General features: G+C 64.8%; 57 protein-coding genes, 1 pseudogene and 3 riboswitches (2 of these 61 cut by a window edge). Of the genes and pseudogenes, 20 read left to right on the plus strand and 38 right to left on the minus strand.

What is annotated here, in order from left to right:
• Window positions 1-330 carry the 5' portion of a glycine oxidase ThiO gene (gene thiO / locus E4P29_RS02270; protein WP_135041903.1) on the minus strand. 753 nt of this gene lie to the left of the window's left edge, so only the first 330 of its 1,083 coding nucleotides appear in the window; it begins with the start codon at window positions 328-330; its stop codon lies off the left edge, out of view.
• Window positions 331-442, minus strand: a riboswitch (TPP riboswitch).
• A 46-nt stretch (window positions 443-488) separates the two neighbouring features.
• On the opposite strand from thiO, the gene thiE reads away from it, so the two are divergent.
• Window positions 489-1,181, plus strand: a complete 693-nt coding sequence (gene thiE / locus E4P29_RS02275; protein ID WP_135041518.1) for a thiamine phosphate synthase — start codon at window positions 489-491, stop codon at window positions 1,179-1,181.
• Window positions 1,182-1,211: 30 nt separating this feature from the next.
• Here thiE and E4P29_RS02280 read toward each other — a convergent pair whose 3' ends face one another.
• Window positions 1,212-2,048: an NUDIX hydrolase gene (locus E4P29_RS02280; RefSeq protein ID WP_135041519.1), complete on the minus strand. Its 837-nt coding sequence runs from the start codon at window positions 2,046-2,048 to the stop codon at window positions 1,212-1,214.
• 85 nt (window positions 2,049-2,133) lie between these two features.
• Between E4P29_RS02280 and E4P29_RS02285 the strand changes: the two genes are divergently transcribed.
• From E4P29_RS02285 to E4P29_RS02295, 3 genes are read left to right on the plus strand one after another with little or no spacing between them, the layout of a single operon-like run.
• Entirely contained in the window at window positions 2,134-3,438 is a 1,305-nt protein-coding gene (locus E4P29_RS02285) for a hypothetical protein (RefSeq protein WP_135041521.1), read from the plus strand.
• Window positions 3,435-4,406, plus strand: coding sequence for a glutamate ABC transporter substrate-binding protein (locus tag E4P29_RS02290; protein WP_135041523.1), 972 nt, complete (start codon window positions 3,435-3,437; stop codon window positions 4,404-4,406). Before E4P29_RS02285 ends, E4P29_RS02290 begins: the two co-directional genes overlap by 4 nt.
• Window positions 4,407-4,417: 11 nt before the next feature.
• Window positions 4,418-6,961: a serine/threonine-protein kinase gene (locus E4P29_RS02295; RefSeq protein ID WP_209205269.1), complete on the plus strand. Its 2,544-nt coding sequence runs from the start codon at window positions 4,418-4,420 to the stop codon at window positions 6,959-6,961.
• A gap of 7 nt (window positions 6,962-6,968) precedes the next feature.
• On the opposite strand, the gene E4P29_RS02300 is transcribed toward E4P29_RS02295, so the two are convergent.
• Window positions 6,969-8,153: an acetate kinase gene (locus E4P29_RS02300; protein ID WP_135041525.1), complete on the minus strand. Its 1,185-nt coding sequence runs from the start codon at window positions 8,151-8,153 to the stop codon at window positions 6,969-6,971.
• Window positions 8,150-10,267, minus strand: coding sequence for a phosphate acetyltransferase (pta, locus tag E4P29_RS02305; RefSeq protein ID WP_209205270.1), 2,118 nt, complete (start codon window positions 10,265-10,267; stop codon window positions 8,150-8,152). Before pta ends, E4P29_RS02300 begins: the two co-directional genes overlap by 4 nt.
• Window positions 10,268-10,463: 196 nt before the next feature.
• Here pta and E4P29_RS02310 point away from each other — a divergent pair, with 196 nt between their 5' ends.
• Window positions 10,464-10,988 (plus strand): nitroreductase/quinone reductase family protein, encoded by a 525-nt coding sequence (locus tag E4P29_RS02310; RefSeq protein WP_027498495.1) that lies wholly within the window; start codon window positions 10,464-10,466, stop codon window positions 10,986-10,988.
• Here the strand turns inward: E4P29_RS02310 and fgd are convergent, their stop codons facing one another.
• From fgd to E4P29_RS02325, 3 genes are all read right to left on the minus strand, one after another.
• On the minus strand, window positions 10,989-12,002 hold the full coding sequence (gene fgd / locus E4P29_RS02315) for a glucose-6-phosphate dehydrogenase (coenzyme-F420) (protein WP_027498496.1): 1,014 nt from the start codon (window positions 12,000-12,002) through the stop codon (window positions 10,989-10,991).
• A gap of 63 nt (window positions 12,003-12,065) precedes the next feature.
• Window positions 12,066-12,398, minus strand: coding sequence for a DUF202 domain-containing protein (locus E4P29_RS02320; protein ID WP_027498497.1), 333 nt, complete (start codon window positions 12,396-12,398; stop codon window positions 12,066-12,068).
• Complete coding sequence (locus tag E4P29_RS02325; RefSeq protein WP_135041527.1) at window positions 12,395-12,733, minus strand: hypothetical protein; 339 nt, start codon at window positions 12,731-12,733, stop codon at window positions 12,395-12,397. Before E4P29_RS02325 ends, E4P29_RS02320 begins: the two co-directional genes overlap by 4 nt.
• A gap of 126 nt (window positions 12,734-12,859) precedes the next feature.
• Here E4P29_RS02325 and E4P29_RS02330 point away from each other — a divergent pair, with 126 nt between their 5' ends.
• The gene (locus tag E4P29_RS02330; RefSeq protein WP_135041529.1) at window positions 12,860-15,112 is read left to right on the plus strand and encodes an HNH endonuclease; all 2,253 of its coding nucleotides are present in this window, start codon (window positions 12,860-12,862) and stop codon (window positions 15,110-15,112) included.
• Between the two features lie 2 nt (window positions 15,113-15,114).
• Here E4P29_RS02330 and E4P29_RS02335 read toward each other — a convergent pair whose 3' ends face one another.
• Window positions 15,115-15,810: a GNAT family N-acetyltransferase gene (locus E4P29_RS02335; protein WP_135041531.1), complete on the minus strand. Its 696-nt coding sequence runs from the start codon at window positions 15,808-15,810 to the stop codon at window positions 15,115-15,117.
• A 102-nt stretch (window positions 15,811-15,912) separates the two neighbouring features.
• Between E4P29_RS02335 and map the strand changes: the two genes are divergently transcribed.
• Window positions 15,913-16,683: a type I methionyl aminopeptidase gene (gene map / locus E4P29_RS02340; protein ID WP_135041533.1), complete on the plus strand. Its 771-nt coding sequence runs from the start codon at window positions 15,913-15,915 to the stop codon at window positions 16,681-16,683.
• An 18-nt stretch (window positions 16,684-16,701) separates the two neighbouring features.
• Here map and E4P29_RS02345 read toward each other — a convergent pair whose 3' ends face one another.
• The gene (locus E4P29_RS02345; RefSeq protein ID WP_135041908.1) at window positions 16,702-17,115 is read right to left on the minus strand and encodes a GNAT family N-acetyltransferase; all 414 of its coding nucleotides are present in this window, start codon (window positions 17,113-17,115) and stop codon (window positions 16,702-16,704) included.
• Window positions 17,116-17,397: 282 nt separating this feature from the next.
• On the opposite strand from E4P29_RS02345, the gene E4P29_RS02350 reads away from it, so the two are divergent.
• The gene (locus E4P29_RS02350) at window positions 17,398-17,877 is read left to right on the plus strand and encodes a winged helix-turn-helix domain-containing protein (RefSeq protein WP_135041535.1); all 480 of its coding nucleotides are present in this window, start codon (window positions 17,398-17,400) and stop codon (window positions 17,875-17,877) included.
• A 15-nt stretch (window positions 17,878-17,892) separates the two neighbouring features.
• On the opposite strand, the gene E4P29_RS02355 is transcribed toward E4P29_RS02350, so the two are convergent.
• The 4 genes from E4P29_RS02355 to E4P29_RS02370 form a co-directional block, all read right to left on the minus strand.
• The gene (locus tag E4P29_RS02355; RefSeq protein WP_135041537.1) at window positions 17,893-18,417 is read right to left on the minus strand and encodes a permease; all 525 of its coding nucleotides are present in this window, start codon (window positions 18,415-18,417) and stop codon (window positions 17,893-17,895) included.
• A gap of 78 nt (window positions 18,418-18,495) precedes the next feature.
• Window positions 18,496-19,842, minus strand: coding sequence for an LLM class flavin-dependent oxidoreductase (locus tag E4P29_RS02360; RefSeq protein WP_135041539.1), 1,347 nt, complete (start codon window positions 19,840-19,842; stop codon window positions 18,496-18,498).
• A 12-nt stretch (window positions 19,843-19,854) separates the two neighbouring features.
• Complete coding sequence (locus tag E4P29_RS02365; protein WP_135041541.1) at window positions 19,855-20,727, minus strand: LLM class flavin-dependent oxidoreductase; 873 nt, start codon at window positions 20,725-20,727, stop codon at window positions 19,855-19,857.
• A 341-nt stretch (window positions 20,728-21,068) separates the two neighbouring features.
• Window positions 21,069-21,479: a nuclear transport factor 2 family protein gene (locus E4P29_RS02370; RefSeq protein ID WP_135041543.1), complete on the minus strand. Its 411-nt coding sequence runs from the start codon at window positions 21,477-21,479 to the stop codon at window positions 21,069-21,071.
• 126 nt (window positions 21,480-21,605) lie between these two features.
• Here E4P29_RS02370 and E4P29_RS02375 point away from each other — a divergent pair, with 126 nt between their 5' ends.
• Window positions 21,606-23,420, plus strand: coding sequence for an FAD/NAD(P)-binding protein (locus E4P29_RS02375; RefSeq protein WP_135041545.1), 1,815 nt, complete (start codon window positions 21,606-21,608; stop codon window positions 23,418-23,420).
• 133 nt (window positions 23,421-23,553) lie between these two features.
• On the opposite strand, the pseudogene E4P29_RS02380 reads toward E4P29_RS02375, so the two are convergent.
• The 10 genes and pseudogenes from E4P29_RS02380 to E4P29_RS02425 form a co-directional block, all read right to left on the minus strand.
• Window positions 23,554-24,419, minus strand: a pseudogene (locus E4P29_RS02380) (NADP-dependent oxidoreductase).
• A gap of 32 nt (window positions 24,420-24,451) precedes the next feature.
• The gene (locus E4P29_RS02385) at window positions 24,452-25,576 is read right to left on the minus strand and encodes an LLM class flavin-dependent oxidoreductase (RefSeq protein WP_135041547.1); all 1,125 of its coding nucleotides are present in this window, start codon (window positions 25,574-25,576) and stop codon (window positions 24,452-24,454) included.
• The gene (locus E4P29_RS02390) at window positions 25,573-26,313 is read right to left on the minus strand and encodes a DUF1684 domain-containing protein (protein ID WP_245154113.1); all 741 of its coding nucleotides are present in this window, start codon (window positions 26,311-26,313) and stop codon (window positions 25,573-25,575) included. Before E4P29_RS02390 ends, E4P29_RS02385 begins: the two co-directional genes overlap by 4 nt.
• On the minus strand, window positions 26,310-27,674 hold the full coding sequence (locus tag E4P29_RS02395) for an NtaA/DmoA family FMN-dependent monooxygenase (RefSeq protein ID WP_135041909.1): 1,365 nt from the start codon (window positions 27,672-27,674) through the stop codon (window positions 26,310-26,312). The genes E4P29_RS02390 and E4P29_RS02395 overlap by 4 nt, the downstream gene beginning before the upstream one ends.
• 2 nt (window positions 27,675-27,676) lie before the next feature.
• Window positions 27,677-28,756: an LLM class flavin-dependent oxidoreductase gene (locus tag E4P29_RS02400; protein WP_135041549.1), complete on the minus strand. Its 1,080-nt coding sequence runs from the start codon at window positions 28,754-28,756 to the stop codon at window positions 27,677-27,679.
• On the minus strand, window positions 28,749-30,347 hold the full coding sequence (locus E4P29_RS02405) for an ABC transporter ATP-binding protein (RefSeq protein ID WP_135041551.1): 1,599 nt from the start codon (window positions 30,345-30,347) through the stop codon (window positions 28,749-28,751). Before E4P29_RS02405 ends, E4P29_RS02400 begins: the two co-directional genes overlap by 8 nt.
• Window positions 30,344-31,240, minus strand: coding sequence for an ABC transporter permease (locus E4P29_RS02410; RefSeq protein WP_135041553.1), 897 nt, complete (start codon window positions 31,238-31,240; stop codon window positions 30,344-30,346). The genes E4P29_RS02405 and E4P29_RS02410 overlap by 4 nt, the downstream gene beginning before the upstream one ends.
• Entirely contained in the window at window positions 31,233-32,213 is a 981-nt protein-coding gene (locus E4P29_RS02415; protein WP_135041555.1) for an ABC transporter permease, read from the minus strand. Before E4P29_RS02415 ends, E4P29_RS02410 begins: the two co-directional genes overlap by 8 nt.
• Complete coding sequence (locus E4P29_RS02420; RefSeq protein ID WP_135041557.1) at window positions 32,210-33,820, minus strand: ABC transporter substrate-binding protein; 1,611 nt, start codon at window positions 33,818-33,820, stop codon at window positions 32,210-32,212. Before E4P29_RS02420 ends, E4P29_RS02415 begins: the two co-directional genes overlap by 4 nt.
• A 220-nt stretch (window positions 33,821-34,040) precedes the next feature.
• A riboswitch (SAM riboswitch) is annotated at window positions 34,041-34,134 on the minus strand.
• A gap of 14 nt (window positions 34,135-34,148) precedes the next feature.
• Window positions 34,149-34,781, minus strand: a complete 633-nt coding sequence (locus E4P29_RS02425; RefSeq protein ID WP_135041559.1) for a hypothetical protein — start codon at window positions 34,779-34,781, stop codon at window positions 34,149-34,151.
• A 495-nt stretch (window positions 34,782-35,276) separates the two neighbouring features.
• On the opposite strand from E4P29_RS02425, the gene E4P29_RS26230 reads away from it, so the two are divergent.
• The gene (locus E4P29_RS26230) at window positions 35,277-35,492 is read left to right on the plus strand and encodes a hypothetical protein (RefSeq protein ID WP_245154114.1); all 216 of its coding nucleotides are present in this window, start codon (window positions 35,277-35,279) and stop codon (window positions 35,490-35,492) included.
• 62 nt (window positions 35,493-35,554) lie between these two features.
• Here the strand turns inward: E4P29_RS26230 and E4P29_RS02435 are convergent, their stop codons facing one another.
• Genes E4P29_RS02435 through E4P29_RS02455 form a run of 5 tightly spaced genes read right to left on the minus strand, consistent with a single transcriptional unit; the run spans window position 35,555 to window position 39,853 of the window.
• Complete coding sequence (locus tag E4P29_RS02435) at window positions 35,555-36,079, minus strand: GNAT family N-acetyltransferase (protein ID WP_135041561.1); 525 nt, start codon at window positions 36,077-36,079, stop codon at window positions 35,555-35,557.
• A gap of 16 nt (window positions 36,080-36,095) precedes the next feature.
• Window positions 36,096-37,124 (minus strand): FAD-dependent oxidoreductase, encoded by a 1,029-nt coding sequence (locus E4P29_RS02440; protein ID WP_135041563.1) that lies wholly within the window; start codon window positions 37,122-37,124, stop codon window positions 36,096-36,098.
• A gap of 7 nt (window positions 37,125-37,131) precedes the next feature.
• Window positions 37,132-38,106, minus strand: coding sequence for an ABC transporter substrate-binding protein (locus E4P29_RS02445; protein ID WP_135041565.1), 975 nt, complete (start codon window positions 38,104-38,106; stop codon window positions 37,132-37,134).
• Window positions 38,107-38,147: 41 nt separating this feature from the next.
• A complete protein-coding gene (locus tag E4P29_RS02450) occupies window positions 38,148-38,945 on the minus strand; it encodes an amino acid ABC transporter ATP-binding protein (protein WP_135041567.1) in 798 nt (265 codons plus the stop codon).
• Entirely contained in the window at window positions 38,942-39,853 is a 912-nt protein-coding gene (locus tag E4P29_RS02455; RefSeq protein ID WP_209205291.1) for an amino acid ABC transporter permease, read from the minus strand. The genes E4P29_RS02450 and E4P29_RS02455 overlap by 4 nt, the downstream gene beginning before the upstream one ends.
• Before the next feature lie 162 nt (window positions 39,854-40,015).
• A riboswitch (SAM riboswitch) is annotated at window positions 40,016-40,109 on the minus strand.
• 211 nt (window positions 40,110-40,320) lie between these two features.
• Here E4P29_RS02455 and E4P29_RS25835 point away from each other — a divergent pair.
• The 4 genes from E4P29_RS25835 (at window position 40,321) to E4P29_RS02470 (ending at window position 42,843) form a co-directional block, all read left to right on the plus strand.
• Entirely contained in the window at window positions 40,321-40,479 is a 159-nt protein-coding gene (locus E4P29_RS25835) for a hypothetical protein (protein ID WP_167735353.1), read from the plus strand.
• A 142-nt stretch (window positions 40,480-40,621) separates the two neighbouring features.
• The gene (locus tag E4P29_RS02460; protein ID WP_027494274.1) at window positions 40,622-40,921 is read left to right on the plus strand and encodes a WhiB family transcriptional regulator; all 300 of its coding nucleotides are present in this window, start codon (window positions 40,622-40,624) and stop codon (window positions 40,919-40,921) included.
• Window positions 40,922-40,954: 33 nt separating this feature from the next.
• Window positions 40,955-41,770 (plus strand): HAD-IIA family hydrolase, encoded by an 816-nt coding sequence (locus tag E4P29_RS02465; protein ID WP_045840622.1) that lies wholly within the window; start codon window positions 40,955-40,957, stop codon window positions 41,768-41,770.
• Window positions 41,770-42,843, plus strand: coding sequence for an isochorismate synthase (locus E4P29_RS02470; protein ID WP_135041571.1), 1,074 nt, complete (start codon window positions 41,770-41,772; stop codon window positions 42,841-42,843). Before E4P29_RS02465 ends, E4P29_RS02470 begins: the two co-directional genes overlap by 1 nt.
• Window positions 42,844-42,865: 22 nt before the next feature.
• Here the strand turns inward: E4P29_RS02470 and E4P29_RS02475 are convergent, their stop codons facing one another.
• From E4P29_RS02475 to E4P29_RS02490, 4 genes are all read right to left on the minus strand, one after another.
• A complete protein-coding gene (locus E4P29_RS02475) occupies window positions 42,866-44,086 on the minus strand; it encodes an O-succinylhomoserine sulfhydrylase (protein WP_135041573.1) in 1,221 nt (406 codons plus the stop codon).
• Window positions 44,083-44,496 (minus strand): rhodanese-like domain-containing protein, encoded by a 414-nt coding sequence (locus tag E4P29_RS02480; protein WP_135041575.1) that lies wholly within the window; start codon window positions 44,494-44,496, stop codon window positions 44,083-44,085. The genes E4P29_RS02475 and E4P29_RS02480 overlap by 4 nt, the downstream gene beginning before the upstream one ends.
• 48 nt (window positions 44,497-44,544) lie before the next feature.
• Window positions 44,545-45,072: a hypothetical protein gene (locus E4P29_RS02485; RefSeq protein WP_135041577.1), complete on the minus strand. Its 528-nt coding sequence runs from the start codon at window positions 45,070-45,072 to the stop codon at window positions 44,545-44,547.
• Between the two features lie 79 nt (window positions 45,073-45,151).
• Window positions 45,152-46,015: a TauD/TfdA family dioxygenase gene (locus E4P29_RS02490; RefSeq protein ID WP_135041579.1), complete on the minus strand. Its 864-nt coding sequence runs from the start codon at window positions 46,013-46,015 to the stop codon at window positions 45,152-45,154.
• Between the two features lie 304 nt (window positions 46,016-46,319).
• Here E4P29_RS02490 and E4P29_RS02495 point away from each other — a divergent pair, with 304 nt between their 5' ends.
• Complete coding sequence (locus E4P29_RS02495) at window positions 46,320-47,705, plus strand: FAD-dependent oxidoreductase (RefSeq protein ID WP_032401092.1); 1,386 nt, start codon at window positions 46,320-46,322, stop codon at window positions 47,703-47,705.
• Window positions 47,706-47,776: 71 nt separating this feature from the next.
• On the opposite strand, the gene E4P29_RS02500 is transcribed toward E4P29_RS02495, so the two are convergent.
• Window positions 47,777-48,646 (minus strand): SMP-30/gluconolactonase/LRE family protein, encoded by an 870-nt coding sequence (locus E4P29_RS02500; RefSeq protein ID WP_245154115.1) that lies wholly within the window; start codon window positions 48,644-48,646, stop codon window positions 47,777-47,779.
• 55 nt (window positions 48,647-48,701) lie between these two features.
• Between E4P29_RS02500 and E4P29_RS02505 the strand changes: the two genes are divergently transcribed.
• Window positions 48,702-49,448 carry an amidohydrolase family protein gene (locus E4P29_RS02505; protein ID WP_135041583.1) on the plus strand — a complete coding sequence of 249 codons (747 nt, stop codon included), beginning with the start codon at window positions 48,702-48,704 and terminating at the stop codon, window positions 49,446-49,448.
• An 18-nt stretch (window positions 49,449-49,466) separates the two neighbouring features.
• Here E4P29_RS02505 and E4P29_RS02510 read toward each other — a convergent pair whose 3' ends face one another.
• Window positions 49,467-49,949 (minus strand): DUF456 domain-containing protein, encoded by a 483-nt coding sequence (locus E4P29_RS02510; protein ID WP_135041585.1) that lies wholly within the window; start codon window positions 49,947-49,949, stop codon window positions 49,467-49,469.
• Window positions 49,950-49,991: 42 nt separating this feature from the next.
• Here E4P29_RS02510 and E4P29_RS02515 point away from each other — a divergent pair, with 42 nt between their 5' ends.
• Window positions 49,992-50,687, plus strand: coding sequence for a type II CAAX endopeptidase family protein (locus tag E4P29_RS02515; protein WP_135041587.1), 696 nt, complete (start codon window positions 49,992-49,994; stop codon window positions 50,685-50,687).
• On the opposite strand, the gene purT is transcribed toward E4P29_RS02515, so the two are convergent.
• Entirely contained in the window at window positions 50,659-51,894 is a 1,236-nt protein-coding gene (gene purT, locus E4P29_RS02520; RefSeq protein WP_135041589.1) for a formate-dependent phosphoribosylglycinamide formyltransferase, read from the minus strand. The two genes, E4P29_RS02515 and purT, sit on opposite strands and share 29 nt — an antisense overlap.
• Before the next feature lie 95 nt (window positions 51,895-51,989).
• Between purT and E4P29_RS02525 the strand changes: the two genes are divergently transcribed.
• The gene (locus tag E4P29_RS02525; RefSeq protein WP_135041591.1) at window positions 51,990-53,066 is read left to right on the plus strand and encodes a CaiB/BaiF CoA-transferase family protein; all 1,077 of its coding nucleotides are present in this window, start codon (window positions 51,990-51,992) and stop codon (window positions 53,064-53,066) included.
• 84 nt (window positions 53,067-53,150) lie between these two features.
• On the opposite strand, the gene E4P29_RS02530 is transcribed toward E4P29_RS02525, so the two are convergent.
• A complete protein-coding gene (locus E4P29_RS02530) occupies window positions 53,151-54,632 on the minus strand; it encodes a PLP-dependent aminotransferase family protein (protein WP_135041593.1) in 1,482 nt (493 codons plus the stop codon).
• A 90-nt stretch (window positions 54,633-54,722) separates the two neighbouring features.
• Here E4P29_RS02530 and E4P29_RS02535 point away from each other — a divergent pair, with 90 nt between their 5' ends.
• Window positions 54,723-55,247: a methylated-DNA--[protein]-cysteine S-methyltransferase gene (locus E4P29_RS02535; protein WP_135041595.1), complete on the plus strand. Its 525-nt coding sequence runs from the start codon at window positions 54,723-54,725 to the stop codon at window positions 55,245-55,247.
• A 72-nt stretch (window positions 55,248-55,319) separates the two neighbouring features.
• On the opposite strand, the gene E4P29_RS02540 is transcribed toward E4P29_RS02535, so the two are convergent.
• A complete protein-coding gene (locus E4P29_RS02540; protein ID WP_135041597.1) occupies window positions 55,320-55,760 on the minus strand; it encodes a hypothetical protein in 441 nt (146 codons plus the stop codon).
• A 90-nt stretch (window positions 55,761-55,850) separates the two neighbouring features.
• Entirely contained in the window at window positions 55,851-56,075 is a 225-nt protein-coding gene (locus E4P29_RS26235) for a hypothetical protein (RefSeq protein ID WP_245154116.1), read from the minus strand.
• 73 nt (window positions 56,076-56,148) lie between these two features.
• Between E4P29_RS26235 and E4P29_RS26240 the strand changes: the two genes are divergently transcribed.
• On the plus strand, window positions 56,149-56,229 hold the 5' end (the start) of the coding sequence (locus tag E4P29_RS26240) for a hypothetical protein (protein WP_245154117.1). Its footprint extends 240 nt past the window's final position; 81 of the gene's 321 nt are visible here — the first part of the coding sequence; it begins with the start codon at window positions 56,149-56,151; the stop codon falls past the right edge of the window.

Consider the following 56,229-nt stretch of genomic DNA (forward strand, 5'->3'; position numbering starts at 1 on the left):
CTGCTCGCCCACCCATTCGGCGATCGTGCGCAGGTCGGAGGCATCGGCGGAGTCGAGGGCAACCGTCATCGATCCGGTGGCCGAGAACACCGACGGGCCGGGAAGGCGTCCGGCGAAGTCCGGCCACCGCGCCAGTGACGCGGCACCGAGCCGTAGGAGTTCGTGTTCACCGGGCCACCCCTCGGACAGCGGGGCCAGCATGCCGCCGGCGACCCACGACGCGCCTCGACCCAGCGCAGGATCGTGCACCACCACCCGGTGGCCGTCCTCCGCCAGTCGTAGCGCCGTCGACAGCCCGATGACGCCTCCGCCGATTACGACGATATGCACGCGATTCACGTCCTCACTCCCTGCGCCCGCATGATCGGGTTCAGGTATTGACGGTAAGGGCGGCGAACCCACTCTCAGCCCCACGATCCTCGGGACTCCCGCGATATGTCGGCCACTCCGTCGTCGGTCGCGGCTGCCATGAGAATACAGTTCGTTTCGTGCACCCAACTCAGACCGCCCGCAACCAGACTCCTCGCGAGCGTCTTGCGTCCGCTCGCCTCTACCTGTGTACCGATGCCAGGCGCGACAAGGGCGATCTCGCGCAGTTCGCCGAGGCCGCGTTGTCCGGCGGCGTCGACATCATCCAGCTGCGCGACAAGAACTCCGCCGGTGAGCGCCAGTTCGGGCCGCTCGAGGCCAAGGACGAGCTCGCTGCGCTGGCGATTCTGCTCGCTGCCACCAAACGCCACGGTGCATTGCTGGCCGTCAACGACCGCGCGGATCTGGCGCTGGCGTCCGGTGCCGACGTCCTGCATCTGGGCCAGGGTGACCTGCCGGTGCATTATGCGCGCCAGATTCTCGGCCCGGACGTGGTGATCGGACGCTCGACGCAGAACCGCGCGCAGTCCTCGCTCGCTGCGATCGAGGACGGCGTCGACTACTTCGCCGTCGGTCCGGTGTGGCCGACGCCCACCAAGCCCAACCGCTCGGCCGCCGGCTTGGAAACGCTGCGGGCCACCGCGGATGCGCTGCCGGAGCGGCCATGGTTCGCCATCGGCGGCGTCGACGCGACCAATGTGGATCAGGTTCGAGCGGCGGGAGCCGAGCGCATCGTGGTCGTTCGGGCGATCACCGAGGCGCGCGATCCGCAGGCTGCCGCACGCGCGCTGGTACAGGCGCTACAGAACTGACGTCACTGGGCTGATGTCACAAAGCGGATGTCACAGCCAGGCGAGCACGGCGGACGGCGAGAGCACCTGCACCGCGCCGGGCAGTCGATTCTGCAGGCCGCGGTCGGCGGTGACCAACGCGGTCAGGTCCGTCGATCGGTGGGCCTGATCGGTGAGGGTGTCGTCGCCACTGCCGTCCGCGAGAATCACCGGGATGCGCGGATCGTCGATCAGGGCGTCGCGCGCTTGCCCTTCGAGCACGGCCTCGATGCGGGTGAGCCAGCCGTACTGGCCGCTCGGTAGCTCCACCGTGCGCGGCAGTGTCGCGGCCAAGGACGTCAACAGCGCATCCGTCGAGCCGGCGCGGTCCTTCCACCAGCCGTCGGGCCGGGAGCCGAGGACGTTGGCGGTGTCGAGCAGCACGCGCAGCGGCTCGGTACGCAACGACGGCCAGCTCGACGCGAAACCCGGGTGCAGTGGCAGCTCGGCGACGATGGACTCCGGCACCCATCGCAGTTCGGTGCTCTCACCGTTCGGGACGGTGGCGAGCGGGTGATCGGTGTCGGCGATGACCGTGGTGTACGACCAACCGCTCGGGACTGCGGCGGTGACACGCTCGCTGCGCACGCTCAACTGTTCGGCCGCGATACCGGCTTCCTCGTGCGCCTCGCGGACCGCCGCGTGCTCGGTGCTCTCGTGCGAGTCGCGAGCCCCGCCCGGCAGGGCCCACGTTCCGCCCTGATGACTCCACAACGCGCGGTGCTGCAGCAACACCATCGGTTCGCCCGCATCGGAGGGCGCACGGAGCAGCAAACCGGCGGCGCCGTGCTTGCCCCAGTGCCGAGAACCGTTCTCACCGATCACCCAACCGTCCCCGTCACCGCGCATGCTCCCCACCCTAGGTGAACCGCCTCGCCGCTGTGTCTGTGCTGTAGTGGCTGCAGCGCGGTCCGCCTGCTTATATGCTCGGTGCGTGATCGCGGCCGGCATTACTCCCTCCGCTGCCGTCCCCCCGACAACGGCACCCCACGTCGGTGCCGCTGCAGGCAAGCCACCGGTTCGATACACGATGCGTTCGACGCCTGCGCGGTTGGTCGCGATGGGTACCGCGCTGGTCGTGTTGGCGCTGACGGTCGGAAATCTCGCGTCGACGGCGGTGACCGATCGAGTCGACACTCTCGGGACACTGCTGGTGCGTACCGAGCCGTTCGCCAACTCGGCTCAGAATCTCTACGGTGCCCTGTCGGTCGCCGACGCGGCCGCCGCGTCGGCATTCATCGCCGGCGGGCTCGAGCAACCCGAGGTGCGTGACCGGTACTCGCAGGCTTTGGGTGAGGCTTCGTCGGAATTGATCGCCGCGTCCGCCGGGGTCACCGACAAGGACGAGGCCACCAGCGCGGTGCTGACGCAGATCGCCACCGGGTTGCCGGTGTACAGCGGGCTGGTCGAGACGGCGAGAGCGAACAATCGCAGCGGGAACCCGGTGGGTGCGGCATACCTCGGCGAGGCGTCGACGATGATGCAGTCGAGTCTGTTGCCGCTGGCCGAGAAGTTGTATACCGAGCAGGCCTCTCGCGTCTCGGCGGATCAGGAGAGGTTCACCAGTCCCCCGTACTTCGCGATCGGGTCGGTGGTGTTCCTGTTGCTGATGACCGGTCTCGCCCAGTGGTATCTGTCCCGGACGACGCGTCGCACACTCAATGTCGGTTTTCTCGGTGCCACGGCCGCTCTGGCGGGCTTGCTCGGGTGGATGTTGGTGGTGGGGTTGATCTCGTCGATCGCCACCGACCGCGCGATCGACCGCGGGGTGGCTCCGCTGAAGTCCTACACGACGGGTTTCATTCTGGCCCAGCAGGCCAGGGCGGACGAGACACTCGACCTGGCCCGCCGCGGTGGCAGCCAGGATTACGGACAGTCGTTCGCCGGCAACGTCTCTCGGCTCGCGGACATGTTCGAGGGCGACCCCGAGGTGACCGAGGCCCTGAACAACTGGTCGGCCTCGCATGCGCGCATCGATTCGGCGCTCGAGGTGGGCGACTTCAACGGTGCGGTGTCGATAGCGACCGGATCGGGTGATTCGGATTCGGCGGCCGCGTTCAATGCTCTCGACAATGTGCTGGTCGACGGGATCGACAGTGCCCGAAGCGAACTACGCTCCAACATCGACCGATCCGTCTGGGTCCTGTCGGGCTTGTCCAACGGCGCGTACGTGCTCACGGTGGTGGCCTCGGTGGCATTCGGAGTCGGCCTGTTCCCGAGGCTGCGTGAATACCTGTGAGACGCCTACTCGCCGCCGGCCTCGTCGCGACAGCCCTGCTCGTCGGATGCTCGCCGCCGGAAAGAATTGCGGCACAGAGCGATACGACGTTCACCGAACCGCCTCTGCCCGACGGAGCAACCGTCGCGGCTCGGCCCACCGAAACACCGGCGGACGACGAGTGCGCCCGCCCCACGGCCAGTCTGCGGCCGCTACCGACCGGCACCGACGCGCCACTGCCTCCTCAGCCGACCATCGATGCACTCCGAGCCAAGGGTCGCCTCGTCGTCGGCCTCGACACGGGCAGCAACCTTTTCAGCTTTCGCGATCCCATGACCGGGCAGCTGGTCGGGTTCGACGTCGACATCGCTCGAGAGATCTCACGCGACCTGTTCGGAGACCCGAACCGGTTGGACTTCCGGATTCTGACATCCGCACAGCGCCTCGAAGCCCTGCAGGACTCGACGGTCGACATCGTGGTGAAAACGATGACGATCACGTGCGCCCGGCGTAAGGACGTCCAGTTCTCCACCGTGTACTTCCAAGCGCAGCACCGAGTTCTGGTGGTACAGGGCTCGGGTATCCGCGGGGTCGGGGATCTGGCGGGCAAGCGGGTATGCGCCGTGGAGGGCACCACGTCGCTGCGTCGCCTGCAGCGGGTACAACCGGCCGCGACGGTGGTGACGGTGCCCATGTGGTCGGATTGCCTGGTGGTACTGCAACAACGACAGGTCGACGCCATCAGCACCGACGACGCCATCCTGGCCGGACTGGCCGCACAGGACCCGTACCTCGAGATCGTCGGCGACAGTCTGAGCCCGGAACCGTACGGAGTGGGCATCAACAAGAAGAACGAGGATCTCGTGCGCTTCGTCAACGGCACGTTGGCACGCATCAGGTCCGACGGCACCTGGAACCGCATCTACAACAAATGGCTGACGGTGCTCGGCCCCTCCCCCGGTCCACCCACCGCGTCGTACAGCGATTAGAGGCGCACGTCATGGATGAGGACGAACAGCAACCCACCGCTCCCGCGCAACGTACGCAGGCGGTGTCACGGAATCAGCTCACATCGACTGACGGCGTCGAACGCACTCAGGCGGTGTCGCGACCGGAGGCCACGCCGACCGACGGCGTCGAACGCACGCAGGCGGTCTCGCGGTCGGAAGCCACGCCGACTGACGGCGTCGAACGCACGCAGGCGGTGTCCCGGTCGCCGATCGACGACCGGACCGCACCGACTCCGGGGCCGAATTCTCCGGTAGGCGATAGTAACTCGGCTGTCTCGAAGTCCGCGGCTGCCAAATCCACAGCCGCCAGGTCCAGCATGTCCCAGAGCGCGTCCACTCGGGCCAGAACCGGTCGGTCTCGGTCCGGTCGTTCCCGCAGCACCGGTATTCGGCGTCGTCTCGGCGGCGGCCTGGTGGAGGTTCCCCGGGTGGAGCCGATCGATCCGGCGACCGCGGTGATGTCGGATCCCACGGTGCCGCAGCACAAACGGTTCTGTTGGAAGTGCAACGCCAAGGTGGGGCGCAGCGAACCGGGTGAGCCCGACATCTCGGTGGGCGTGTGCCCGCACTGCGGCACGACCTTCGATTTCACTCCGCTGCTCGAGCCGGGTGATCGGGTGGTGGGCCAGTACGACGTTCAGGGCTGCATCGCGCACGGCGGTCTGGGGTGGATCTACCTGGCCATCGACCGTAACGTCAGCGATCGCTGGGTGGTGCTCAAAGGCCTACTGCATTTCGGCGACGAAGAAGCACATGCGGTCGCGGTTGCCGAGCGTCAATTCCTGGCCGAGGTAGCGCATCCCGGCGTCGTCAAGATCTACAACTTCGTCGAACAACCCCGCGGCGACGGCACCTCCGTCGGCTTCATCGTCATGGAGTACGTGGGTGGCCGTTCGCTGCGCGACATCCTGACCGCGTGCGGCGACGACGCCCGCATGCCGGTCGAGCAGGCGCTCGCCTACGTTCTCGAAGTGCTTCCGGCACTGGGTTATCTGCATTCGATCGGGCTGGTCTACAACGATCTCAAGCCCGAGAACATCATGGTCTCCGAGGACCAGATCAAGCTGATCGACCTCGGTGCGGTGGCCGGCATCGAGGATTACGGATACCTGTACGGCACGGTGGGGTACCAGGCACCGGAGATCGTGAAGACCGGGCCGACAGTGGCGTCGGACATCTACACCGTCGGCCGCACCCTCGCGGTGCTGACGCTGGACATGCCGTCGAAGAACGGCAAGTACCTCGACGGCCTGCCCTCGGTCGCAGAATCGGAAGTGTTGCAGCAGTTCCCGTCGCTGCATCGCCTGCTGCTTCGAGCCACCAACGCAGACCCGACTCGGCGGTTCCGGTCCGCCGACGAATTCGCGGGGCAGGCAACCGGCGTGCTGCGCGAGATCCTGGCCATCCGGACAGGCGTCGAGCGGCCCGGCCTGTCCGCGGTGTTCAGCCCGCCGCGTACGACGTTCGGCACGGAGCAGTCGGTGGGTCGTACCGATACCTACGTCGACGGCAAAGTGCGCCACGAGCGCATGACGGCAGCCGAAGTGGTTGCTGCGCTTCCGGTTCCCCTGGTCGATCCCAACGATCCGAGTGCTCCCCTGCTGGCCGCCGCCGTACACGTCGAAGCTCAGCAGACTCTGGACTCGCTCCAGCATGCCAAGCGGAACGGCATCGAGCGGGTGTCGGCCGGTACCACAGGTGCCACTGGTTCCGCGCCCGCGGGAGCGAGCCTGGAGATCACCCTCGCGGAGGTCAAGGCGCACCTCGATCTGGGGCACGTCGTGGAGGCCACCGACATCCTGTCGAAGGTGCAATCCGAGGATCATGCCGCCGATCCGTGGCGGGTGCAGTGGTACGCCGGATTGATCGCATTGCTGCACCACGAATACGATTCTGCGTTCACGAGTTTCGACAACGTGCTCGGAGCGATGCCCGGCGAGCTCGCGCCCAAACTGGCGCTCGGTGCCACATCGGAATTGTTGGGGCATGTCGCGCTCGGCAACGACGAGGACGCCGAGAAGTGGCGGGCCAGGGCCGAGGGCCTGTACCGGGCCGTGTGGCGCACCAACAGGGGCATCGTCAGCTCGGCGTTCGGTCTGGCCCGGCAGCTGCAGCGCCGCGGTGATCAGACCGGGGCCATCGCTGCACTGGACCAGGTGCCGATCAGCTCGCGGCACTACTCGATGGCGCGCATGACCAGTGTGCTGACCTTGCTGATGGATCGCTCGCGCGCCGAGCTGTCGGAGTCCGACTTCCGTTCTGCCGCAAGGCGAGTGGCTCTGCTCCCCAAGGCGGAGAGCCGAGCGCTGCAGATGCGGACGTTGGTCCTGGCGATGGCCCTGGACTGGATCGTCTCCGGTCACGCGTCCACGGCAGAACGCGAACCGATACTGAGTGTTCCGTTCACCGAGGACGGTTTGCGGCGCGGCACCGAGAAGGGGCTGCGGGCCCTGGCCCGCAGCGCAACCGATCGCGCGCACCGGTTCTCGTTGGTGGACTTGGCGAATGCGATCCGTCCGCGTTCGATGTTCTAGCGGTACGTCAGGAGCGAACCAGATCGTCCGTCGCTCGGGCGATCGCCAGCTCCTCGTTCGTCGGCACCACCAGCACCGTGACGGCCGAGGAGTCGGCGGAGATCACGCGAGCCTGCTTGCTGCGCAAGGCATTACGTTCGGGGTCGATCCGAATGCCGAAGTGTTCCAGGTTCGCCAGCGCGTCGGCGCGCACGGCAGCAGCGTTCTCGCCGACGCCTGCAGTGAACGTGATGGCGTCGAGCCGCCCGAGCCCGATCATGTACGCGCCGATGTACTTACGCAGCCGGTGGATATACACGTCGTATGCCAACCGGGCCGACGCGTCGCCGTCGTCGATGCGTTGTTGCAGTTCCCGGAAGTCGTTGACCCCGGACAGTCCGATCAGACCCGACCGGCGGTTGAGGAGGGCATCGATATCGTCGACACTCATCCCAGCGCTACGACGCAGATGCATGATCACACCGGGGTCGATATCCCCACTGCGGGTGCCCATCACCAGTCCCTCGAGAGGGGTCAGACCCATCGACGTATCGACCGCGCGGCCCCCGTCGACCGCCGATGCCGACGCACCGTTGCCCAGATGCAGCACGATCTGCTTGAGGTCCCCGAGATCGCGTTCCAGGAACAGGGCAACCTGCTCGGACACGTAGCGGTGCGAGGTGCCGTGAAAGCCGTAGCGCCTGATGTCATGTTCGGCTGCGACGGCGGCGTCGATCGCGTACGTCGCAGCAGCGTCGGGCAGAGAATGGAAGAACGCCGTATCGAACACGGCTACGTGCGGCACGTTCGGCAGTTGCTTCCGCGCCACCTCGATACCGAGGACGTTGGGCGGATTGTGCAGCGGAGCAAGGCTGCTCAGGTCCGAAATCTGCTGAACGACAGTGTCGTCGATGATCGTGGGGCGATAGAAGACCGTGCCGCCGTGCACGACGCGATGCCCGACCGCCGTGACGTCGGAACCCAGTTCGATGCCGGCGTCGGACAGCATCTCGAACGCCAGAGCCAACCCGTCCCCGTGGTCCTCGATGTGCTGGGTTCGCTCGACGCTCTCGCCGCGGTAGTCCAGTTCGACGCGCCCGTCGGCTTCGCCGATACGTTCGACGAGACCACTGGCCAGCGAATCGCCCGAATCGGGATCGACAAGTTGGAATTTGACCGAGGACGAGCCCGAGTTGACGACAAGGATGCTCACGCCTGTGCCTCCTGCTGGGAGATGCCCTGCGCCTGAATGGCGGTGATGGCAACGGTGTTCACGATGTCCTCGACCAGTGCCCCACGCGAGAGGTCGTTGACGGGCTTGCGCAGGCCCTGCAGTACCGGCCCGACAGCGACGGCACCGGCGCTGCGCTGGACGGCCTTGTAGGTGTTGTTGCCGGTATTGAGGTCCGGGAAGATGAATACCGTTGCGCGGCCGGCCACGTCGGAATCCGGCAGCTTCGATTTCGCGACCGACGGTTCGATGGCCGCGTCGTATTGAATGGGGCCCTCCACCAACAGTTCCGGGTTCCGTTCGCGCACGATGGCCGTCGCTTGCCGCACCTTGTCTACGTCGGCTCCCGAGCCGGATTCGCCGGTGGAGTACGACAGCATCGCCACTCGCGGTTCGATACCGAACTGGGCCGAGGTCTGCGCCGAGGAGATGGCGATGTCAGCCAATTGCTCGGCCGTCGGGTCCGGCACGACGGCGCAGTCGCCGTAGGCCAGTACGCGATCGGACAGGCACATCAGGAAGATCGACGACACCGTCGACACGCCCTCGGTGGTCTTGATGATCTCGAACGACGGCTTGATGGTGTGCGCGGTCGTGTGCGCCGCTCCTGACACCATCCCGTCGGCAATACCCTTGTGCACCATCATGGTTCCGAAGTAAGAGATGTCGGCCATGGTCTCGCGGGCACGCTCGATCGTCATCCCCTTGTGCTTGCGCAGTTCGGTGTACTCCTGCGCGAATTCCTCGGCGTAGTCGCAGTTCTTGGGGTCGAGGATGGTCGCCGAGTCCAGATCCACTCCCAGTTCCGATGCACGACGTCGAATCGGGCCTTCCTCGCCGAGGATCGTGAGGTCCGCGACCTGGCGTTGCAGCAGCCTTCCGGCGGCCCGCAGAATTCGGTCGTCGCCGCCCTCGGGGAGCACGATGTGCTTGCGATCGGCACGCGCTCGGTGGATCAGCTGGTACTCGAACATCTGCGGAGTCGTTATGGTCGGGATGGCGATATCGAGCCGTCCCAGAAGGGTTTTGGCGTCCACCCGCTGCTCCATCAGGCCCAGCGCGGTGTCGACCTTGCGCTGAGAACCGACGGCAACACGGCCGCGCGTCTGCGCCGCAGCCGATGCGGTGTCGAAGGTTCCGAGCTCGGTGGTCAGAATCGGCAGTCTCGGACCGAGACCGGCGACGAGTCGTGCGATCGCCGGGTGCGGCTCGATGCCGCCGTTCATGATGATGCCAGCGAGGGACGGAAAGCCGTCCGCCTCATGGGCATTGACGAGTGCAAGCAGTACGTCGGACCGATCCGCCGGCGCGATGACGACGACACCTTCGGTGAGCCGTTCCAGAATGTGCTCGGCCGTCATACCACCGACCATCACCCGCATCGCTTCTCGCTGCAGCAACGACGAATCGCCACTGTAGAGCGTGCCGTCCACCGCGACGAGCAACTCCGCCATGGTCGGCGCGACGAGCAACGGGATCTCGGGCAGGCTCCACGCCGGAACGTCCACCGACGCCAACGCGTCGGTGACGGCGTCCAACTGATCCGGATCGCACCGGTTCGCCACGATCGCAGCGAGATGGGCATGATGCTGCCGCAGTTCGGCCTGGCACAGCGCCGCCAACTGAGCGATCTCGTCGGGAGTTCGATCCGAGCCACGCAGCGCGAGGAGCACAGGGGCACCGAGATTGACCGCGATGCGCGCATTGAACCCGAGTTCACTGGGGCTGCCGACGTCGGTGTAATCGCTACCCACGATCACCACGGCGTCGCACTGCGCAGCCACCTCGTGATACCGACTGACGATCTCGCTCAGCGCCGCATCCTGATCGGAATGCACCTGCTCGTAAGTGACCCCGAGAGACTGCTCGTAACTCAGATCGGCGGTCGTGTGCTCGACGAGCAATTCGAGAATGTAATCCGGCTCCTCCGTCGAGCGAGCGATAGGCCGAAACACACCGACCCGGGCCGTCGTCGCGGCGAGCATCTGCAGCACACCCAACGCAATCGTCGACTTGCCGGAGTCGCCTTCCGGTGACGCGACATAAATACTCGAGGGATACATGTCAGCCGTCTCGGCGCCGGTGGACTCAGCCATAGCCGCCAGCCTAGTGGGGGTCCTTCCGCAGGCTCCACTCCTGCCCAGCCCGGGTCGTTCCGCAGGCTCCACTCCTGCCCAGCCCGGGTCGTTCCGCAGGCTCCACTCCTGCCCAGCCCGGGTCGTTCCGCAGGCTCCACTCCTGCCAAATCTGTGGGGTGTTGACACCGAGCGCAGTCGGGTTGTCCCATGAGCCATGGCCGAATCACCGTTCCCGGATGTTCGCTGGGGCAGCGAGACATCGTTCATCCGCAAGCCCGCCGTCAAGTTCGCGTCGACCAAGCCCGGTTCGTGGGTGATCAGGAACCTCGCAGGCGTCGACCGCTGGTTGTTGACCAAGTCGAACGGCCGATTCACCGTCCTCGGACCGATCGCTGCTCCGGTGGTGTTGTTGACCACCACCGGACGCAAATCCGGTAAGCCGAGGACGAGTCCGCTGTTGTACTACCGGGAGGGTGATCGGATCTTCGTCGTCGGATCCAATTTCGGCCAACAACACCATCCGGCATGGACGTCGAATCTTCTGGCCGATCCGAAGGCCGTCGTCACTATCGGCGGCAGGAAGATACCGGTCACAGCCACCCGAATCACCGGCGACGAGAAGGCCCGCATCTACCGACAGTTCGACGCGATGGTGGAGGTGTACGGCGAGTACGAAACAAGGACCGACCGAGACATGCGATTGTTCGCACTCTCGGCCGATCCCCGCACTTCGACGTAACTAGCCGAGCTTGCGCAGGCGCGGTGCCAGGTCCTTCTCGAACAGCTCGAGGAAGCGCTTCTGGTCGTGCCCGGGCGCGTGGAACACCAGATGGTTCAGGCCCGCGTCGGTGTATTGCTTGACCTTCTCGACGGCCTCGTCCGGGTCCGATGCGACGATCCAGCGCTTGGCGACCTGCTCGATCGGCAACTCGTCGGCGGCCTTCTCCATCTCCATCGGGTCGTCGATGGAGTGCTTCTGCTCGGGCGTCAGCGACAGCGGGGCCCAGAAGCGGCAATTCTCCAGTGCCAGTTCGGGATCGGTGTCGTAGCTGATCTTGATCTCGATCATCTTGTCGATCTCGCCGGCGTCGCGCTCGGCCTTGCCTGCGCCCTCCTCGACGGCCGGGAGGAGCTTGTCGGTGTAGAGCTCCATGCCCTTGCCCGACGTGCAGATGAAGCCGTCGCCCGCGCGTCCCGCATATCGCGCGACGACGGGTCCGCCGGCGGCGATGTAGACGGGGATGCCGCCCTCGGGGACGTCGTAGATCGACGCGCCCTTGGTCGTGTAGTACTCGCCCTCGAAGTCGACGCGATCGCCGAGCCACAGCTCGCGCATCAAGCGAACCGACTCACGCAGTCGTGCGAATCGTTCCTTGAACTCCGGCCATTCGCCGGTGAACCCGGTGGCGATCTCGTTGAGCGCCTCACCGGTTCCCACTCCGAGCATGATGCGCCCGGGGTAGAGGCATCCCATCGTGGCGAACGCCTGCGCGATGACCGACGGATTGTAGCGGAACGTCGGCGTCAGAACGGACGTCCCGAGCTGGATCGTCTTCGTGCGCTCGCCGACGGCCGTCATCCAGGCCAGAGAGAACGGGGCGTGGCCGCCCTCGTGACGCCACGGTTGAAAGTGGTCACTGACAGTCGCGGAGTCCATACCGTGTTGCTCGGCGAGAACACCGAGTTCGACGAGCTCCCGCGGCCCGAACTGCTCCGCCGATGCTTTGTACCCGAGCTTGAGACCCTGCGCCACGCCGAACTCCTGTCGTTGGTCGTCTAGTACTTCGATTGTGCACCTGCGGCGGTTAGCGGTGTGCTACTGGATACCCAGAACAGTGACCACCGCAGCCAATACTGCTACTGCGCCGATGCCGACCGCGAAGATCCACAGGTCCCGGGACTCGGGCATGGGCGCTCCGCTCTCGAGGGCGGCGCGTACTCGCATCCATCTCCGCAGTCCGATGACGGGTGCGGCGGCCGCGAGGCCGATGAGAATCAGGCCGAGTGCAGTGCGAACCCAGCCGGTGCTGAATCCGGGAACCAGGTGAACGATTGCGATCCCGCCGGCGAGCAACCCGAGCGAGGTTCTCAGCCAGGCAAGAAAGGTGCGTTCACTGGCGAGGGTGAACCGCTCGTCGGGGCGCGTCACGCTGGAGCGGTGATGCGTTCGCGGATGAGTCGGGCAACGAGTTCAGGATCGTCGGGGGTGAAGACCGGCGAGATGCGGCGGATGGTGAGCACCACTGCAGTGTCCTTCTTCGGACGCATGACGTCCAGCGGGAGCCACTGGTCGGTTGTCGACGCGCCCCACAGCCGCCAACGTCCGTTCCAGTTCCCCAGCACGGCGGTGTCTACGGCACGAATGTCGCCGTAGGGGACGAACTTCTTGATCGCGAACGGAAAGTAGTAGTGCCGCAACGTGACCCCGCTGTCGTCCACGCGCACGAGACCGTCGTCGTAGTGGACCGTGGGTGTTGTTCGCATAGTTAACGGTAGGCCTGCTCGGGACGCTCTCGCAACCGTGATCTCGAAACCTGTCGGTGGGTCGAGATACTCTTCCTTCAGTTCGAACACGCGTTCTGAACTGTGGGTCACCGGGGGGTGAAAAAAATGGCTGCACCAGTGGTGTCGTTGGATGCGTTGACCGCTGCCGCGCGGGAAGAGAATCGGCATGCGGCCCGAAAGATCGCTGCCTGCTACGACTTCCACCTCACCTGCATCGCCCAGGATGCCAAGCATCGGCAGTACAGCCGGTACGGACGCACCGAGATGGCACTGGCGTTGAGCTGCTCCGCCACCGTCGCCGAAGCGTACGTGTCCGTCGGCGTGGCACTGCACACCCGACTGCCGCTGGTGAAGAAGGCATTCGAGGCCGGCGACATCGACCTCCCCCGCGTACGTACGGTGTGCCGGATCCTCGACAACCTCTCCGACGACATCGTCAAGTCCGTCGAGGGCGACATCGTCGAAGCAGCCCGACGGTCGTCACCGGGCCCGCGCGAGCAGGAGATCTGGGACATTCTGCTGCGCGTCGCGCCCGAGGAAGCAGCATCACTACGCGAATTCGCGAAGAAGTTCCGCAATGTCTCCTACGCCGCGGCTGGGGAGTTGGCGCGGATCCGAGCAGAATTGACCGCGCCCGAGGCCGCCGCCGCATGGCAGCTGCTCGAGGAGATGGCCGATACGCTCTGCCCGAAAGACCCCCGCGGCAAACAGGAACGACTGTGTGATGCGTTCATGGCGCGAATGCACGGTGAACCCAGGCTGACATGCCTGTGCCAACGCGCGGACTGCCCGAAGACCGAGACCGAGACCGAGATGCCGGATCGTCGGGTGCCGTTGACGATGATCACCGTCGACATCGCCACCCTCATCGGACTGTTGGCGAACCCGGCGTACCTGGCCGGGCACGGATCCATCGACCCCGATCTGGCACGGGAGTTGGCCCGCAACAGTCAGTGGCAGATCCTGCTCACCGAAGCCGTCACCCTCGCCGAGACACTCGGACTGGCCGTGCAGAACCCGGAGACCGGGGAATGGGAACGACACTCCGCTGAAACCACAGACGAGCCGAACACGGCAGAGCCCGAGCCGGCACAGTCGAACTCGGCAGAATCGAACGTAGCCGAATCGCATACGCCAGAAACACAAACGGATACGGATGCGAGCACAGGCACGCCCGCGAGAAAGGCCGCGTCAGGTACTGCAGCGTCGGATACAGCCGCGGGAACCACCGCGCTAGCACCAACGAATCACTCGGGCAACGTGTTTGACGATTCCAGTGCCAATACTACTGACGACGCAAGTGCCAATGCTACTGACGATGTCGAACGCGCAGGCGGCGCCGGAGTTGATCCCGCGGACAGCCCGCAGTCCGGTATCGACGCAGCCACTCGACCCAATACTCCCGCCACCGGCACCGGGACCGGCACCAACCACACAACGTCGCGCGCAGCGAGCGCCGCACCACGACCGCCACTACCGCCACTACCGCCACTACCGCCACTACCGCCACTACCGCCACTACCGGACCCAGGATCGCATCCCGGCACGAGACCGGACCCGGATTCAGCTGCACCAGAATCTCATTCGACAACCGACACAACCCCACCCGAGCCGACCGCCGATGACGACACCCGGCAACGACGGCGGAATGCCCTGGCCTCCGCTGCAGCCTTGTTCTGTACCCACGCCCCCGTCGGCCGGGGCACACGGCACAGCTCTGCCCTCGACCTGCCGTCCGCGATCCAGCGCACCAACCGGACGATCCCCACAGCAGGCCACAAACCCACTGACCGCACACCCTCCGGCATCTACCTCGGCAATGCATCCCTCGCCGCAGCACTCGAAGCCGCGATCGCCGCCGACCCCACCCTCGCAACATCCGTCCGACGCGACCCACTCACCGACCGCGCCCTGATCTACAGACCCGACGCCCTCACCACCGCCGCCGTCCGGCTCCGCGACCGCCACTGCCGCTTCCCCGGCTGCCACCGCCCCGCGGACCGCTGCCAACTCGACCACGTGATCCCGTTCGATCACGCCAACCCACTCGGCGGCGGCTGGAGCACCGTCAACAACCTCCAATGCCTCTGCGAATACCACCACAGCGTCAAAACCGCCGGCTACTGGAAAGCAGTCATGCTCCCCGGCGGCGCGATCCTGTGGACCTCCACCTCGAAGACCACCCGAATCACCCTGCCCACCAACGGAACAGCCGTACCCATCATCGGCAACGACCTCCGCCCGAACATCCCCACCAAACCGAGACGATCCGGCATGATCGCCTACCCCGACCCACCCGACAACCCGAACCCCGAGCCAGAACCGACCAACGAAGAAGACGAGGAGCCGCCCTTCTGACCTCAGACGTCGGCCGCTCGTTCCGGTGTTCTCACCAGCGTCAGCTGAGAGGTCTGGCGCAGCGAGAATCCGATCGAGAGGTACAGCTCGATAGCGCGGATGTTCGTCGCGGCGGCATGCAGGAACGGCTCGTCACCTCGGGCCCTGATGCCGTGACCGACCGCGCGGACCAGCTCGGTGGCCAAGCCCTGTCCGCGATGAGCCGGGTCGGTACACACTGCGCTGATCTCGGTCCACCCCGGCGGACGCATGCGCTCCCCTGCCATCGCGATCAGAGCGCCGCCTCGTCGGATACCGAGATACGTGCCGAGTTCGCGGGTGCGTGGAAGGAACGGGCCCGGCTCGGTGCGTCGCACGAGATCGAGCATCTCGGGCACGTCGTCGGCTGTCAGTTCTACGGCCTCGGCCAACGGCCGGGTCTCGAGTTCTGTGCCCACGAGTTGCACGATCCCGAAGCTGTCGACCACAGACCACCCCTCGGGCACATCCACCACCGACCCCCGCAATCCCACGATGCTTCGCGGCCCGAACAGCACTGCGATGTCGTCCCAGTCTCGTGGCTGCAGGACGTCGGGGTGCGCCAGAAAGGGCGAGACCTGGGGATCAGCGCGAATCACTCGGCCGCGCGTGATCGCAAACCGTGACAGCGCACCCCCGAGGGAGGTACGAATGGGATCGTCGAGAGGGTGATCAGACACGTCGGTCAGCGTCCCATGTCGGGCTCGGCAGTTGCTCACGACCCACTCCGTCACCAATACTTATACCGGTATAGTTATTCGCATCGAACCGAAAGGCCTTCCGTGATCGAAATCCTGCCCCCGAGCAAAATTCCCCTTGCCCGTGAAACCGGTGCACTCGTCGCCGAAATTCTCGAGACCGTCCGCGAACGTGCGACCGTCGGCACCAACCTGCTCGAGATCGACGAATGGTCCAAGGACATCATCCTCGGGGCGGGTGCGACGTCGTGCTACGTCGACTACGCGCCGTCCTTCGGGCGCGGACCGTTCGGCCACTACATCTGCACGTCGGTCAACGACGCTGTGCTGCACGGGTTGCCGCACGACTACAACCTGGCCGACGGCGATCTGCTGACCCTCGACCTTGCCGTGATCCTCGGCGGCGTGGCGTCGGACTCGGCTATCAGTTTCGTCGTCGGCGAGAACAAGCCGGCGGAGAGCCTGGCGATGATCGATGCCACCGAACGAGCGTTGGCCGCGGGCATTGCCGCCGCACTTCCGGGCAACAAGATCGGCGACATCTCCCACGCCATCGGGACGGTTCTTCGCGAAGCCGGCTACCCCATCAACGTTCAGTTCGGTGGTCACGGAATCGGATCGACCATGCATCAGGATCCGCACGTATCCAACACCGGCAGGCCCGGCCGCGGCTACGGCCTTCGCCCCGGCCTGATGTTGGCGCTCGAGCCCTGGGTGATGGCGGATACCGACGAGCTGGTCACCGACCCCGACGGCTGGACGTTGCGCAGCACCACCGGTTGCCGCACCGCCCACAGCGAACACACGGTCGTCATCACCGACAGCGGGGCCGAAATCATGACCCTACGTTCATGACTCTGCGTCGGTAGAGAGTCACAAACGCTTCTCGAAGGTGTTGGAGAACGGCAGCAGTTCGTACGGCGGGAACACAGGGATGCGGGTGTAGCCACTCTTCTCGTAGAGTCGCACCGCGTCGGGCTGCCGATCACCGGTCTGCAGAATCAAGCGTCGCAATCCCTGGTCGCGGGCCGCGTTCTCGGACGCCTGCAGCAGTGCGGTCGAGACTCCGGACCCGCGGTGATCAGGATGAACGAACATTCGCTTCAGTTCGAGGTCGGGGCCGTTCCACCGCAGAGCGGCATGTCCGACGGCCTGCTCGACGTTCTGCGCATCGCACCGATAGACGACGAACGTGCGATGCACGTCGTCTTCGTCCACGGCGTTGGCCTGCGTCTTCGCCATCAAGGCCGCTCGGTCCGCGTATCGGGGACCCACCTCCGATGCCATTGCTGCACGGAGCGATTCGGCGTCGGGATGGTTCCAGTCGACGGCGCGGGTGACGAGGTCTGTTCGGGACTGCGCTACATCGGTCACGCTCGATCGGACCACGCGCTACGGGCCGACGTCAACCGATGCAATCACGGTGAGTTTTTTACTGGTCCGATCGGCCGTCGTCGTTCACTGTGACACCGTGAACACGAACTGTCGCTGCCCACGCTGACCATCCGACCTCCCCACCGTCGACAGCACTTGTCACCGTCGACAGCACTTGTCACAGGAGCCACAGCCATGAGCACCGAAGCGACCGTCGTTCTTCGTATCTCCGATTCCGGGACGTCATCCCTGCAGGGATTGACTCGCCCGCAATTGCACGCCCTCGCCGACGCTCTGCGCGTCGCCGCCAAAAGCTATGCACCACATGCCAAAATCCTGACGCGTTTCGATGTCCGGGTGAACGAACTCAACGCTCCCCTCGTCATCGACCTACCCGCGCGCGATGTCGTTCTCGCCGACAAGAGCGTTCGATTCAGCCACACCGAGTTCGAGATCTTCGCGTATCTCGCTCAGCATCCTCGTGTCGTAGTGAGCAGATCCGAGTTGAGTGCATCGGACGGCGGCCGCAGTGTCGACGTCCATCTCTCCAGGGTGCGAACCAAACTCGGGCAGTACGGCCGACTGATCACCACGGTCCGCGGCACCGGCTACCGATTCGATCCGGAGCCCGGAATTCGCGTCATCACCGAGCCGTCGGTGTTGCGCAGCGCCTGAGATCAGCTCACACGACTACTGCGTCAGTGCCGCTGTTCTGCGTCGACGGTTACGCCGTACCACCACGAACACGAGCAATGCGACGAGAACCACCGCGATGATCGCGCCCAGTGCCGTCGCTCCGCGGAAGCCGGGTGCGCTGGTATCGAGGGTGCGTTCGCCGGCATGGGCGGCATTACTGGTACCCAGAACGATTGTCAGAGTCAGCAGGTTCGGGATGGCGGTGACGACTGCGAGAATCACCGATCCGATCGCCAACTGCTTTCCCGCCCTGCCCTTTCGGACCGACCACGCACTCCAGAAGAACACCAGTGGCGCGAAGGTGCAGACGATTCCGAACAGCAGGCCCCACAGGATTCCCTTGGTGAACGTTCGGTCGGCCAGGCTCTCCACGCGCAGGCTCCACCAGCGCGGCAGGAACGCCGCCAGAACGAAGTAGGCGATCAACAGAAGTACGATGCCGGCACCGAGCAGGATGCCGCGCCGCTTCCAGTTCGCCGAGCTGGTCGACGGTGCAGGCGTGGTCGGGTCAGCAGTCATAGGCCCATGGTAGAGCGTCGAACACCTCGTACGACCTCACCCGAGACCTGATCGTTAGATGGGAATGTGCCCAGCCCGCTACGACGCCCGTGCACGCTCCGAAGCATCGTCACCGTCGAGGCCCAGGTGTCCCCGCAACGTCGTCGAGGTGTATTCGGTACGGAACACCCCTCGCTCCTGCAATGCCGGGACCAATTTGTCGACCAGATCGCCGATGGCGTCACGCAAGTGGTACGGGTTGATGTTGAAGCCGTCGACCACACGGTGACGCACGAGGTCGGCCCAGTGGTCTGCCACTGCCGCAGGAGTTCCCGAGTGGAAGCGCGAGGCCGGCGACACTTCGAGCACCAACTCTCGGATGGACAGCCCTTTCTCTTCCGAGAGGGCTCGCCACTGCGCGATCTGAGTCAATTTTCCGGTTCGAGCGTCGATGGACAGCGTGCCGCGTGACGGATCCAGCTCGGCGTCCACCGGATCGATGTCGGGTAGTGGGCCCTCCGGGTCGTAAGCCGACAGGTCCTTGCCCCAGTAGTGCTCGAGAAAGGCGATGGCTCGAACACCGTTGTGCGCATTGGATCGAAGCCACTGCACCTTCTCCTCGGCCTCGGCTTCGGTATCACCGAGTACGACGGTGACGCCCGGCAAGATCTTCACGGCATCGGCGGGTCGGCCGTAGGCGACCGTCCGGGCACGTAGATCTTTGGCGTAGGCCACCGCTGCGTCGTAGGCGTTGTTGGCCGAGAAGACGACGTCGGCGTGCCGGGCGGCGAGGTCCCGTCCTCCCGGCGAATCGCCGGCCTGGAACAGCACCGGCCGACCCTGCGCGCTGGGCCGAACGTTGGGTGCCGCAACCGCTTCGAGCAGATCGGTGTGGAACTCCACAGGAGAACCTGCCCAGTACTGCTTCGCCAGTTCGACCACCTGGGTGGCGCGCTCGTAACGGCGTTCGTGCTCCAACCACCCTCCGCGCCTGAAGTTTTCACCCGTCCAAGCGTTGTCGGTGGTGACGATGTTCCATCCGGCGCGCCCGTCCGACAGCGCGTCCAGGCTGGCCAACCGACGAGCCAACTCCACCGGGATGCTGTACGTGGTGTTCTGGGTCGCGACAAGTCCGATGCGCTCGGTCACCGACGCCAGAGCCGCCAGTTGCGTGATGGCGTCGGGCCTGCCGGCGATGTCGGTGGAGAGAATGTCGCCACGGTTCTCTCGGATACGTTGACCGTCCCCGAGAAAGAACGCGTCGAACAAACCGCGTTCGAGGGTGCCGGCGACCTCGACGAACGTGTCGGTGGCCACTTGATCGGGGGCGTTCGGATCCTCCCAGACCGTCTGCGCACCTATCCCTGGATAGAACACGCCCAGATGAATCTGCGCGTTCGGGTCGAACGGTGCGCCGGTGTCCGGGTGATGGTCGATGATGCCCATGACAGCTCTTCTCTACTCGTGCGCAGCCGCGGCGTAGCGGCTGACCGGACGCGGCAACCCCAGGTTCTCCCGCAGCGACAGTCCCGGCGTCGGTCGACGAATCAGATGCGCCGGTACCGCAAGCTCTTTCAACGCCGCACCACCGAGGTGCAGCCGGACTCCGTCTACGACACCGGCGAGGGCCTCGGCCTTCGACAGGTGGTCGATATCGGCGAACACCAGCGCGGCCCCGTCGCGGCGAGCGGCGTCGGCCTGCTCGCCGATCCCGTCCCCGCGTACGAGTGCGACATCGAGCAGATCGGTGATCCCCAGGTCGGCGTCGCCGATGACGACGACCTGCCCCTGCGGCGGACGAGGAGTGATCAGTGGCCCTACGACGTCGAAGAATTCGCCCTCGAAGCGCACGTGATGCACTCGCGCGGGATCGAGATACCGGCCGGACTCCGCGTCTCGAACGACGGCGTCGTCTTCCCACGAATCCCACAGCCGCCGAGCCACGTCGATGACGTCACGCACTTCGGCGGTGGTCTCGGAGCGGACCTCGGATCCGACAGCCGCGTGAGTGACCGCGCTGTTGTCGGTGCCGACCACCCAGGCCCCGCGGCCGTGCGAGGCGTGGTCCACACTCGCGAGTTGTGTTGCGAGGAAGAACGGTTCGGTTGTCAGAGTATGCACCGTGGGTGCCAGGCCGAGGGTGGACGTGGTCGAGGCGACGAACGCCGCTCGACTGCCGGCGTCGAGTCGCTCGCGTGACGAGATCAGGGAATCACCGAAGGTGACCAGGGTGAAGCCGGCGCGTTCGGCGGCGGCCGCGTTCTCCTTCAGGAGCGCGGGTGTCTCGTCGAACCCGTCGAGTTCGACGGCGAAGTACAACGTCTCGGTCATCCTCGGTTCAGCCCTTCGCACTCATCGTGTTCCTGCTTCCTCTGTACCGACGATCTTCACCGGACGGCTCAACCACGAGTTCCGAAGTCCAGCGCCGCGGCGGTGCAGGCAGGCTGAGCTCCGAGTCGATCGATCAACGCCGCCGCCAGTGCTTTCAGCCAGGTCATACGTGGACCCTAGGTTCATCCGCTGTAGAGCACACCCGTTGCGATCACGCTGATTCGAACGACGTAGACGCCGTTACGTAGACGCCGGTACGTAGACGCACAGTGTCAGCACGAGGTCACCACTTCGCGGGCCCGGACCCCATGCCTGTGCTGCCACCGATCAGGTCGTGCGACCTACGTCGACCTCCACGAGGACCCGGTTTCGCGCTCGAAGACCGGACGCACATTCACGGTGTCGTAGACGATGGACAGTGCAGAGATGCGTCCGTTCTCGTCGAGTTCGGCGACGTCGACCACGTCGAACGGGGCCGCCACACCCGAGGGCAACCTCCAGTCGAAATGAAACCAGAACGTGACGAGTCGAGCGCCTTCGGACGTACGACCTTCGGCGACGCCCTTCGATGTCAGCGTCGCACCCGAGGTGTCCGCGAAAAGCGCGCGATAGAAGTCGGATGCGGGCGTCGGTCCGTACAGCGGCGAGTGCACAACCGCACCGGGTGCGAACAGAGTCAGGACCGCATCGACGTCGGCCCGTTGGAGTGCATCGAGGTACTGCTCGACCAAGTGGTCCGCGGACGAGTTCATGAAGTAAGAGTAGTCGACCGGCCGAGCGCAAGACATTCGCTCATCGTGATTTTTTGCCCCTGCAGCAACGAGTTTCGGCGTGTGCATACTTGTCGTAGCGGGAGAGTGCCAGATGGAGGGCCGCCGGTGAAATCGTTCACTATCGCCATTGTGGGAGCGGGTCCACGCGGCACCGGTGTACTCGAACGACTGTTGGCGCGCCGGTCCGATGCGGAGCTGCACATCCACGTCGTCGATCCGTTCCCTCCGGGGGCCGGTCGCATCTGGCGTAGCAGTCAACCACCGTTGCTGTGGATGAATTCGGTGGCTGCCGACGTCACCATGTTCACCGACGACACCACCGTCGTCGACGGTCCGATCCGCCCCGGTCCGACTCTGGCGCAGTGGGTTCTGGAACATGCCGACACTCTGCGCCAGGACCCCGAACTACACGACGAACTTCGCGATTTCGGTCCGCACTCCTTCGCGTCACGGACCCTGCAGAGTCGCTACCTCAGCTGGGTGTTCGAACACGCCGTTACCGACACCGACACGCACGTTCACGTTCATCGAGCACGGGTGGCGGATCTGACCGCCGACCAGGTACTACTACTCGACGACGGGTCGACCATCCACGCCGATGTCGTGCTCTTGGCGCAGGGACATCCGGATGCGCTTGCATCGCAACGTGAATCACAGCTCGATGAGTTCTCCCGAACCCATGGGCTGACGTACATCGGTCCCGGATACACCGCAGATCTCGATCCCAGCCGAGTGCCTGCGGGAGAACCGGTGCTGATTGCCGGGCTCGGATTGGCATTCATCGACTGGATGGTGTTGCTCGCGGAAACTCGCGGTGGATCGTTCGCCCGCAACGCGGGCGGCGTGCTCGAGTACACCGCCTCGGGCCGCGAACCGATTCTCTATGCGGGTTCGCGGCGCGGAGTTCCGTACCACGCAAAGATCTCCTACGACATCGCCGCGGCGCGCCCGCCACTGCCGAAGTTCTTCACCGCCGACGCGTTCCCCGGCCACGGCCCTCTGCACTTCCGCGACGAAATCTGGCCGCTCGCATCCAAAGAACTGGCCTGGGCTCATTACTACGAGCTGTTCACGGCCCACCCCGAGCGAACAGTCCGCTCCTGGCCGGAGTTCGAGATCGGATTGAGCGAGATCACCTGGGGATCGCAGGAACTCACCGCCTTCGTGGAGCAATTCGTTCCGAAGGACGAGGACCGCCTCGATCTGACACGGCTCGACAAGCCCTTTGCCGGACGGCGTTTCGAGGGACTCGACGAGGTAGGTACCGAGCTGCAGACCTACATCGAGACCGACCTTCGTCGTCGAGCAGATCCCTACTACAGCTCGGATGCCGCCGTCTTCTCGGCACTGCTGTCGGTGTACATGACCATCGGAGAGTTGTTGCGACGCGGGCGCATTCCGGCGCAGTCGGTCGCAGGCGATGTGGAAGGGTGGCTGCACTCGTTCTTCAGTTTCGTCGCGAGCGGTCCGCCACCTGAACGGCTCGAACAACTCCTGGCTCTCAGCCGGGCGAACATCGTTCACTTCCTCGGCCCCGATGTCACCTTCTCCCCGGAGAACGGGTCGTTCGTTGCCCGTAGCTCTGCACACGATGTGGTGGTGCACGCCGCAACACTGATCGACGCGCGCTTACCCGTCGCATCGATCGCCGCCGCCGGAGACGAATTGCTTCGCACCCTGCATGCGCGCGGCGACATCACCGACATCCGCGCCACCGAGCACAGCGCCGCGAAAGTAGCAGTCGACGGACGCTCCCGATTGATCACCGCGTCGGGAGAGGCGGCCGAGAACCGCTACGCGGTGGGTCCATGGGTCGCCGGACACACGTGGTCGAGTGCCTTTCCGCGGCCGAGGACCAACGCCGGGTTCTTCCGACACAACGACCAGCTCGCGGCAGAACTACTGCGGCACAGCCGCTGAACCGATCCGGTCGACCTCCCTGGGCAATGCGCAGTCCGGCAATCGGCACCGCGACGGCATCACCCAGGGAGTGACCGAGGAGTTCATCGGTCCGAGCACGAGCTCGTGAAGCGTTCTGCGCCCGGTGTACTCGTCAAGGAATCAGGACGAACTTGCCACGCGGGTGCGTCGACTGCAGCTCGGCGTGCGCTCTCGCCGCATCGGCGAGGGGAAACGTCTTGGCGACCGTGACCTCGAAATCCCCGGCTCCGGCCTGCTGTACCAACGACGGTGCAGCGTCCCGCCGCCGTTCGGCGCTCTTCGGGTTCCCGCCGCCGACGGAGGGGAAGCCTTCCGTCCCGGCGCGCTCGAACGCAGCGATCGTCACCAAACGCGATGCATCCGAGAGCAATTCGAGGGATACGTCCACCGCCTCGTCGGTGCCGACGGTATCGATCGCCGCATCGATGCCGTCGGGTGCTGCCGCCCGTACGCGGTCGAGCAAGCCCTCGCCGTACTCGATCGGCACGGCACCGTATTCGCGCAGCGCAGCATGATTTTCCGGGCGTGCACCAGAACGGTGTCGCCGCGGGACACACCGACCGTCTCGACGGTGTCGTAGGCGGTACCCGCCACCAACAGCAGTCCGGCGGCAGCGTTCCAGTCCAACGTCGACGGTTTCGGAATCACCGAGGATGCAGGCACCAGAATCTTCTCGGCGTACGCGCCTTTGGCACCGAAGACGATCACCTCGTCTCCCACGGAGACAGGTCCATTCGGCCCCTCCGCGTTGTTACCCACTGCGACGACAACTCCGGCCGCCTCACTGCCCAGTGGAAGCGGCAGAGTCGATCGGTCACTACCGAACGCGCCGCTGTAGAGCTTGTAGTCGATCGGATTGACCCCGATGGCCTTGACTTCGACGCTCACCTGGCCCGCGGCGGGCGCGGGTACTGCGCGATCGACGATCTCGACAACCTCGGGTCCACCGAATTCCGTTGCTACTGCTACTCGAGTCATGCTCTTCCTCTCTCGGGTGACGCCGTTCGGAACTACACGCGCAGCCGCGGCAGTCCCCATTCTCTGCCCAGCAACTCGTACGAATTCAAACGGTCGGCGTGATCGTGGGTCACCGTGGTCACGACGAGTTCGTCTGCACCGGTCGCCTTCTGGAGGCCGATGAGCCTGTCCGACACCGTTGCTGCAGATCCCACGAACTGCGTCTCCACGCGGTCGGCGACCAACCGGTACTGCTCGTCCGTCAGAGTCCCGACCGTTTTCGGGTCCGGGAATTCGATGGCACCGTGACCACTACGGATACTGTGCACCCACTGCGGAAAGGATGCCGCCAATTCACGGGCGTCCGAATCGGTGTCGGCCACCACGACATCGGCCGATACCGCGAGATAGGGCGCGGACAGCGTCGCGGAAGGAACGAACGCATCGCGGTACTCCTGCGCTGCATCCAACGTCGTACCGGGACTGACGTGATAATTGGCGACGAACGGCAATCCCCGCCTACCTGCTTCCCTCGCGCTGACCCCGGCACTGCTTCCGAACAACCACAGTTCGACCTCTGCACCCGCACCCGGACATGCTGTCAGCGATACCCCGTCGCGCTCGTAGGTACCGGACAGCATCGCGGTGATGTCGTCGAGCTGTTCGGCGAAATCCGGGCTCTGGGCATGCGATTGTCGGACTGCGCCGAGGGAGGCCGCCAGTCGCGGCGATTCCAGCAGCGCTGCCTGCGAGAACGGAGCCGGAAACAGCACGCCCTCCACTGTCCGCGCGGAGTCGGTCCGGTCGTGGGCTTCTGCTCCGACCAGCGCGTCCGCTCGACGCCGGCCCGACCGCCCCACCCCCAGGTCGATGCGTCCGGGGTACAGCGCATCGACGGTGCCGAACGATTCGACCACCGCTGCGGCCGTGGTGTAGCCCAACTGCACCGCTGCCGATCCCACTCGAATGCGGTTGGTGGCGGCCGCAATCAAACCCACCAGTACGGCAGGCGCAGAACTGGCCGCAGCGACGAAGTGATGCTCGGCAACCCAGTAGCGCTCGTAGCCCCACTCTTCGGTCTGTCGTGCCAGATCGAGCGAATTTCGGAGCGCCTGAGCAGTGCTCGACCCAGCGCTGATCGGTGCCAGGTCGAGAACGGACAGCGGCACGCGCGTCATCCGGGCGTCTTCTCCCCTGCTTCTACAGCCACCGTCAGCCGGTTCTCCGCCGGCGCGACCGGGCACGTCGCGTAGTCGGTGAACGCGCACGGCAGGTTCGCTGCTCGATTGAAATCGACTGCCACGGAGCCACCCTCGGGTTCCGCCACAGCGAGGATCCGCGCTGCAGGGTACGTGGTGACCCCGCTCGTGGCATCGGTGAACAGAACCTTCAGACCAGTGCCGTTGCCGCCGAACGCAACCAACCGCTGGGCCGTGCCGGCCAGCTCGAAATCCAGGGTGCCCACCGCAGTGTGGTGGTGTTCGAGACCCTCGACCACGGCACCTGTCGTCACTGTGACCGGCGCGTCGTAGGGCGTGAACGTGGCGCGGGCGACGAACTCCTCGTTGGGTTCGTAGGCCGGTATTCCGTTGTAGGACTGCAGGGTCGAGGCCTTCGGATCGTGTACCCGTAGCGCTACCGCGCTGGTGCGGCGGATGACCTCGATACGGCGTTCACCGTCGTCGACGAGAATCCCGGGCGCACCCTCCACCGGATTCAGAGTCGTCACCCCGTCCACTCCCTCGACGGTCACCGAGTCCGCATCGGCCCGCCATCGGCCGGGCAGATCGGCAACGATCTCGAACTCGTCGGTGAGCCAATACAATCCGGTCAACGACAACCATCCCAATGGATCGCCGTAGGACGACTCCCGGTCCGCGTGCCACTGCTTCCAGTCCTGCTCGAATTCACTCACGATGCTCGCACTCCTTCACGCTGTTGGTACGGGTGACGCAGACCGAGGTGATCACGCAGCGTGCTCCCGGTGTACTCGGTACGGAAACTACCGCGATCCTGCAGCTGTGGGACGACTTTGTCGACGAACTCGTCGAGCCCGGCCGGCGTGATGTGCGGGACGAGGATGAACCCGTCGCACGCATCGTTCTGGACGTAGCTGTCGATGTCCTCTGCTACCTGTGCCGGCGTCCCGACGAACTGCTGCCGGGTCGTCACCGCGATGATGAGCTCCCGAATGCTCAGATTCTCGGTCTCGGCACGCTCACGGTACTGCTGCGCAAGGGTTCTCGGGTCACCATGGCGAGCGCGACCACGGGTGATGCTCACGTCACCACTCGGCTCGACGTCGGGCAGCGGTCCGTCCGGGTCGTACTCGGACAGGTCTCGTCCCCACACCTGCTCCAGAAACGAGATGGCAGTCTTGCCGCTGACCTGCTGGTGCCGAATATGGTCGGCCTTCTCGGCTGCATCCTGGGCCGAGTCCCCGAGGACGAACGTGGCGGCGGGCAGCACCTTCAGGTCGGCGTGCTCGCGGCCGTATTTGGCCAACCTTCCCTTGACGTCGGTGTAGAACTTCTGCCCGTCCTCCAGCGTCCCGTGGATGGTGAAGATCGCATCCGCCTTGGCCGCACCGAACTCACGACCTTCGTCGGAATCGCCGGCCTGCAACAACACCGGGTGTCCCTGCGGACTGCGCGGCAACGTGAAACGGCCCGTCACATCGAACTGAGGACCCGAATGCGAGACCGTGCGGATCTCGGATTCTCGGCCGAAGACTCCTCGATCCCGATCGACGACGAACGCATCGGACTGCCACGAATCCCAGAACTCTCGGGCGACGTCGATGATCTCGTTCGCTCGCACGTAGCGGTCGGCCCGGTCGAGGTAGCCACCGCGTCGGAAGTTCTCTCCGGTGAACGCGTCGGACGAGGTCACCATGTTCCACGCCGCGCGCCCGTCGGACAGGTGGTCCAGCGAAGAGAACTGCTTGGCGAGCTCGAAGGGCTCGTTGAACGTGGTGTTGATCGTCCCGGCGAGTCCGAGCTTCGTCGTCACCGATGCCAACGCGTTCAACACCGTGAGCGTGTCCGGGCGGCCGACGACGTCGAGATCGTGAATCTTGTTGCGATGCTCGCGCAGTCGCAGACCTTCGGCGAGGAAGAAGAAGTCGAACAGCCCACGCTCTGCGGACTCGGCCAGGTGGACGAACGAGTCGAATTCGATCTGGCTCTTGGACGCCGGGTCGGTCCAGACGGTGGTGTTGTTGACGCCAGGGAAATGCGCGCCGAGGTGGATCTGCTTCTTGGTCCGCTTCGAGATCGTCACCGACTGTTCCTTTCGGGTGCTGCAAAACGATTTGTCGGACGAGCCAGGCCGAGGCGCTCGCGCACCGTCGCTCCAGTTCTACTGTCCGTGGCCGGGAGTGTCTTCACTCCCGACGGAAGCGCGAGCGGCACGAGGGTGACCCCATCCAGTCCCGAGGATTCGGCCGCTCCGAGTAGCAAGTTCAGCCCAGCGACGTCGCCCACGTACTGCAGCGATTGCGGCGAACGTACCCGACCCGCCCAGTTGTCGAGCTGCGCCAGTTCTTCGGCCGCGGTCTCCGACACCAAGGTCTCGACGTCGAGTAGCACGAACACGTCCACCGGGTCGCGCCCCTCGGCCACGACGGCCCGTCGAACACGCGCTGCGAGGGCAGCTGCGTCCTCGATCGAGTCCGCAGCAATACGCACGATGTCCGCTCTGGCCGCCGCCACCGCGGTGGATTCGGCGGAGTGGGCGCGCACTGCTACCAGCGGCTGTCCTTGAGGCGACCTCGGCGTGATGGACGGCCCTTTGACCGAGAAGTTCTCACCTTGGAAGTCGATGTAGTGCAACTTGTCTCGGTCCACGAACCGACCCGTCGCAGCGTCTCGAATCTCGGCGTCGTCCTCCCAGCTGTCCCACAGCCGAGTGACGACCTCGATGGCCTCGTCGGCCTCCTGCCACAGGCTCTCTTCGTCCTGCTCGCCCTTACGCCCGAACAGTGCTGCCTGCTCCGCGCCGCCGGACACCTCGACCTGCCAACCTGCGCGACCGTGCGAGGCGAAGTCCAGACTGGCGATCTGCTTGGAGATGTGGAACGGCTCGGTGTGGGTGACGGTGACCGTCGGGATCAAACCGATGCGTTCGGTGAGCGCAGCAGCCCGGGCTGCCACGGCAACCGCCTCGAGGGTCCGGGAAGCGAAGGAGTCTGCGAGGAATACCAGATCGATCCCGGCCAGGTCGGCCGCGCGGAGCTGATCGATCCAGAATGCCGCGGTGAACACTTCCTCGGCGCGAGAATCCTGTCGCCGCCATGCCTGTGGATGTGCGCCGGTTCCCCTCGGTTCGATTGCGGTGACGAAAAGCTTGTCAGACACCGGTACCCACTCTCTGTGTCGCTGTTCCTGGGATGGCCGCGAGCAACTCGCGGGTGTATTCCTGCTGGGGGTTGTCGAATATCGAAGCGGTGCTGCCGTATTCGACGATCACACCCGACTGCATCACAGCCACGGTGTCGCTGATCTGGCGCACCACGGCCAGGTCGTGCGAGATGAACAGATAGCTCAGACCGAACTCGGATTGCAGGTCGCCGAGCAGCGAGAGAATTTGCGCTTGCACCGAGACGTCCAGGGCCGATACGGGCTCGTCGAGCACCACCACCTCCGGTGCCAACGCCAGTGCCCGAGCGATTGCGACGCGTTGACGCTGACCGCCGGACAACTCGGCCGGGCGTCGCGCCAGGTGGTCACTGCTCAGAGCCACTTGGTCGAGCAGTTCCGCGGCCCGCGCCGAGCGGTCTCGGGACGTCCCGACCTTGAACGCGTCCAGCGGTTCTCGCACGATCTCGCCTACGCGCAACTTGGGGTTCAATGATGCGTACGGGTTCTGGTAGACGATCTGGACTCGACGCCGCAGTTCCCGCCTCGCCGCGCCACGAAGTCCGGTGACGTCGATTCCGTCGAACGTGACCGTGCCCGCGGAGGGTGTTTCCAGACCGATCGCGATACGCGCTAGGGTGGACTTCCCCGAACCGGATTCGCCGACGACAGAGACGGTTCGACCCCGCTCGACCGTGATCGTGGCGTCTCGCACCGCATCCAGGTGAACGCCTCGTCCGATGGCGAAACGCTTCGACACCGACGAGACGGACAGAATCGGATCACCCGCCACGGTCCTGGCCGGACGGAGCGTCGAGTTCAGAGACGGCGCGGCCGCGAGCAGCTTCTGTGTGTAGGGGTGGGTGGGGTTCGCCAGCACCTCTGCAGTCGGACCGGTTTCGACGATCTCACCACCACTCATGACGACCAGTCGGTCGGCGCGATCGGCCGCAACGCCCAGATCGTGCGTGATCAGCAGAACCGCGGCGCCCGTCTCGGCAATGCGGGCATCCAGATGGTCGAGGATGCGTCGTTGCACGGTGACGTCCAGGGCACTGGTCGGTTCGTCGGCGATCACCAGTTCGGGACGGCAGGCGAGAGCGATACCGATCAGTACCCGCTGCCGCTGTCCACCGGACAAGTCCTGCGGGTACTGACGTGCCCGCACCTCGGGATTGTCGAGGCCCGCCTCGGTGAGAATGCGTATCGCCTCGAGCTTCGCGGTACGCCGGTCTGCCAGCCCGTGCACACGGAGCACCTCGGCCACCTGATCTCCGACGCGTACGACGGGGTTCAGTGAGGTGGTCGGATCCTGCGGGACCAGCCCGATATGCCGACCGCGCAACCGATTCAGTGTCTTGTCCGACGCGGTGTCCAGGCGCCGGCCGTCGAAGGTCACCGAACCGCTGTGGATCCGACCGTTGCCGGCCAGCAAGCCGATGACCGCGTGTGCGGTGGTGGATTTTCCCGAACCGGATTCGCCTACGACGGCAAGCACCTCGCCGCGTTCGACGGTGAACGAAATTCCGCGCACGACCGTCGTCGTGCCGTAGCCGACCGAGAGGTTGTCGACTTCGAGGATGGGGCTCATTCCGATCGCCTTTCGAGTGCGTGCCCGAGACGGTGCGCGGACAGGACGACTGCCACGATCACCAGCCCCGGCAGGGTGGTCATCCACCACGCGGTGGCCAGAAAGTTCCGACCCTCGGAGATCAGCGATCCCCACTCCGGTGTCGGCGGAACAGCGCCGAATCCCAGGAAGCTCAACGCCGAAACCGCGAGCACCGCCATACCGAATTCGACTGCTGCGAGGGCAATCACGGGACCGTACGAGTTGCGGAGGATGTGTCGGCGGAAGACGTCGAACCATCGAACACCCGAGGCGTACGCCGCCTCGACATACAGCGACCGACGCACACGCAACACCTCCGACCGCATGACCCGGGCGAAGTTGGCGATGAGGGTGACCCCCACGGCGATAGCGACGTTGACGGTTCCGAAGCCGAGCGCTGTGACCAGGGCCAGCGACAGCAACAGCGTCGGAATCGACAGCAGCACATCGACGATGCGCATCAGCACGGCGTCGACGAAGCCCCCGACTGCCCCGGAGATCAGGCCGATGAGCGATCCGACGACCAGTGCGATGCCGACCGCGAGCAGTGTCGCAGTCAACGACAGACCGGATCCGTGGACCACGCGGGTGAAGACGTCACGGCCGATGTTGTCGGTGCCGAACCAATGTGCCGCACTGGGGGCCTGGAGCTTGTCGGCAGGCACGCCTACCAACGGGTCTCCGCTCGCGAACACGGATGGGAAGAGTGCGAATCCCAGCGCGAGCAGCAGCACGAGCGCGGACAAGGCAAGCCACACGTGCTTCAGGACGTCCTGCACAACCCGGCGACGCCGAGCTGTCGACGGCACCGGCTCTGCCTTGGGCGACGCCTCCGCCTGAATCCGGAGATCACGTATCAAGATGTCAGACATGGGCTTTCTCCGGTTCCGCGACTGCGCGCGCAGGCTTGTACTCGCGCACGATGCGCGGGTCGATCAGCGGATAGAGCAGATCCACGGCCAGGTTCACCAGAACGAACACCAGCGAGGTCAGCACCACGATGCCCTGTACCACCGGAATGTCCTGGGCCAATACCGAGGTCTGGGTCAACCGTCCCACTCCGGCCCGCGAGAACACCGTCTCGACGACGACCGATCCGGCGAGCAGCGTCCCCACCAACACACCCGCGATCGTGAAAGCCGGGATGGACGACAGCCGCGCTATGTGCCGAGTCTGCACCCGTAGTCGCGAGACGCCCTTGGCGCGAGCGACATCGACGAACGGCTGCTTCCAGGTAGTCGACATGCTGGTGGCCAACACCTGAGCGATGACCGCACCGGTCGGCAGTGCCAGAGTGACCGCAGGCAACACCAGCGCAGCTGCTCCCGCGTCACCGAAGGCTGGGAACCACCTCAACTGGAACGAGAACAGTTGCAGTAACAGCAGTCCCACCCAGAAGGTCGGTACTGCCACCCCGAGCGGCGGGAGTGCGAACAGTAGGTTCTTCAGCCACGGCGTTCGGGTGTACGTCGCGGCGTACGCCAGTGCCGACCCGAACACGACCGCCAATACCAGTGCGGTGCCTGCGAGGCCGAGCGTGCTCGGCACGGCACCGAGGATGGCCGTCGTCACCGGTTGTCCGGTGGCGATGGACAATCCGAAGTCGCCCTGCACAGCCCCGGTCAGCGAATGCCAGTACTGCACCCACACCGGCTGGTCCAAACCGTAGCGGGCCTGCAATTCTGCGACGGCCGCCGCGTCGACCGGTGTGCCCGAACCGGCCGAGTCGACAGCGAGACTGACCGGGTCCGACGGCAGCAGGAACAGCACGCCGAACGAGATGGTGAACGCGGCCCACAGCACTGCCACTGCCTGCAGTACGCGCTGCCCGAGGTACCGGATCATGCGCTCAGCCAGGTATCGAAGAACTGCAGTCGAGCGGAGGCCTCGAACTTCAGGTCCTGCACTTTCGACGCCGCGCCGACGGCCTGCGACAGTTCGATGGTGGGGATCCACAGTCCGTTGTCGAGCACCTGCTGCTGCGCGGTGGCGAGGATGTCGTTGCGCGCTGTTACGTCGGTGGTCGAGAGCTGATCGGTCAGCGATGCATCCAGATCGGGAATCGGGCCGCGCGCGTTCAGGTTTCGTCCGTCCACGGCGAACGTAGTGCGCAGAATGTCGCCGTCGGCGCGGGTGCTGTTGTAGTACGTGGAGTCGTAGTCCTTGGTGCCCTGACGTGCTGTCGCCTCGGACGTCGACACCAACTCGAGCTGCAGGTCGACGCCGACCGCACGGAGCTGCTGCTGCGTCAACTCCAGGATCGCCTGGTTCCCCGCGAACACGGCGGAGTACATGACCTCGAAACTCAGTCTCTGCCCGTCCTTTTCACGGATTCCGTCCGATCCGGGAATCCACCCTGCCGCGTCGAGCAACGCCTTGGCATTGTCCGGGTCGTAGGTCACTCCGGCTAGTTCGGTGTAACCCGGCGTCGCACTGGCCAACGCGCTGGTCGCCGGCTCGAAATCGGGCCCCAGTACGGTGTCGACGAGCTCCTGCCGGTTGATGGCAGGTACCAGTGCGGCCCGCACGACGGGATCCTGTAACGCACCGCGCGTAACGTTGGGCTGAATGCCGAACGGAACTCCCGGGTTCGAGGTAGTCAGAATTCGGCCGCCGGTCGCTTCGATCTGCGGAGCGTCCTGCGGCAATGCGTCGCTGACAGCGTCCAGCTGATCGGAGGACAAGCTTCCTGTGCGGACGCCCGACTCGGGCACGATGGTGAAATCGATGCGATCGAGATAGGCCTCGCCGGTGTGACCGAATACCGCTGAACCCCAGTTGTATCCGGTCCGCTTGGCCAACGAGACCGATCGATCCTGTTGGTAGTCGGCATAGGTGAAGGGCCCGGACCCGATGTTGGTTCCCAAGCACCGCGATTCCGCCGATCGGTCGGAGGTAGCGAGCGCCTGTATTCCGAGCTGTGGGGTCGAACTCGCCTGCAGGAACTGCGCATTCGGTGCTGCGAAGTCGATGCGCACCGTCGAGGGGTCGACCACCGTCGCGCCCTGGTATCCGGTCAGGTAGCTCGCCGCCAACGGTGCCTTCGCTGCGCCCAGGCCGACGATTGCGTCGAAATTCGCCTTCACCGCCGCCGCGTCGAGCGCCGTGCCGTCACTGAAGGTGACGCCGTCCTTCAGCGTGAATGTGAAGGATTTCGCGTCGGGACCGACCTCCCACCGCTCGGCCAGCCACGGTTCGATCTCACCGGTTTCGGGGTTCTGATCGGTGAGTGAATCGACCACCTGACGGGTGACGTAAATGGTCTGGTTGGTGCCGGACTGGGCGGGATCCGAGCAGGTCGGGGCCCCGGACAAGCCGTAACGCAGAGTCCCGCCGGGCTGGGCCGGACCGGCGTCGGCGGCCGTGGTGGCGGCACCACCGGCGCACCCGGCGAGGACTGTGGCTGTAGTGGCGATCAGGCCGGCCACCAGGAATGCAGGACGAGTGGACACGTAGGTGTCTCCGATATCTGGTCGATCGCGCGCACAGCCCTGCGTCCGAGCTGGGGGTGCCCAGGAAGGAGTGCGTGCAGATGATGAGGTGAGGAGTGAAGTACGAGTTGTGACGAAATGTCAGCTGCGACAGGTCGAACCGTTGAGGCGGCACAGATCGACATGAAGACGGCGGCAACCGTTGACGAAGCCTGCGGCAACTCGGGTGTTCACGTGCATTCCTCCATCGGTCCCGGCGGTAGCACCCTCACCCGACGAGCGGGGGGTTGCTGCGACGTCATAGAGCCAGGTCTCTCGGTCGCTCTGGATGGTCCTACGGTTTCCGATACTACGAGAGCGTCGGCTCGGTTGCCAACCGGGGTAGCAAAACCCGCCGACCACAGACTCGAGAAGCGTGGCTGGAACGACACCTACCGTTCGGACGGCCGGCGTCTCCACTCCTGCAGGACTCCGAATCCTTCTGCGACTCACACTTTTTCAGCCCTGAGGCATTCACGCGCAGGACCCAGTACTCGATTGCTCCACCGGCGGTAGCGAATCGGACGAGGACGTCCATGCAGAGCCAGGTCGCGATAGAGAAGTCCTGTTCTGCACCGTCGAGACCGATCAGTGTCAGCTCTTCTCCCACGGCAACCAGTGCGCGATCGATATCGGAACCGCCGGAGCCGAGCCAGGCCAACGCACGTCCGAGGAGCGCCCAGTCGCCGGCAGGCACAGGCTCATCGGCCGATTGCCTGCACAGTTCCGCAGCCGCAGCGAGAGCATCCGACACCGGAGTCGACACCGAACCGTCGAGTTCGGCGAGAACGCCTCGATCGGAGTCCACCAGATCGGCCATGTAGCGCCAGCGGACAGGAAGCGCCGCGTTCTCGGGCCACAGGTCGGCGGTACCGAACTGGAGTCGGGTGATCATGTCCTTCGGCGAACTGCACGACAGTGCAAAGCCACACGAGTCGTTCATGTCGATCATCCCCACTGGGTCAACACACAACATTGGACACCGGCTCGACACTCATGTTCGGAAATACCGTCGAGAACGGGCTTTCGTCACCGATGCAAGCAACGCTGCTGTGGTCGTCACGTCCGCCTTGGGGGATATTGAACGCCGCCACCTGCATCTCCGCGAGTCGTGGTTACGCACAATCGACAACGTCACACTTGTGCTGCAAATGTAACTTGCCGCATAGCGTGGTGTCGCACAGCTGGCTCAGCGATCTGATCTCTCAGCACGGACTCGTATCACCGGAATCCCCATTGCGTTCACCCACAGTTGCGCTCACCACGCAGGAAGGGTTCGATCGATACGACCATCACAGGAGGAGTACGAGCGCATGGCGTACGACGAGCTTCTTGCGGACCGCATCCGCGACGCCCTCTCGGACCAGGAGAGTCTGCGTGAGCAGAAGATGTTCGGCGGTCTGGCGTTCATGGTGCGAGACAAAATGGTGGTGTGTGTGTGGGCACCGGAAGTCGCGCTCTCCTGGTTCGTGTGGACGGGGTGCGCGAATCCGAATACCTCCAGCTCGACTGGGCCCACCATGCCGTCATGGGTAAGGGGCGGTCGATGGGCGAAGGTTGGATCACCGTCGATGCAGAAGCGCTGACGAGCGAACCGGCACTGCAGTTCTGGGTCGGTGCCGCCCTGGAACACAATGCCGACACGTCGAGCTGACAGCCGTTGCTCGGCGATACTGCACCCCACTCAGCGCCTAGGCGGGCATCACTGAACCGGGCTCATTCGAGAGTCTTCTCGAAGGGATGCGCTCCGACACTTTCGGAGGGCAAACTCCGGTCGTACAGCGGGGTGTAGCCGGCTGCCAGGTACAGCGCAACAGCCTCGGGCTGGTTCCAGCCGGTCGTCAGGTAGACCCTGCGATATCCGCGATCACGTGCGCTGCGTTCCAGCTCGGCCACGACCAGTCTGCCGAATCCCCTGCCCCGGTGCTGTTTCGACGTCCAAATACGCTTGAGCTCTGCGGTTTCCGAGTCGTATTTCCGGTATGCACCTCCCGCGACAGGAACGCCACCGGCCAAGGCAATCAACAACACACCGCCCGGCGGTGCGAACTCCCGGGCGGGATACGACGTCAATTCCTCGTACTGGACCCCGGGGCTACGGCCGTACCGGGACGAATATTCGATCGCCAGTTCCTGCAGCAGGGGCGTCGCCAGCCGATCGTGCTGATCGACCTCGACGAAGTGCACGCGTCCTGGACCGGTATCGCCAGTGCGAATGTTGACATCGAACGTAGCGCTCATGTGCTTCCTGTCTCGATTATCCGTCGACCAGATCTGCGACCAATTCTCCGATCGCGGGAGCGAACTTGAATCCGTGGCCCGAGAATCCCGCAGCGACGACGGTGTTGCCACTGCGAGCGATTGCGAAGTTGGAATCGGGAGTACTGGTGTACAGACACGTCAGCGGGTCGGCCGTATCGGCGTGCACTCCCGGCAACCACGTGCGTGCGTATTCGATCAGGCGATCGACCCCCGCCGGATCGGCCACGAAGTTTCGAGTGTCCGGATCGACGACGGGCCCGGTGGCGTGCTCACCGATCTTGACGCCGTCGACCGACGACAGGCCGTAGATGCCCTCGCCACGAAATTCGGCACCCGGGTGGTGAATGAAGCTCGGCCACTCCAGTCCTCGTTGCACCGGAACGAAATGCGCCGGCTGTTCCTGCGTGGTGACCAACGGCGGAAGCCTCAGAAGCGGCGCTACCTTCGTCGTCCAGGCGCCTGCTGCGACCACGACTACGTCGGCCGCGTAGGCGCGACTGTCGGTGATCACCTCACTGCCGCGGATCTCTCGAACCGGCGTCTCGTATTCGACGATTGCTCCGCGATCGAGCGCGGCCTGCGTCGAGGCGGCAACGCTGCGGTCTGCGTGCAACCGTCCGGCACCGGGGTGGTAGAGCACTGCGGTGTCGAATCGTATGCCTCCCCAACGTGACTGGGCCGCTGAAGGTTCGAGCACCTCGAACTCCACTCCCGCTCTCCCCAACGCATCGATACGGGGCCGCACCACGGACGGGTCGCCATGGTCGACTGCGCCGGTCAGTTCCAACAATTCGGTCTCGGTCGATTCCTCCAGATCGCGCCACAGGGTGAGGGCGCGGGCAGCAAGAGCCACGTAGTAGTCGTCGGCGTACGCGTGCCGGTAGATGCGCGACGATCCGTGCGAGGCACCTCTGTCGTGACCCGCACCGAACTGTTCGAGCAACGTCACATCGTGTCCGCGTACTGCGAGTTGCCACGCGCTCGATGCTCCGATGACTCCTCCACCGACGACTACTACTCTCATCTGCTGTCTAACCTTCCTTACGTGGGAGCCCCGGCGGGTTGATGACGGACTCCTGTACGGCCTCGGACTGCAGGCCCCAACGATCGATCACCTTCTGATAGCTGCCGTCTCCGATGGCGTGATTCACTGCGTCCTGCACGGCGTCGATGAGCCCGTTGTCCTTCTTCGTCAGTACTGCTATCTCACCCTGCAAAGCGTCTCCCGCACCGGAGAACGTGCCGATGATCTTGGTTTCACCACCGGTTGCCGCGTGGTAAACAGCCGACGGATTCGGTCCCAGGTACCCGTCGATACGGCCTGACCCGAGCGCCAGGTAGTAGTCGGACGTGTTCTGGTAGTAGGCGATCTCGGCGGGAGCCAGACCCTCGGCTACGTTCTGCTCGTTCCAGTCGACCAGCAACTGCTCTTGGTTGGTACCGGAGCCGACCCCGATCTTCTTTCCTGCGATGTCCTGACGCTTCTCGACTGTCCAATCGGTGTCCTTCTGCGCCTCGAAAGCGAGGTTGTCCAGTCGATAGGTCGCGAAGTCGTACTTGTCCTTGCGCTCCTCGGTGACGGTGACATTGGAGATGAACACGTCGTTCTCACCGGAGTCGATCTTCACGAAGTTCTGCGACCAATCTGCGACCTGAAGGTCGACGTCGAGACCGAGAATGTCGGCGATCAGGTACGAGAAGTCCACCTCGGACCCCACGATCGTGGTGTCGTCGGTCGCGTAGAAACGCAGCGGTGGCGCGGTACCGCCCGCCCCGGTGACGATCAGGGTGCCTCGATCGCGAATCGCTTGCGGCACTTCGGCTGCGATCTCGTCGACCTTCTGGGCGCGAACGCGGTCGGCCTGCTCGGGTGAAAGATCGAACGATCCGCCGTCCTCGGTGACGACCTGAGATTCTGCAGTGGGCTCGCTGCATGCTGTCGCAGTGAGTGCGAGGACAGCGAATGCGGACGCGGCCACCGCGAGCCGACGAGATGATCCGGACATGATTTTCCCCGTTCGTGGGTGCAGGTGAAGGTGTGTGGGAGTTAGAGAACGTGAGCGAGGAACGACTTGGTGCGTTCCTCCCGAGGTGAATCGAGAAGCTCGGTCGGAGAACCTTGTTCGACGATGACGCCGCCGTCCATGAAGACGACGGTGTCCGCGATCTCGCGGGCGAAGCCCACCTCGTGGGTGACGATCACCAACGTCGCGCCCTCACGGGCAAGGCCGCGGATGACCTCGAGAACCTCTCCCACCAATTCGGGATCGAGTGCTGACGTGGGCTCGTCGAACAGAATGACTTTGGGACGCAGGGCAAGTGCCCGCGCGATGGCGACCCGCTGCTGTTGTCCCCCGGAGAGTCGTCGCGGATAATCATGTGCTTTCGCGTGCACTCCGACTCGTTCGAGGAGAGCCAGCGCCTCGGGTTCGACGTCGGAACGCGTGCGCTTCTGCGCCGAGATCGGTGCCTCGATGACGTTCTCGAGCACCGTCAGGTGCGGGAAGAGGTTGAAGTTCTGGAACACGAAACCGATCTGGGAACGCTGCCGCAGAATTTCCCTGTTGCTGAGTTCGTGCAGTTTGTTGCCTTTGCGCCGGTATCCCACCAGCTCACCGTCGACCCGGACGGTGCCCTGATCCACCTTCTCCAGATGGTTCAGAGCGCGCAGCAAGGTCGATTTTCCCGAACCCGAGGGGCCGATTATCGCGGTCACCTCACCGGGACGTACCACGAGGTCGATGCCTTTGAGCACGTCGAGCCCGCCGTAGGACTTGTGGACGCCACGCACCTCGACCGCGTATCTCGTTGCGGCAGTGGACGTGGAGGCATCGAGAGTGGTCATCGGGTCGCCCCTCTCGGCGCGAAGGTGACGTTGGCGAGCTTGTGGCGAATCTGCTGGATCGGCGTCAGCGGAATGTTACGTACCGCGCCCTTGGCGTAGTGCCGCTCGACGTAGAACTGCACGATCGAGAGGACCGACGTCAGAATGATGTACCAGACGGTCGCGACCATGAGCAGCGGAACCACGCGTCCGTTGCGTCCGTATATGACCTGCACCTGGTAGAACAATTCGGCGATGGCCATGACCGACACGATCGACGTGCCTTTGAACAGAGAGATCACCTCGTTGGCCGCGTTGGGGAGAATCCCTCGCATCGCCTGCGGCAGAACGATCTTGAAGAACTCCCGTCTCTTCGGAATACCCAGCGCTGCTGCTGCTTCGAGTTGCCCCTGGTCCACCGAGATGATGCCGGCCCGAACGATCTCGGCCGAGTAGGCCGCTTGGTGCAGGGCCAGCCCGATGATGGCTGCCGTCGATCCACTGATGACGTTGTTGACGTCGAATCGAAAGAAGCTGGGACCGAACGGAATGCCCAACGACAGAGTCCGGTACAGATACGCAATATTGAACCAGAACAGAAGCTGCACGATCAACGGGATGGAACGGAAGGCCCAGATGTAGAACCAGGAGATAACCTGCAGCACAGGATTGTCGGACAGCCGCGCTACCGCCAGGCCGATACCGATGGCGAAGCCGATCAGCGTGCCCCAGAAGGTGAGCTGGATGGTCAACCACAGCGCCGACATCACCGATGCCGCAGTGAAGTACTGCGCGAAGGTGCCCCAATCCCATCCGGGGTTGGTGACGAAGCCGTGCAGGAACTGACCGACCACGATCAGAGTGGCGACTGCGATCACCCAGCGCCACGGGTGCCACGTGCGGGCAACGACGAGTTGTTCGTCGGGAATGTCGTCCGTCGTATCCGCAACGGGTCGAGAGTCGAGTTGAGTCACCGGAACCGCCGGGTCGGATGGGCAGCGATCATCGCTGGGTTGCCTTTCGAAGATTTCGTGCTGTGAGTACGCCGATCGGTCAAGCGTGCGTACAGATACAGATGTTCATCGGTCGTGCCTCCATCGGTCCTGGCGGTAGCACCCACACGCCGTAGGGCGGGGTTGCTGCGACGTCATCGAGCCAAGGTCTCTCGGTCGCTCTGGATGGTGACAGGAACGTACAGAACAATCTACCGAAAAGTCAAGTGCACGTGCATATTCGGTTACAATCACGATGATTTCAACCCTTGCCACCGCAGCAACCGCCACTGGGTTGCTTCTGTAGAGGGTCGACGAACTCCACCACTCTCGTGGCGGTCGCGGCCGCGATTGTCCACGGGCTCAGGCGAACTGAACGGAAGCCGACGTGGCTGCTTCCCCGTATGACGCTTGTTCTGTTCGGTCTCGGCAGTCTCGTGTGTGTCGTCGCGGGCGACTATCTCCCTGCTGCGGTCGCCGCGATCCAGGCTGTGATCCTTCCACTGTTCATGCTGGACGACCGAGTGAACGCCCTCTATCGGTACACCCCCGACGTGTCCTGAACCGCGGTCTCGAATCACCCTGATTTCAACCATTGCCTCGCGCCTTCGACACGGCAAGGGTTCCTAGCGACAGCGTCGACGAAAGGACTGGGTCGCCACGATGCCGAACAACTCTGCCGCGTCGAAGAACACCGCAATCGCCATGATCGAACGCAGGATTTCCTCGTCCACCGCCGAATCCTGGGACTGGCAGCTCGACGCACTGTGCCGGGGTCAGGACTCGGAGATCTTCTTCTCCCCCTCGGGTGAGGGGCGAACGGCGCGTCGCCAACGCGAGGATCGCGCCAAGCAGGTGTGCGCCGGCTGCGGGGTGCTCGACGCCTGCAAGCGATTCGCGTTGGCAGCCAACGAACCGTTCGGGGTGTGGGGCGGCATGACGGCCCGCGAACGGCTGGTTCATCGGGCCAACTCGCGACGCGACCACGAGCGGCGGGCGAGTTAGGCCGCGACCAGAAGATGGTCCGCAGCTCGCCGGATGGTCCACAATGGAGGGGTGACCGATATCGAGAAGCCCCTGCCGTGGACGTATCTGATGGACATGGACGGAGTTCTCGTCCACGAGGATCACCTGATCCCCGGTGCCGACACGTTCCTCGCCGAGCTGCAGGCCAACGAGATCCCGTTCATCGTGTTGACGAACAATTCGATCCGCACCCCACGTGACCTGCGCGCACGTCTCGCATTCACCGGCTTGGACATTCCGGAGAAGTCGATCTGGACCTCCGCCCTGGCCACCGCCACCTTCCTCGGAAATCAGCGGCCCGGCGGCAGCGCCTACGTCGTCGGCGAGTCCGGTCTGACGACCGCCCTGCACGACATCGGCTACACCCTGACCGACTCCAGCCCCGACTACGTGGTGCTCGGCGAGACCAGGACGTACTCGTTCGAGGCCATCACCACCGCCATTCGTCTCGTCGAGAAGGGTTCGCGCTTCATCGCCACCAACCCCGACGCGACCGGTCCGTCGCGCGAGGGTTCGCTGCCCGCGACCGGTTCTGTCGCCGCACTCATCACCAAGGCGACGGGCAAGGAGCCGTACTACGTGGGCAAGCCCAACGCGTTGATGATGCGTTCGGCTCTGCGCGCCATCGGCGGGCACTCCGAGAACACGCTGATGATCGGCGACCGGATGGACACCGACGTGCTGTCCGGTCTGGAAGCCGGATTGCAGACCATTCTGGTGTTGACCGGCATTTCGACCGTGCAGTCCGTCGAGCAGTACCCGTACCGTCCGACGAAAGTGCTCGATTCCGTCGCAGACTTGGTGGGCCGCACACAGAACCCGTTCTGATGAAGCTCCGATTCGTTCTGTCTCGGCAGGATCATCACGTCGTCGGCTTGGGAGTGCAGCAACATTTTCCGGATGTCGCCGACGCAGTCGCGGCGGTACAGCAAGGCCGAAACGTCCTCGGGGTACTGCCTTTCGACATGGCCGACGCGACCGCGCTGATCGAGCCGGTGGAGTTCTACCGCCGCGCCGGTGCGTGGGCGGTACCGGATGCTCAGCCGCCGCTACCGACCGTCACCGTCGTACGTCAGATCCCCGAGCCGGACGTCCACGTCGAACGTGTCCGTGAGGTCGTGCGGCGGTTGGAAGCCGGTGTTGCCGAGAAGATCGTGCTGGCACGGGCGATCGAACTGGCCGCCGAGTCACCCATCGATCCGTCAGCGGTGTTGAGCGCGTTGGTGACTCGCGATCCGATGGGAAACGGCTTTTTCGCAGACCTCTCGCCCACAGACGAGCCCGGCAGACATCTCGTCGGCGCAAGCCCCGAACTGCTGGTGCGCAAACGCGGGAACGTCGTCAGCTGCCATCCCTTCGCCGGGACGGCCGCGCGCTCCACCGACCCCGACGAGGACGCGCGTATCTCGGCGGCACTGGCGGCCAGCGCGAAAGACCAGGCCGAGCATCGCTTCGTCGTCGACGAGATCAAGGCAGCACTGGCGCCGTTCTGCGAGACACTGGACGTACCCGCGACACCTCAGCTGAGCAGCACTCCGCAGCTGTGGCACCTGTCCACGCCGATCGTCGGTACGTTGGCCGACCCGTCGACGTCGGCCCTCGACCTCGCATTGGCGCTGCATCCCACCGCTGCCGTCGCCGGTGTTCCCCGCGCCGCCGCCATGCGAGCGATCACCGAGATCGAGGGATCACGCGGCTTCTATGCCGGTGCGCTCGGATGGACCGACGGCAGCGGGGACGGTGAATGGATGGTCGCGATCCGGTGCATCGAACTCACCGCCGACGGCCTGTCCGGTACCGCCACAGCCGGCGGCGGCATCGTCGCCGAATCGGACCCCGACGCCGAACTGGACGAGACCACAGCGAAATTCCGTACCGTGCTCAGCGCATTCGAGCACTGACGAACCGCGCTGCCCAAGCCGCCTAGAGCGCCTGGTCCAGATCCCCGATCAGGTCCTCAGTGTCCTCGAGACCGATGGAAATCCGCACGACGCCATCGGTGATACCCACTGCAGCACGACCTTCCGGGCCCATCGCGCGGTGCGTGGTGGTGGCCGGGTGGGTGATGAGCGTCTTGGAATCGCCGAGGTTGTTCGAGATGTCCACGATCTTCAGGCCGTCGAGCAACTCGAAAGCACGCTGCTTGCCTGCGCCGCCGGGGGCATCGAGCTCGAACGTGACGACCGTGCCGCCGCCCGACATCTGCGACGTCGCCAGCTCGTACTGTGGATGCGATGGCAGGAACGGGTATTTGACCCACCGCACCGCCGAATGCCCTTCGAGGAACTCGGCGATCTGCAGTGCGGAGTTCACCGAATGCCGCACGCGCACCGGCATCGTCTCGAGCCCTTTGAGCAACGTCCAGGCGTTGAACGGGCTCAGGGCCGGTCCCGTGTGCCGCATCAACGTCTGCACCGGCCCGTCGATGTACTCCTTCGATCCCAGGATCGCGCCGCCGAGCACCCGGCCCTGACCGTCGATGTGCTTGGTGCCGGAATACACCACCACGTCGGCACCGAGTTCGAGGCTGCGCTGCAGCAGAGGCGTCGCGAACACGTTGTCCAACACCACCGTTGCACCGGCGGCGTGCGCCATCTCGGACACCCGCCTGACATCGACGAGCGACTGCATCGGATTGGACGGAGTCTCGAAGAACACCGCGGTCGTCGGCACCGACAATGCCTGCTCCCACTGCTCGAGGTCCTCACCGTCGACGAAGACGGTCTCGACACCCCAGCGCGGCAGGATCTCGTTGCACACCACGAAGCAGGAACCGAAAAGGCTACGCGCAGCGACCAATCGGTCACCGGCCTTCAACAATGCGCCGAGCGCGGTGAATACTGCCGACATGCCACTCGACGTGCCGAAGCACGCCTCGGCACCCTCGATCAGCCGCAACCGCTCCTCGAACATCTTGACCGTCGGGTTGCCGTAGCGCGAGTACACGAAATGATCGATGTCACCGGTGAACGCCTGCTCGGCGGCACCGGCACTCTCGTAGACGAAACCCGAAGTGAGATACAGCGCTTCGGCGTTCTCGTCGAAGCCCGATCGCATCAGACCGCCGCGAACTCCCAGCGTTCCCTGACCCACACCGTCGGGTAGCGGCTTCTGAAAACCCCCGCCCCTGGGAATGTTCGTCACGACTGCCTCCAGGGCAACCCGACCGCACGCCACCCCACGGCACCGCGGTGGCCATCGGCATCGGTGGCACCTTCGAAACCGTCGAGCACGTTGTAGGACGGGCCGATTCCCGCAGCCGTGGCGGCCTCGGCCGCACCGATCGATCGCTGACCGGAGCGGCACAGGAACACCACCGGCCGATCGCCGTCCACGCCTGCGGCTTTCAGCTCGTCGACGAAGTCGGTGTTGCGAGCGCCGTCGGGGTAGCTCACCCACTCGATCAGGTGGGTCGGGCGATCGATGCCGGAGGTGTCGGGTACGCCGACGTACCGCCACTCGGCATGGGTGCGGACGTCGACGAGAACGGCATCGGGGTTGCTCTGCAACAACTCCCACGCCGCCTGCGGGGTTATGTCACCTGCGTAGGTCACTGGATCAGCCTTCCGTCACTTGCTGTTACGACATCACACGTGCCCGAATCACACATTGCACACCAACCAGGTGTCGTTCACCCGGACGAACTTCCATTCGTCGTCGGTCTGCGCTCCGGATTTCTCTTCCTTCAGCGGTACCGTGACCACACCGCGGTCGCCGTTGACCTCGTACCCCGTGGGCACTCCGTCGATCGACGTCTCGCCGTTGCGTTCCACGTCGCCTGCGCGGTCGATGCGGTACTGGGCGTCGTCGCCGGGGATCAGGCGCTCGACCTGTTCGGCACACGTGTTCGCACGCAGCAGATCCGCGTCACCGTTGTTCTGTGCTTCGAGGAAACCGTCGACGGCGTCGGTGAGCAACTGCGCCTGCGTCACGTTGTCCTCCGCGGGGGCGAACTTGGACGCCGCGAAAATGCCGACGAGCAGCACGACGACGACGCCCGCAGCGATGATGAACGGCCACGCGGTGGGCGGACGCTGCTCACCGGAGTCGGTAGCCGCCTGGGATGCGTTGTTGCGCGCTTCCTCACGACTGTCGACCCACTGCTGCCTACGTTCACTCCACGACGCCATGTAGGCAATCTTCCTCGATCCGACGGGTCTGCGTTCAGCTGGGTCCTTCAGTGACTGGGTGCGTCAGCGACTGGGTCCTTCAGCGAGTGGGCCCGACTGGGATGTCGCCCTTCAGCGTGATGCGATGCATCTTGCGGTGCTCGGTGCCGTAATCGCGGTTGGCGTAGTGCGACGTGCTGCGGTTGTCCCACAGCACCAGATCTCCCAGACGCCAGCGGTGGCGCACGATGTGCTCGGGCTTGGTCAGGTGCGCGTACAACAAATCCAGGATTCCGCGGCTCTCCGCCTCCGAGACGCCCACGATGTGGGAGGTGAAACCCGGATTGACGAACAGCCCCTTGCGGCCGGTTTCCGGATGCACCCGCACGACGGGATGTTCGACGGGGACCAGCGCGGTGACTTCCTTGCCGTCCCACACGTTGCCCTTACCGCCGCGCTTCTGCGCGAGGTAGTAGCCGAACTCCCGGTTGCCGTCGTGAATTGCTGTGAGCCCATCGATCATTCGGCGAACGGGCGCGGACAGCGACTCGTAGGCGAGCTGACTGTCGGCCCAGTTGGTGTCGCCGCCGTGTGGTGGCAGGACGACGGGCCGCAGGATCGACCCCATCGGCGGACGTTCCATGAACGTGACGTCGGTGTGCCAGACGTCGGCGAACCCGTTGTCCTGACTGTCGAGGGCGTAGACCTCGGGGGCGACGTGCCCGCTGTCGTGAACCGGGTGACCGGCGGTGAGGTCACCGAGCCGGCGACCGAACTCGATGTGGCCTGCGTCGTCGATCGACTGACCTCGCAGCACGAGAACCTTGTGCTCGACGAGTGCCGTCCGAACGGCGCGGATTTCGGCGTCGGACGCGGTGGCGACGTCGAGACCGATGACTTCGGCACCGAAGCTCGGGCCGAACTTGTCGAGAGTGAGCGAAACGGTCTGTTCCAGAGTGGTCATGTGTCCTCGAATCCGAGAGACAGCGGTGCGCCTACTGGTCGCGGCACGGCCGTCGAGGGAGGGATCCCGTCCCGGCGACGTCGGGTGACAGGGATTGGGCGTCGGGTCAGGTCACCGACAACACATGTTGGTGCAGGTGCGACAGAAGTCGACGGTGAACCGTCGGACCAGGTATGTCGTCTGCACGGGTCAATTCCTACCGGAACCCGGGGAATACGGCAAGTTGCCCACTGCCCCAGCTCAGGTTGTCCTTAATTTATGCTGGGGTGTCCGCACTTCCCTCGAAGAAGGTAGCTCGCTGCACATGACTGATCAGACTCGTCCACTCCGCGTCGCCATCGTCGGTGCCGGACCGGCAGGCATCTACGCCGCCGACGCGCTCATGAAGTCCGACCACAATGTCAGCGGACCGGGCGTGAGCATCGACCTCTTCGAGCGGATGCCGGCCCCGTTCGGGCTCATTCGCTACGGCGTCGCCCCTGACCACCCACGCATCAAGGGCATCATCACCGCCCTGCACAAGGTGCTCGACAAGCCTCAGGTGCGCCTGCTCGGCAACATCGACTACGGCACCGACATCAACCTCGACGACCTGCGCCGCTTCTACGACGCCGTCATCTTCTCCACCGGAGCCAACGCCGACCGCGCACTGAACATCCCCGGCATCGACCTCGACGGCAGCTACGGCGCCGCCGACTTCGTCTCCTGGTACGACGGCCACCCCGACGTGCCGCGCACCTGGCCCCTCGAGGCCGAGAAGGTCGCCGTCCTCGGCGTCGGCAACGTCGCCCTCGACGTCGCACGCGTTCTCGCCAAGACCGGCGACGAACTGCTCCCCACCGAAATCCCGGCCAACGTCTACGAAGGCCTCAAGGCCAACAAGGCCCTCGAGGTGCACGTCTTCGGCCGCCGCGGCCCGGCTCAGGCCAAGTTCACCCCGCTCGAACTGCGCGAGCTCGACCATTCGCCGAACATCGAGGTCATCGTCGCACCCGAGGACATCGACTACGACGAGGGTTCCGAGCAGGCTCGCCGCAGCTCCAAGCAGATCGACATGGTCGCCAACACCCTGCAGGACTGGGCCATCCGCGACGTCGGCGCTCGCCCGCACAAGCTGTTCCTGCACTTCTTCGAGTCCCCGCACGAGGTACTCGGCGAGGACGGCAAGGTCGTCGGTCTGCGTACCGAGCGCACCGAGCTCGACGGCACCGGCAACGTCCGCGGCACCGGAAAGTACAACGACTGGGACGTTCAGGCCGTCTACCGCGCCGTCGGCTACCTCAGCCAGAACATCAGCCAGCTCCCGTTCGACGAGCAGGCAGGCACCATCCCCAACGAGGCCGGACGCGTCGTCGAGTCACCGCACTCCACCACGCCCGTTCCCGCCACGTACGTCACGGGCTGGATCAAGCGCGGACCCGTCGGCCTCATCGGTCACACCAAGGGCGACGCCAACGAGACGGTCGCGAACCTGCTCGAGGATGCGCCGAGCTTCGCCGGTGCAGCCGAGCCGGATCTCGACGCCGTCACCTCGTTCCTCGAAGGCAAGCAGGTTCCGTTCACCACCTGGGACGGCTGGTACCGCCTCGACGCCCACGAGCGTTCACTCGGCGAGCCCGAGGGTCGCGAGCGCGTCAAGGTCGTCGAGCGCGAAGACATGCTGAAGGCCTCCGAGCCCGACAAGGCCTAGAGCGGCTGGCGCCGCATGTGAGTGGAAACGCGTAGCAGGCTACGAGTTTCCACTCACATGCGCGCAGCGCACTACACCCGAACCGCCAGCAGCTTTCCCTCGGTTTCGATCTTGCGCTGATGCTCGTTGAAATCCGGTGCAGCGCAGACGAACAGCGTGCGACCATCGGATCCGCCGAGTCCACACGCGAACACGCCGAGATCGAAGTCGAGCTGCTCGAGCACCTCTCCGCCCGGCGCGACGTGCAATACGCGCTGACCGAGTGCGTCGGCGATCCACATCGTGCCGTCGGTGTCGATGCAGCATCCGTCGGCGGCCACCTTCACCTCGCCGATAGCCGTTGCCATGTCCGTCGACGACGGCAGCTCACCGAACTTCGCCCAGTCACGCCGCTCCCCCAGCGACCCGTCCTCGGCGACGTCGAAGGCACTGACCCGGTTCCCGACCGTCTCGTCGACGAGCAGTTCACCGGAATCGGTGAACGCCATTCCGTTGGGGAAGTACAGATCCGAGGCCACGACGTGCGCGGACCCGTCCGGATCGACGCGAATCAGATCGGCCGTCTCGACGGGAGCGAAATTCATCAGGTCGAATCCGAAATTGCCGATGTATGCGCGTCCCTGCGCATCGACGAGCATGTCGTTGAGGTTCGCCGTCACGTACGTCGACAGATCGGCATGAACTGCCAGCGAACCGTCGTGCTCGCGTAGTAACAACTTGTAATCACGCATCGAGACGATCAGCAGCCGGCCGTCGGGTAACCAACCCAGTCCCGACGGCTGATTGGGCACCTCGGCTTCGACTCGCACGTCGGAACCGTCCTCGAGGGCGGATACGACGCGATGGCTGTAGAAATCCGATACCCAGATCCTCCCGTCGTGCCAGCGTGGACATTCGAAATAGGTGTATCCGTCGAGAACGACGGTGGTCTCCGGTTTCATGTTTCGCATTCAAACACCGAGCCAGGTGGCCGCGACGGCGAATCGGCGAGCTGGCATGCTGGGACCCGTGTTCGACGCCCACCTACACATCATCGACCCCCGATTTCCGTTGATCGAGAACCAGGGATACACGCCGGATCCGTACACCGTCTCGAACTATCTCTACGACGTCGACGGGCTCGGGATCACCGGCGGTGCCGTGGTCACCGCATCGTTCCAAGGCACCGATCAGAGCTATCTGTTGGAAGCACTGGAGACGCTCGGACGCGGCTGGGTGGGGGTGGCTCAGCTCGATCCGGAGTGCACGGACGAGGAGATTGTGGCCCTCGACGAGGCAGGTGTGCGGGCGATGCGATTCAACCTCAAACGCGGTGAGACCGACGTCGAGATGCTCACCACGCAGGCCCGACGAGTGCACGAACTGGTGGGCTGGCACGCCGAGCTGTACGTCGACGCGTCGTTGCTGCTTTCGCTCGAGCCGATCCTCGCGAAACTACCGGCGGTGAGCATCGACCATCTGGGACTGTCGACGCAGGGACTTCCCTATCTGTTGAACCTCGTCGACCGCGGAGTACGCGTCAAGGCAACGGGATTCGGCCGCGTGGACCTCGACATCGTCGACACCCTGCAGCAGGTCCACCGCGTGAACCCGGAGGCACTGCTGTTCGGCACCGACCTGCCCGGTACGCGAGCCCCGCGGCCGTTCTCCGAGACCGACATCGACATCATCTCCGGGGCCGTCGGCGGCGACCTCCCCGCTGTGCTCGACGGTAATGCCCGGGCTTGGTATCGAGTCCCTTAGATCAGCAGGGCCCCTGAACTAGATCAGTACTGCTCCCCCGAGCCACACGGCCGAGGCGAGCAACGCGCCGAACAGTTCCACCAGGATCGACAGCCCAGCTGCCTTGGTGGCGTGCACGGTCGATCGCCAGGCCTCGGAATGGTTGCGGTGCCTGGGTAGTTCGGCCACGTAGACGCCGGCGATGAAACCGATGAACAGTCCCACCACGGGAATGACGAAGAAGCCGACGATGCCGAGCAGGCCGCCGACGACGAGCGATCGCATCGGCACGCCGGCCTCCCGCATCCGACGGCCCGGCCAGGTGTACTTCACGACGCCGCTCAGAACCAGTAGCACCGTCGCGATGCCGAACACCGTCCACGCGGCGGCGCCGCCGGTCACCCATGCCCACACCGCAACAGCCGCAAAGATCAAGATGGTGCCCGGCAGAACGGGCACGACGATGCCGACGAGTCCGACCAGAATCACCAGGCCGACCAGTATTTCTCCGAGAGCGCTCATGGTGGTCAAGTGTGCACGCCGATCGCCGGTAAGTTGACGCCTGTGCCCCGAACCGCGACTTTCGAACGTCCTGTTTCCGGCGGCGACGCCCTGCTGTCCATCGGCAGCCTGCTCGTCGGTGCCATCGCTGTGGTGGCCGCGGTCGTGCTTCTCGTCGGTGTGTTCGACCTGAATTGGGTGCTCGGCTACGCCATTCCGCTGGCGACGGCGGTGTTCGCACTTGCCTTGTGGCAGTCGTTGAGTCGCCGCGGCTGGACGTGGAAGGACCTGCAGCTCTCGTCGGGCCCACGCTCGCTGTGGCACCTGCTGTGGGAAGTACCCGTCGCGTGGATCGCCGCCATGGGCGTCGGCATTGCACTCGCCGGCGCTGTCGACATAGCTCCCGCCTCCGATGCCGGCGGAAGCGCGTCGACCCTCGATGCACTCGACGTGGGTGTGGTCGCCGGCGCTCTCACCATCGTCTGCACTGTGCTGATCGCACCGGTACTCGAGGAAGTCCTCTTCCGTCGGGTGATATTCGGGTGGTTCGACACCCGAACACGATGGCAGATCGCGGTTCTCGGATCCGCGGTGTGTTTCGGGGCCGTCCACGTGCTGCCCGCCATCGTGCTGATCATGGTCTGCATAGGCTCTGCCGCGGCCCTGCTGGTTCGACTGCACCGATCGTTGATTCCGGGCATCGCACTGCACACGATGAACAACGCCCTTGCTACCGCGGCAGTGGTGGCCGCAATCTAGGTGCCGCTATCCAGACGGTCGGTCGTACCTTCCCGGCTGCCTCGCGGGCCCGGCTTCGCGCGGTCTCGATATCCGACGCGGTGGACACCGCAACACCCATTCGCCGCCGGACGAAGCTGGCGGGCTTGCCGAACAGTCGAAGGTCGGTTTCGGGAACCGCCAGGGCATCGGCGACGCCTTCGAATGCGATGCCGTCCGCATCGACACCGCCGTAGATGACCGCCGACGCTCCCGGCGAGAGCAGCGTCGTGTCGATCGGTAGCCCGAGAACGGCGCGGGCATGCAGCTCGAACTCCGAGAACCGTTGCGTACGAAGCGTTACCAGGCCGGTATCGTGCGGCCGGGGACTGACCTCGGAGAAGTAGACGTTGTCGCCCTGCACGAACAGCTCCACGCCGAACAGTCCCCGACCGCCGAGTGCCGTCGTGATTCTCTCGGCCACTTCGCGTGCCGACGCGAGTGCCGCGTCGGACATCGGTTGTGGCTGCCAGGATTCGATGTAGTCGCCCGACTCCTGCAGATGGCCGATCGGCTCGCAGAACGACGTCCCGTCGGTCGCGCGCACGGTGAGAAGTGTTATCTCGTAATCGAAATCGACGAATCCCTCGACGATGACGCGGCCGAGGTCCACCCGGCCACCCTTCAACGCGTAGTCCCACGCCGTCTCCACGTCGGCTTCGGTTCGTACCACCGACTGACCCTTGCCGGACGAGGACATCACCGGCTTGATGACGGCCGGGAAGCCGATGCGGGACAACGCTTGTCGGACCTCGTCCAGCGAGTCGGCGAACGCGTACGGCGAGGTCGGCAGGCCGAGTTCCTCGGCCGCGAGCCGTCTGATTCCTTCGCGGTTCATCGTCAATTGTGTTGCGCGCGCGGTAGGAATGACCACCGAGCGTCCTTTCGCCTCTACTTCGGCGAGCGCGTCGGTGGCGATGGCTTCGATCTCCGGGACGACGAAGTCCGGCTGTTGAGCATCGATCAGGGCCAGCAGCTCTTCGGGGTTGCTCATGTCGATCGTGTACGCGTGATGCGCCACCTGATGACCCGGGGCATTGTCGTAACGGTCGACGGCAATCACCTCGACACCGAGGCGCTGGAACGCGATGATGACCTCTTTGCCCAGCTCACCTGCCCCGAGGAGCATGACCCGGGTCGCACCGGGAGTCAGTGGAGTACCGATGCGGACGGGATCTGGGGCAGTCACAGCCCCATTATCCACACCCACATCACTTGGACGCCCTAGTACACGTTAGTCTCCATTCACTATCGCAGCTGACGAGTCGGAACGAGGCAACAAACGTGGCTAACACTGGTGGACCGCTCGCAGGGCTCCGCGTCGTCGAACTCGCTGGTATCGGGCCCGGCCCGCACGCAGCGCTGCTGCTCGCCGACCTCGGCGCAGACGTCGTCCGAGTCCAGCGCGCCGGACAGATCTCGTCCGAGGATCACCAGCTGCGCAGCCGCACGATCGTCGAGGCGAACCTCAAAGATCCCGCCGACATCGAGAAGGTCCTCGGCCTGATCGAACGCGCTGACGTCTTGATCGAAGGCTTCCGCCCCGGCGTCACCGAACGACTCGGACTCGGGCCCGACGACGCCCTCGCCCGAAACCCGCGCCTGGTCTACGGCCGCATGACGGGCTGGGGGCAGCAAGGCCCCTGGGCGCAGACCGCCGGCCACGACATCAACTACATCTCCGTCACGGGCGTCCTCAACGCCATCGGCCGCGACGGCGAACGACCGGTACCACCGATGAACATGGTCGGCGATTTCGGCGGCGGATCGATGTTCCTCGTCTTCGGCATCATGGCGGCACTGTACGAACGACAGAATTCGGGACAGGGCCAGGTCGTCGACGCGGCCATGGTCGACGGCACCGCGGCACTGTCGCACATGATCTGGGCCTGGCGAGGCGTCGGAGCATGGAGCGACGACCGCGGCGTCAACCTGCTCGACACCGGCGCGCCGTTCTACGACACGTACGAGACGTCCGACGGCAAGTACATGGCGGTCGGGTCCCTCGAACCGCAGTTCTACGCCCAGCTCGTGACCGGTCTCGGCCTCTCCGATGCTGACCTACCGTCACAGATGGACAAGTCGCGCTGGCCGGAACTGCGCGAGACGTTCACCGCGACATTCCTGACCAAGACCCGCGACGAATGGGCCGCGATCTTCGACGGCACCGACGCCTGCGTCTCCCCCGTCCTTACCTTCGCCGAGGCTCCGAACCACCGGCACATGAAGGACCGAGACTCACTCATCGACATCGGTGGCGTCACGCAGCACCGACCGGCACCGCGGTTCTCCCGCACCGAAAACGGCGTCCCGACGCCACCGCCGGCCACCGCCACCGACATCGCATCCGTCTGGGCCTAGTTGTTTGCGCCGAACTCGAAGTTATGGACGCTTTTCGGCTGATTTTCGTCCATAACTTCGAGTTCGCGGTCAGAACACCGCCGGTCAGAACACCAGGGCCGGCTGTTCGGATTCGACGCTCGGGGCCAAGGCTCGATACGCCGCGGCGGTGGCCGCGACTGCGGCCCGAAGCTCTTGCGGCTCACGGGTGTACGGCAGCCGAAGGTAACGCTCGAACGCACCCTCGACTCCGAACCGTGGACCCGCGGCCAACACTGCCCCGAATGCAGGCGCAGTAGCGGCCAGCGCACTCGATACCGGAGCGGGGAGCTGAAGCCACAGCGACATCCCGCCCTCCGAGCGCCGGTACTTCCACTCCGGAACATGTTCGGCCAGAGCATCTTCGAGCACATCTCGACGCTCGCGCAGCTGGGATCGACGGACCTCCAGAGCAGGTTCGGCATCCTGCAGCAGGAACGACGACGCCAGTTGATCGACGATCGAGGTACCGAGATCGTGTGCTGCTCGCGAGCCGGCGAGCTGCGACACGAGCGATGGATGCGCCCTGATCCATCCGATACGCAGTCCGCCCCAGAACGACTTCGACGCCGACCCGATCGTCACGATGTCCGATCCCGACACCCGCCCGAACGACGCGACCGGTGGCGGCGGTGGCGCATCGAGCCACAGGTCCACCATGGTTTCGTCGACGATGAGCGTCATCCGGGTATCGCGGGTGATGCGCGCGAGCTCGGCCCTCCCCTCCGCGTCGAGCATCTGCCCGGTGGGGTTGTGGAAGTCCGGAATCAAGTACGCCACCTTCGCGGCGGTTTGCCTTGCCGCACTGCGGATTCCGTCGAGATCCCAATCACCCTCGACCGGACGCACCGGCACCGGTACGGGCCGGGCACCGACGCGCCTGATGGCCTCGAGTGCGTTGGGGTACGTCGGGTGATCGATCAGGACGCGGTCGCCGGGCGAGGTCAGCGTACCCAGCAGCAACCGAACCGCCTGCTGCGCACCCGAAGTGACCATGATCTGATCGGCGGTGGTGGGCAACCCACGTTCGACGAAACGCTGCGCGATGGCCTCCCGCAGCACAGCCAGCCCGATGGGCTCCATACCGTGAGTGGGAAGATACGTCGGAAGTGCTTGCAGCGCAGACTCGTACGCTGCCGTCATCGTTCCGTCGGCCGCCGACATGGCCGCATGACTCATGTCCACCACCGGACCCGACGGTGACGTCGACTGAATCAGCATTCCGTTGGGGGTCGGCGCAGCAGGCAACGCCACAGTACTGCGCGATCCCTGCTTACTGATGAGATAACCCTCGTCGCGCAGCACCGAATACGAGGAGGTGATCGTGGTACGACTCAGATCGAGAGCAGCGGACAGATCGCGTTCACTCGGCAACCCGACACCCAACGGGATGCGGCCGTCGTGAATGAGCAGTCGAACTCCGTCTGCGAGAGCCCTGTACGTGGGACGGGAGGCCTTGCGCCTGCCGGATCCATCGGCCGACGCGTCGCCGCGCCAGCTTCCGAGATCTCGTGCCAGTGACGTCGCATTGAGCACTCTGGAGGCCATACAGCCCATATTCACCCACTGGCATCGAACTTTCAAGTCCATTGGTCGTTCGACTGGACTGCCTGTCGGCGTCCGGTGGATACTCGACCCATGCCCAGCAGCACCCTCTTCGACACGGCCATCGGGCGATGCGGTCTTGCCTGGAGCGCAGACGGCGTGATTGCCGTGGCACTACCCGAGCCGTCGGACGAGGCGATGCTCGATTACCTGGCCGGCTTTGCCGCTGGCCTAGGACCGGTCGACGCTCTCGCCGCGGACGCGATCGATCGAATCGTGGCGCTCCTCGCCGGCCGCGCCGTGGACATGAGCCCGATCCCGTTGGTGCTGAACGCATCGGCGTTCGACGCCTCGGTCTACGGCGTGTGCAGTGCGATCCCCAGGGGCGCGACGCTGACGTACGGAGATGTCGCGCGTCGACTCGGGCTGCCGGGTGCAGCACAGGCGGTGGGCGGGGCATTGGGCCGCAACCCGGTGCCGATCATCGTTCCGTGCCATCGCGTCCTCGGCGCGGGCCGAGAGGTCGGTGGCTTCTCCGCTCCAGGAGGGGCGAATACGAAACAACGAATTCTCGGCATCGAGGGCGTCGCCGGATTCGACGAGCCGACGCTGTTCTGAATTCATCGGTAATCGCCAAAGATACTTCTCGACCGAATAAATCAATGAAAAACAGGACTGAAGTTGGCTTTGTCAGCCAGATATGCCGACCGATGACATCGAGGCGTCGACAACGGAGACCGTCGCGGCGTCGGGACCCGGACTGACATCAGAATCCTCTTCTCTACCGCCGATGGTGAATGCGCCCGTATCCGGTAGCCAGCCGATCGCTCCCCGCTGAAACAGGTTGTAGCGTCCGGAACCAGTGGGCGTCGGGCGCTCGTTGCTGATCGGATAGCCAAGTGCGCCATAGGGTCCGCCGTGCGAGAGGTACCACTCCAGGATGGGTCCGTGCACTTCGTGCGCACCACCCTCGGGGAGGGCGAACACCATCGCGCGCGAGAACTCCAACATGCCGCCACCCTGAGGACCGAGCATGAATTCTCCGGTCTGCGCCCCGATCCACGAGTGTTCGTAAGCAAACCGATCGAATTGGTAGCTGAAAACTTCCAAGCCATTGTAATTTTCAGTCATCGACCGGCCCTCCGTCGCTTTACTTGGCCTCGATTATCCACCCGTTGCGCAAACGCGCACTCCGATTCGGAGATATATGTGGCGTCTCCGCTATTGGAGAAGGTCGAGAATCTCGGCGGGGACCTCATCCGTCGCTGCGGGGTCGACGACCGTTCGAGACCAGCTTCCACCCGACGCGTCCAGCCGAACCAACTGATCCGGTCCGAGCAACCACAGCTGATCCCCGGCCGCCCACTGCACGCCGTAGCCGTACGCCTCGCTCGAGGTAGCGGGAGCGCTGTACTGAACGATGTCGGCGGTGTCGACGATCTGCAACGTCGGAGAGCCGTCGACATCGACGACACGGGCAGCTGAGGCACCCGATGGGGACGACTTCGGTGCCGCAAGAATGGCAGGGGTCGTATTCGTAGTGGTAGTCGTTGTCGATGGCGGCGGCGGGACGGTCGTCGTCGATGTTGCGGGAACAGTC

This window comes from Rhodococcus sp. 1R11, assembly GCF_004563845.1.
Taxonomy (GTDB): Bacteria; Actinomycetota; Actinomycetes; order Mycobacteriales; family Mycobacteriaceae; genus Rhodococcoides.

Excerpts from the sequence above, each read along its gene's own strand:
- E4P29_RS02280 (WP_135041519.1), bottom strand. The coding sequence starts at position 2,048 with ATGCGCGGTGACGGGGACGGTTGGGTGATCGGTGAGAACGGTTCTCGG.
- E4P29_RS02295 (WP_209205269.1), top strand. The coding sequence starts at position 4,418 with ATGGATGAGGACGAACAGCAACCCACCGCTCCCGCGCAACGTACGCAG.
- pta (WP_209205270.1), bottom strand. The coding sequence starts at position 10,267 with ATGGCTGAGTCCACCGGCGCCGAGACGGCTGACATGTATCCCTCGAGT.
- E4P29_RS02310 (WP_027498495.1), top strand. The coding sequence starts at position 10,464 with ATGGCCGAATCACCGTTCCCGGATGTTCGCTGGGGCAGCGAGACATCG.
- E4P29_RS02325 (WP_135041527.1), bottom strand. The coding sequence starts at position 12,733 with ATGCGAACAACACCCACGGTCCACTACGACGACGGTCTCGTGCGCGTG.
- E4P29_RS02330 (WP_135041529.1), top strand. The coding sequence starts at position 12,860 with ATGGCTGCACCAGTGGTGTCGTTGGATGCGTTGACCGCTGCCGCGCGG.
- E4P29_RS02345 (WP_135041908.1), bottom strand. The coding sequence starts at position 17,115 with ATGGCATCGGAGGTGGGTCCCCGATACGCGGACCGAGCGGCCTTGATG.
- E4P29_RS02350 (WP_135041535.1), top strand. The coding sequence starts at position 17,398 with ATGAGCACCGAAGCGACCGTCGTTCTTCGTATCTCCGATTCCGGGACG.
- E4P29_RS02355 (WP_135041537.1), bottom strand. The coding sequence starts at position 18,417 with ATGACTGCTGACCCGACCACGCCTGCACCGTCGACCAGCTCGGCGAAC.
- E4P29_RS02360 (WP_135041539.1), bottom strand. The coding sequence starts at position 19,842 with ATGGGCATCATCGACCATCACCCGGACACCGGCGCACCGTTCGACCCG.
- E4P29_RS02365 (WP_135041541.1), bottom strand. The coding sequence starts at position 20,727 with ATGACCGAGACGTTGTACTTCGCCGTCGAACTCGACGGGTTCGACGAG.
- E4P29_RS02370 (WP_135041543.1), bottom strand. The coding sequence starts at position 21,479 with ATGAACTCGTCCGCGGACCACTTGGTCGAGCAGTACCTCGATGCACTC.
- E4P29_RS02385 (WP_135041547.1), bottom strand. The coding sequence starts at position 25,576 with ATGACGCGCGTGCCGCTGTCCGTTCTCGACCTGGCACCGATCAGCGCT.
- E4P29_RS02405 (WP_135041551.1), bottom strand. The coding sequence starts at position 30,347 with ATGAGCCCCATCCTCGAAGTCGACAACCTCTCGGTCGGCTACGGCACG.
- E4P29_RS02410 (WP_135041553.1), bottom strand. The coding sequence starts at position 31,240 with ATGTCTGACATCTTGATACGTGATCTCCGGATTCAGGCGGAGGCGTCG.
- E4P29_RS02415 (WP_135041555.1), bottom strand. The coding sequence starts at position 32,213 with ATGATCCGGTACCTCGGGCAGCGCGTACTGCAGGCAGTGGCAGTGCTG.
- E4P29_RS02425 (WP_135041559.1), bottom strand. The coding sequence starts at position 34,781 with ATGAACGACTCGTGTGGCTTTGCACTGTCGTGCAGTTCGCCGAAGGAC.
- E4P29_RS02435 (WP_135041561.1), bottom strand. The coding sequence starts at position 36,079 with ATGAGCGCTACGTTCGATGTCAACATTCGCACTGGCGATACCGGTCCA.
- E4P29_RS02440 (WP_135041563.1), bottom strand. The coding sequence starts at position 37,124 with ATGAGAGTAGTAGTCGTCGGTGGAGGAGTCATCGGAGCATCGAGCGCG.
- E4P29_RS02445 (WP_135041565.1), bottom strand. The coding sequence starts at position 38,106 with ATGTCCGGATCATCTCGTCGGCTCGCGGTGGCCGCGTCCGCATTCGCT.
- E4P29_RS02450 (WP_135041567.1), bottom strand. The coding sequence starts at position 38,945 with ATGACCACTCTCGATGCCTCCACGTCCACTGCCGCAACGAGATACGCG.
- E4P29_RS25835 (WP_167735353.1), top strand. The coding sequence starts at position 40,321 with ATGACGCTTGTTCTGTTCGGTCTCGGCAGTCTCGTGTGTGTCGTCGCG.
- E4P29_RS02460 (WP_027494274.1), top strand. The coding sequence starts at position 40,622 with ATGATCGAACGCAGGATTTCCTCGTCCACCGCCGAATCCTGGGACTGG.
- E4P29_RS02465 (WP_045840622.1), top strand. The coding sequence starts at position 40,955 with ATGGTCCACAATGGAGGGGTGACCGATATCGAGAAGCCCCTGCCGTGG.
- E4P29_RS02470 (WP_135041571.1), top strand. The coding sequence starts at position 41,770 with ATGAAGCTCCGATTCGTTCTGTCTCGGCAGGATCATCACGTCGTCGGC.
- E4P29_RS02485 (WP_135041577.1), bottom strand. The coding sequence starts at position 45,072 with ATGGCGTCGTGGAGTGAACGTAGGCAGCAGTGGGTCGACAGTCGTGAG.
- E4P29_RS02490 (WP_135041579.1), bottom strand. The coding sequence starts at position 46,015 with ATGACCACTCTGGAACAGACCGTTTCGCTCACTCTCGACAAGTTCGGC.
- E4P29_RS02495 (WP_032401092.1), top strand. The coding sequence starts at position 46,320 with ATGACTGATCAGACTCGTCCACTCCGCGTCGCCATCGTCGGTGCCGGA.
- E4P29_RS02500 (WP_245154115.1), bottom strand. The coding sequence starts at position 48,646 with ATGAAACCGGAGACCACCGTCGTTCTCGACGGATACACCTATTTCGAA.
- E4P29_RS02505 (WP_135041583.1), top strand. The coding sequence starts at position 48,702 with ATGCTGGGACCCGTGTTCGACGCCCACCTACACATCATCGACCCCCGA.
- E4P29_RS02510 (WP_135041585.1), bottom strand. The coding sequence starts at position 49,949 with ATGAGCGCTCTCGGAGAAATACTGGTCGGCCTGGTGATTCTGGTCGGA.
- E4P29_RS02530 (WP_135041593.1), bottom strand. The coding sequence starts at position 54,632 with ATGGCCTCCAGAGTGCTCAATGCGACGTCACTGGCACGAGATCTCGGA.
- E4P29_RS02535 (WP_135041595.1), top strand. The coding sequence starts at position 54,723 with ATGCCCAGCAGCACCCTCTTCGACACGGCCATCGGGCGATGCGGTCTT.
- E4P29_RS02540 (WP_135041597.1), bottom strand. The coding sequence starts at position 55,760 with ATGACTGAAAATTACAATGGCTTGGAAGTTTTCAGCTACCAATTCGAT.